Below are 56431 nucleotides of genomic sequence, written 5' to 3'. Positions count from 1 at the left end.
TGCGCGGGAGTTCTCACCAATGCCGCTGTCTGTCCGATAGACAACATCGTGCTCCATTGCGAGCGACACCCATCCGGTGCCATCACATTTTGTGCATCCACCTCTCACACCACCATCACCGCCGCAGCGAGGGCACAGGGATCCGAGAGCGGCTTTCGCTGGTGCAGGTGCAGGAGTTGATGAGACGGGGAGGACAGGCCTGGAAGGCTTCTTGATTCCAGCGAGTCGAGGTGCAAGCGGGTCGATCTTCGGCTCAGGCCGATCATACTCGGCAATGTGACGCTTCATAACGTGCTTTGCAATTTTGACATTGCAGACCGGACATGGAGCGACCTCAATCTTGTTGCGATAGGGCAGCGGGTTGGACGTTGTCTCAGAGTGGTCGGCCTTGTCTTTGGTGCTTTTACGAGCAGGTGCCTTCTCGCCAAAGACGCTGAGCTGCGCGGGTTTACCCCGCTATCACTGAGCTTGCCAAATTTTGTCATCGACAGTTCGTTACCTTGCTCTGCCGCTCGCTTAAACGGAACCGAGCAAAAGCTGCTACGTCACCAAGCACGATGTGGCCTTGCCGGGAGTGATGGCCAAGTGACATAGTGGCACGTGACACGACTTGCCCGCGAAAACGTTGACTAGGAAAAGGTTGATCCGTTACCGAAGCCAAGTATATCGCTCAGGGATGGAGTCAAAACCCAAAAGCAGATCACCAGGAGATTGGAGTGCAGTTCTATCACTTTGCTATTTTCAAGAAGGATGATGAATTCTTGGCTGTATTCGCTAACCAGAATACGGAATGGGAAAAGGGCCACTATCAAGAGCAAGGTTATATTTTTCTGATGTATGTATCTGCCTTCACTGCGAATGGGGCAGTAGAAGTAGCGAAGCAAAATACAAACTCGGAAATTGGCCGCTTACAAGCAGAGCTTGCGGCTTTGAGATTTGAACATCAGAAAGTATTGAATGAAAACAACAATCTAAAATTCAGCAGCCAATTCGGCAACTTCCCACAAGCCAGCCATTTTAATCCATTGGATGTATTAGGATTCAAGGAGATGCCTTCCAAGGAAGAACTCAAGAAAAAAGTTAAACTGCTTTCTCAGAGAATTCATCCTGACAAGGAAGGTAGCGGCTTCTTGATGACTTTGATCAATCAAGCAAATGATGCCTTGCTGCAACAGCTCAACAATAATTATTGATGACTATTACATGAACGGGTTTATCACCCGTTCATAACGCTCCCAGAGCAGATTCAGATTTGATCCTGAACAGGTCAGAACGAAATCAGAACGAAAAGAACCGCTTCATCAGGGCTGCTTTCAAGACCAGTCGGGTTCTCTCTGCTTGGGCTTGGCTTCCTCAGGCACAGGCCTAGAAGCGGTGCGACGAGGTGCAGGGTCATTGTCCCAGTTGCCAGAGCGCTACAGGTGCTGATAACAGGGCTAATGGTGCGGCCCAAACCAAGGCGTGCGCGGCAGATATTCAAGCGCATCACGAACGACACAAGCAGATACGTGAGCGGATGCAAGATTATGAACGCATACGTGAGAGGCACTTCGAAAGTGCTACATTACGCAACGTAATGAGCGCGAGCTTGACTGAGATCGAAGCGACCACCGCTTAGCGCTTGCTGCTCTACAGTGAAGTCGAAGAAGCCGAACCCAGTGCGCTCATGATGATGTAAGCACTCACCGCAATGTCCGCTTTTGGCCGTTCTCTGCCTGCTGCATAAGGCAGCTAGTCGGGTCGGAGGTATGGGGCGAATGGAGTCAAATGGTACATAAATGGTACGAGGTAAAAATGAATTAGCTGTAGGCCTTTGGTTTAAAGGCCCTTTGGTTCAGTAGTTCCAATCCAATGTGGGAGCGAGCAAGCCCGCTCGCCACAGAGGCCCCGTTTGCTGCGCGACAGCGCTACGCCGAAGAGGGAGTGGGGCCTCCCACATTCTTGGATCTCCACTCAGTCCAGAATCAGGATCAGCCTTCTTCAAGCCACAGGCGAATCGGTTTGCCTTCGGCCGGCCAGAAACGGGTCTGTTCGATCGGCGAGATGTCCCAGCGCTGTACGCCCTGCAAGGCCTGGAAGAAGCGGTGTTCCTGCTCCATCAGGGCTTCGCCGCAGAGCTTGCGGGTACTGCCGATCTTGCCAAAGCTGAGCTTGTCGCCGTCCACGGTGTACGGCGCAAACCAGTGGTTGCAACCGCCATTGCCATAGGCGCGACCATCGGCGCCGAGGGTAACGGTCAGGTGCGCGTAGTCCATCAGCGGGCGTTCACCAATCCATTCCACCACGTAGCTGTGATCCTGCTGAAGCTTGACGGGATCGCCGGCGCAACCGGCCAGGCCCGCACCCATGGCGGCGAGCAGCAGCAGGCCCTTCATTGCGCGGCCTTCTGGCATGTCGGGCAGCGGTGCTTGTCGCCTTCGCTGGCCCAGCCCAACTCGGCAATGCGCGCATTGGCGGCCGGTTGCAGCGGCTCTTTGGTCAGTTTGGTCTCTACGGCGAATTCAAACTCCAGCACGGCGTCGCAGCTGTCGCAATTGACCTTCCAGGTATGAATCTCCAGTTCGCCGAATTTCGGCCCCTGGGCCATGGCCACCCATTGGCCCGCCGGGCGGATGGAGTAGCGCGCATCACCTTCGACGGTCAGGCGCATCGACAGGGTTTTACTGCCGCGCAGGGTGACGATCAGGACATCGCCATGCTTGATCGAACCACCGTTGCCGGTGACCTGGTAACGGCCCGGCACCAGGGCGCGGCATTCGATCAGAGTGTGTTGCGGGCTCAGCAAGCTGAAGCGGAAATCGTGTTCGGCCATGGATCCTCCAAATAGGCGCGGCATCCTATCACGGGTGCCCGCTTATCATGAGCCTGCTATGTGACCGCTGATCATCCTTGTACCTGGTTTTGCGCACGGCCCTCTGCCCACGCGGCGATGTTGGCCAACGTGGTGCCGGCGATCGCCGCCAGGGCCTCGCGGGTGAGAAACGCCTGGTGCGCGGTGATGATCACGTTGGGGAAGGTCAGCAGGCGCGCGAGTACGTCATCCTGCAGGGGCAGGTCCGAGCGGTCCTCGAAAAACAGCTGGGCTTCTTCTTCGTACACGTCCAGCCCCAGGTAGCCGAGCTGGCCGTCCTTGAGGGCTTCGATAAGAGCCGGGGTGTCCACCAGGCCGCCGCGACCGGTATTGATCAACATTGCGCCGGGCTGCATCTGCGCCAGCGAGCGGGCGTTGATCAGGTGCTTGCTCTCGGCGGTCAGCGGGCAGTGCAGGCTGATGATACGGGCGTCGGCCAATAGCTCCGGCAGGCTCACATAACGCGCGCCGAGGGCCAGTACCTGTGGATTGGGGTGTGGATCGCAGGCGAGCAGCTTGCAGCCGAAGCCGCTCATGATTTTGGCGAACGTGGCGCCAATCTGCCCGGTGCCGACCACGCCGACGGTCTTGCCCACCAGGTCGAAGCCGGTCAGGCCGTGCAGGCTGAAGTCGCCATCGCGGGTGCGGTTGTAGGCGCGGTGCAAGCGGCGGTTGAGGGCGAGGATCAGCGCCACCGCGTGCTCGGCCACGGCGTGGGGCGAATAAGCGGGCACGCGCACGATGGTCAGCCCCAGACGCCTGGCGGCTGCAAGGTCGACATGGTTGTACCCGGCCGAACGCAGGGCGATCAGCCGGGTCCCGCCATTGGCCAGGTGTTCCAGCACCGGGGCGCTGAGGTCATCGTTGATAAAGGCGCAAACCACTTCGTGGTGTTCGGCCAGCGCCACGGTGTCGAGGTTCAGGCGGGCCGGTTGGAATTGCAGCACCAGCCCCGGCGGCAATGGCTCGCCGAGGAAACTGTCGCGGTCGTAGGCCTGGCTGCTGAAAAGAATCACGCGCATCAAAAAAGCTCCCTGCAATTATCAGGTGAAGGCCCCGGTGGCGCGGTTTTTTGTGGTGCCGGGCCTGCCTCATGCGAGGCTGGCTCGCCCACCACAAACGCCCGGTTTCTATAGGGTCAGGCGCTGACCCGCGCTTCACTGGCCAGCCGGGCAATGGCCATATCCAGTTCGTCGAGCGCGGCGATGGCCTTGGCGTCGTCCTGCTTGAGCAGGGTTTCGGTGCGCTGGCAGGCGGCGCGCAGTTGTGGCACGCCACAGTAGCGGGTAGCGCCGTGCAGGCGATGCACGCGTTCGATCAGGGCGAGGTTGTCTTTGGCGTCGCGGGCGACGTGAATGGCCTGGCGGTCGGCCTCCAGGGAGGCCAGCAGCATGGCGAGCATATCGGCGGCCAGGTCGGTCTTGCCGGCGGCCAGGCGCAGTCCTTCCTCGTGGTCCAGCACCGGCAATTGCACGCCGGGGCCGAGGCCTTCGGTGACGCGTTCCGGCGCCTGGTTGCGCAGGGCCAGTCCGGTCCACTTCAACACCACCTGGGCCAGTTGTCGTTCGCTGATGGGTTTGGTCAGGTAGTCGTCCATGCCGCTTTGCAGCAGGGCGCGTTTCTCGTTGGCCATGGCGTGGGCGGTGAGGGCGACCACCGGCAACGGCGTGCCGTGGCGTTCGCTTTCCCACTGGCGGATGGCCGCGGTGCTCTGGCGGCCGTCCATGCCGGGCATTTGCACATCCATCAGCACCAGGTCGAAGGTGTTCTGTTTCACCGCGTCGACCGCCGCGTAGCCGCTTTCCACGGCATGCACCCGTGCGCCCATGTCTTCCAGCAGGGTCTGCACCAGCAGCAGGTTCGCCGGGTTGTCATCCACACACAGCACGCGTGGCGCGCGGCTGCTCAGCGGCTCGCCGGGTTCGCTGCGCGAGGGGCGCGGGCTGATCAGGTCGGACAGGGCGCGACGCAGCTTGCGCGTGCAGGCGGGCTTGGCCTGCAGTTGGCTGTTGGGGTTGGGTACCGACTGGTTGAACAGCATCTGTTCGGTGGTGGGGCATAGCACCAGCACCTTGCAGCCCATGTGTTCGAGGTCCCACAGGTGTTGGTTGAGGCGTTCGGGCGGAATGTTGTTGGCCGTCACGCCGAGTACCGCCAGGTCGATGGCCTGCTCGGTCTGATGGGCGCTGGTAATGCCGTTGGTCAGGCTTTCGAGGGTGTTGAACGGCGTGACCTCCAGGCCGCAGTCTTCCAGTTGGTGCTGCAAAGCCTGGCGCGCCAGGTCGTGATTCTCCAGCACGGCCACGCGATGCCCCAGCAGCGGCGCGCAAGGCAGGTCTTCGACGTCGTCGCGGGTCTTGGGCAGGTTCAGGCTGATCCAGAATTCCGAGCCTTCGCCCGGCGTGCTGTCGACGCCGATCTCACCGCCCATCTGTTCGATCAGGCGCTTGGAGATCACCAGGCCCAAGCCGGTGCCGCCGGGCTGGCGCGACAGCGAGTTGTCTGCCTGGCTGAACGCCTGGAACAACGCGCGCACATCCTGGTTGGACAGGCCGATGCCGGTGTCCTGCACGCTGATGCGCAGTTGCACGCTGTCTTCCTGTTCGTCCTCGATCATCGCCCGCGCGACAATGGTCCCTTCGCGGGTGAATTTGATCGCATTGCTGATCAGGTTGGTGAGGATCTGCTTGAGCCGCAGCGGGTCGCCTACCAGTGCCAGCGGTGTATCGCGGTACACCAGGCTCACCAGTTCCAGCTGCTTGGCATGGGCAGCGGGGGCGAGGATGGTCAGGGTGTCCTGCAGCAAGTCCCGCAGGTTGAAGGGGATGCTGTCGAGCACCAGCTTGCCGGCCTCGATCTTCGAGAAGTCGAGGATCTCGTTGATGATGCCCAGCAGGTTGTCGGCGGATTTTTCGATGGTGCCCAGGTAATCGAGCTGGCGCGGCGTGAGTTCGCTTTTTTGCAGCAGGTGGGTAAAGCCGAGGATACCGTTGAGCGGCGTACGGATTTCATGGCTCATGTTGGCCAGGAACTCCGACTTGATACGGCTGGCTTCCAGTGCTTCCTTGCGCGCCAGGTCGAGCTCGATGTTCTGGATCTCGATGGTTTCCAGGTTCTGGCGTACGTCTTCGGTGGCCTGGTCGATGCTGTGCTGCAGTTCTTCCTGGGCGTTTTGCAGGGTTTCGGCCATGCGGTTGATGCCCGAGGCGAGCTGGTCCAGCTCCTGGCTGCCCAGCGGGGGCAGGCGGGTTTCGAGGTTGCCGTCCTTGAGTTGGGCCACGGCTTGCTTGATCTGGCCAAGTGGCGAGTTGATCGTGCGGCTGATGCGCAGCGCCAGGGCCGCGGTGGCGATCAGGCCGATGGCAATCAGCAGCAGGCTGGCGAACAGGCTGCGGTAACCGCGCAGCAACATGCCGTTGTGGGACAGTTCCACCTCGACCCAACCCAGCAGACGGTCTGCTTCGTCGGGGATCACGTCGCCCGCCAGGTTGCGATGGCGGCCAAACACCGGCAGCAGGTAGCGGGTGGCGTCGTTGCCGGTGCGTTTCAGCAGATGGGAACTGTTGCCGATCGGTGCCGGGTTGAGCATGGTCGGCCCGGCGTGGGCCAGGGGCGTGCGGTCTGGCGCGAGGAACGACACGGTGCGCACGTCCGTCTGCTCCAGCGATTGGGTGGCGATGCGTTCCAGCAGGTCGGTGTTTCTGCTGCCCAGGGCCGGGGCCACCAGGGGCGCCAATTGTTCAGCGATCATTTCGCCGCGTTGCAGCAATTGGGTCTGCAACTCGGAGAGCTGCATCCAGGTGAAGTAGCCCCCCAACAGCAGGGCCATCAGGCTGGTCGGTAATAAGGTCAGCAACAGTACGCGGCCTTTTATCCCCATTCTTCTAAGCACGCCATTCTCCTGCTACCACACTGATGTCAATCTTCCGCGCAGGCATCCGGCCCACGCCACCTGCGCAGTGTAGCCATTTGCGCGGCTTGGAATCTTGCAAATTAACGACAGAGGGCAAACTTGGCGCCAGGGGGGGCGCGAAGGCGATTAATGGCACCAGCGTTTGCTGGCCCGTCAGGTATCAACCGCGACGTTGCTTGCGTTTCTTCCACTGATGCGCGACCCACCAGCGCCAATAGCCCATGGTCAGGCAATAGGCCAGCGCGCCCAGCACCAGCCCCAGCACCACCGAGCCCAGCAGGAAGGGCTGCCACACTGTGCTCAGTTGGCCACTGATCCACTCCCAGGTCAGGTCGTCGGGCAGACTGCGTGGCGGCACATTCATCAGCCAGGCGCCGGTCATGTAGGTGCAGAAAAACACCACCGGCATGGTGATCGGGTTGGTCAGCCATACCAGGCTGACGGCGATGGGCATGTTGCCGCGCACGGCAATCGCCAACACCGCTGCCAATAGCATCTGTAATGGGATCGGGATGAACGCCGCGAATAAACCCACCGCCATGGCGCGTGCCACCGAGTGCCGGTTCAGGTGCCAGAGGTTCGGGTCATGCAGCAGCGTGCCAAGAAACTGTAATGACTTGTGTTCCCTGATACTGGTGGGGTCGGGCATGTACCGTTTGAATAAACGACGGGGCATAAGGGGTCCAGGTCAGTTCGAGGGGCAAGTATGCGCGTATTCTATAAACAGAAAATTCAGACTTTGTGACAAAACATCATAAGGCACCCCCGAGCATCCGGCTAAGACTGAATGGATCACTGCACAGGGATGATTCATGAAGAAAGGGATGTTCGCGCTCGCGCTGGGGCTGCTTGCCCTGCGTTTTTTGCCGGCACTGCCATCCATGGGTTGGCTGATAGCCATGCCGGTGCTGGCCTTGATGATGCTGCCATTTCGCACGTATCCGCTGGCATTCTTCCTGCTCGGGCTGAGCTGGGCGAGCATCAGCGCGCAGTGGGCGCTCGAGGATCGATTGCGGCCGACGCTGGATGGCCAGACCCGCTGGCTGGAGGGGCGGGTGGTTGGCTTGCCGCAACAGACGGCCACGGGCGTGCGGTTTGAACTGATCGACAGTCGCTCGCGCAACGCCCGCCTGCCCAAGCGCATCCGGGTCTCCTGGCACGGCGGGCCACCGGTACGCAGCGGCGAGCGCTGGCGCCTGGCCGTGACGCTCAAGCGGCCCGCCGGGTTGCTCAATTTTCATGGGTTTGATCATGAGGCCTGGCTGCTGGCCCAGCGTATCGGCGCCACTGGTTCGGTGAAGGATGGCGAACGCCTGGCGCCGGCCCGCAATGCCTGGCGCGACACGCTCCGCCAGCGCCTGATGGCCGTGGATGGCCAGGGCCGCGAGGCCGGGTTGGCGGCCCTGGTGCTGGGGGATGGCTCCGGGCTGGCGGCGCAGGATTGGCAAGTGCTGCAGGACACCGGCACCGTGCATCTGCTGGTGATTTCCGGCCAGCACATTGGCTTGCTGGCGGGGTTGATCTACGGCCTGGTCGCGCTGCTGGCCCGCTACGGCTGCTGGCCCGGCGCCTGGCCCTGGTTGCCTTGTGCCTGTGGCCTGGCGTTTGCCGCGGCGTTGGGCTACGGCCTGCTGGCAGGGTTCGGTGTGCCGGTGCAGCGGGCCTGCGTGATGGTGGGGCTGGTGCTGCTGTGGCGTGTGCGCTTTCGCCATCTGGGGCTCTGGTGGCCGTTGTTGCTGGCGCTCAATGGCGTGCTGGTGCTTGAGCCGTTGGCCAGCCTGCAGCCGGGGTTCTGGTTGTCGTTTGCGGCGGTCGCCGTGCTGGTCCTCGCGTTCGGTGGACGCCTGGGGCCTTGGAGTGTCTGGCACGCCTGGACCCGGCCCCAGTGGCTGATTGCCATTGGTCTGTTTCCGGTGCTGTTGATGCTGGGGTTGCCCATCAGCCTCAGCGCGCCGTTGGCCAACCTGGTGGCCGTGCCGTGGATCAGCCTGGTCGTGCTGCCGTTGGCATTGTCGGGTACGGCGTTGTTGCTGGTGCCACCCGTGGGCGAAGGGCTGCTGTGGTTGGCGGGCGGGGCGCTGGGCGGGTTGTTCAAGGGTTTGGCGCTGTTGGCTGGGCATTTGCCCGCATGGGTCCCGGCGCAGCTGCCCTTGGGTTATGGGTGGGTGAGCCTGGCGGGCGCGGTGTTATTGCTGCTGCCCAACGGCGTACCGTTGCGCTTGCTGGGTTGGCCGATGTTGCTGCTGGCGGTGTTTCCACCGCGCGATCCCGTGCTCCATGGGCGGGTGGAGGTGCTGCAACTGGATGTCGGGCAGGGGCAAGCGGTGATCCTGCGCACCCGCCAGCACGCCTTGCTCTACGATGCCGGGCCGCGCTCGGGGGCGACTGATCTCGGTGCGCGCGTGGTGCTGCCGGCGTTGAAAAAACTGGGCATCGGGGCATTGGACATGCTGCTGCTCAGCCACGCCGATGCCGATCATGCCGGTGGTGCGGCGGCGGTTGCCCGTGGAATGCCGATCAAGCGCGTGGTGGGTGGCGAAACCGAGGGGTTGCCTGCGTTTCTTGGCACCCAGCCCTGTATCAGCGGTGAGCGCTGGGCGTGGGACGGCGTGTCATTCGAACTATGGCAGTGGCCCGAAGCGGTTGATGGCAACCCTAAATCCTGTGTGTTGCAGGTCGAAGCCAATGGCGAGCGGCTGTTGCTCACCGGCGATATTGATCGCGCCGCGGAGCGTGCGTTTCTCGCCTCATCATTGGCGGTGCGCACCGATTGGCTGCAGGCGCCCCACCATGGCAGTCGCAGTTCGTCGTCGTGGCCTTTTCTACAACGGTTGGCGCCCACGTCGGTGCTGGTTTCCCGAGGGCGTGGCAACGCGTTTGGCCATCCTCACCCGCAGGTGATGGCGCGCTACCAGGCATTGGGCAGCCGGGTGTACGACAGCGCTGAACAGGGCGCGGTGCACCTGCAACTGGGCGCTTTCCAGCCACCAACCGTTGCGCGCGGTCAACGCCGTTTTTGGCGCGATGCGTTACCGTCATCCAGCGTCGCCAAAGCGCCGAGCCCGTGACAGACGGCTCGACGGCTGACGAACCCCGCTGCCGAACCTATATGGTAAAGTGGCGCACTTTTTCGAGGGGACATTCACTGTGTGGGAACTGGTCAAATCCGGCGGCTGGATGATGTTGCCGATCATCTTGAGCTCCATCGCCGCACTCGGCATCGTTGCCGAACGCCTGTGGACCCTGCGCGCCAGTCGCGTCACGCCCGAGCATCTGCTGGGCCAGGTCTGGGGCTGGATCAAGAACAAACAGCTGGACAAGGAAAAACTCAAGGCACTGCGCGCCGACTCACCGCTGGGTGAAATCCTCGCTGCGGGCCTGGCCAACTCCAAGCATGGTCGCGAGATCATGAAAGAGTGCATCGAAGAGGCCGCCGCTCGGGTTATCCATGAGCTGGAGCGCTATATCAACGCCCTCGGCACCATCGCCGCCATGGCGCCGCTGCTGGGGCTGCTGGGTACGGTGCTGGGCATGATCGATATTTTCAGTTCGTTCATGGGGGCGGGTATGAGTACCAACGCCGCCGTGCTGGCGGGGGGGATCTCCAAGGCCTTGATCACCACGGCGGCGGGCCTGATGGTCGGTATTCCTTCGGTATTCTTTCACCGTTTCCTGCAACGCCGTATCGACGAGCTGGTGGTCGGTATGGAACAGGAGGCTATCAAGCTGGTGGAAGTGGTGCAGGGCGACCGTGATGTAGACCTGGTTGGGGACAAAGCGTGAAATTTCGCCGCAAGCAACGGGAAAATGTCGATATCAACCTCGCGTCGCTGATCGACGTGGTGTTTATCCTGCTCCTGTTTTTTGTCGTCACCACCACGTTCACCCGGCAGACCGAACTGCGTGTCGACTTGCCTGAAGCGGTGAGCGGTTCCCCGGCCGAGGACCAGGAAGTCAAGCAACTGGACATCGCCATCAGCGCCGACGGGGTGTTTTCGGTGAATAACCAGTTACTGGAGAAAAACGATCTCGCTGGCTTGATGGCTGCCCTGGAGAAAGAGTCCGGCGGAGACACCAAAATGCCATTGTCCATCAGCGCCGATGGCAAGACCCAGCACCAGGCCGTGATCACCGCGATGGACGCCGCCGGCAAGCTGGGTTTCAGCCATCTGCGCATGAGCACGGTCGAGGCGGCGAGCCAACCCTGATGGCCATGTCCGATCGTTTGCTCAAGGCCTGGTATGAAGGCCATCCGGCGCTCGCGTTGCTGCGGCCGCTGGAGTCACTGTACCGCCGGGTGGTGCAGCGCAAGCGCGCGCGTTTCCTGGCGGGCGAGGGCGCGATTTACCGGGCGCCGGTGCCGGTGGTGGTGGTCGGTAATATCACCGTGGGAGGCACCGGCAAAACGCCGTTGATCCTGTGGTTGATCGACCACTGCCGGCGCAGCGGGTTGCGCGTCGGGGTGGTCAGCCGAGGCTATGGCGCCAAGCCGCCGCGACTGCCGTGGCGAGTCGAGGCCAGCCACAGCGCCGAGGTGGCGGGCGACGAACCGTTGCTGATCGTGCAGCGCTGCGGCGTTCCCCTGATGATCGATCCCGACCGTAGCCGCGCGGTCAAGGCACTGCTGGCCAGCGAACCCCTCGACCTGATTCTCTCCGACGACGGCCTGCAACACTACCGCCTGGCCCGCGACCTGGAATTGGTGTTAATCGACGCCGCCCGTGGCCTGGGCAACCGCCGCTGCCTGCCCGCCGGGCCGTTGCGCGAGCCGGTTGAGCGCCTGCAGAGTGTTGATGCGCTGCTCTACAACGGCGCCGGTTCGGATGGCGATGGTGGCTTTGCCTTCCGTTTGATGCCTGCCGCGCTGGTCAACCTGCACGACGACGAGCGCCAGTCGGTGGAGCACTTTCCTGAGGGCCAGCAGGTGCATGCAGTCGCCGGTATCGGCAACCCGCAACGTTTCTTCACGACCCTTGAAACGCTACACTGGCGGCCGATACCCCATGCTTTTGCCGACCACGCGCCCTATAGCGCCGAGGTTTTGAATTTTACGCCGTCATTGCCGCTGGTCATGACTGAGAAAGACGCGGTGAAGTGCCGCGCCTTTGCCCAGCCCGACTGGTGGTACCTTGCGGTGGATGCGGTGCCGTCGCCGGCGTTCGTCGCCTGGTTCGACACGCAGCTGATGCGCCTGTTGCCCGCCCGTCTCTCGCCTTAAAACGCCTCTTTCCAGGAAACACTCATGGACACCAAACTGCTCGACATCCTCGCTTGCCCGATCTGCAAAGGCCCGCTCAAGCTCAGCGCCGACAAAACCGAGCTGATCAGCAAGGGCGCCGGCCTGGCCTACCCGATCCGTGATGGCATCCCGGTGATGCTGGAAAGCGAAGCCCGGACCCTGACCACCGATGAGCGCCTGGATAAATGACCACAGCCTTTACCGTTGTCATTCCGTCGCGCTACGCCTCGACTCGCCTGCCGGGCAAGCCGCTGCAACTGATCGGCGACAAGCCGATGATCCAGCTGGTGTGGGAGCAGGCCTGCAAAAGCAGCGCCGAGCGGGTGGTCGTGGCGACCGACGACCCGCGCATCATCGACGCCTGCACAGCGTTCGGCGCCGAAGCAGTGCTGACGCGCGAAGACCACAATTCCGGCACCGACCGCCTGGCGGAAGTGGCCACGCAGCTTGGCCTGGCGGCCGACGCCATCGTGGTCAATGTGCAAGGTGACGAGCCGCTGATTCCGCCAAGCGTGATCGACCAGGTGGCCGCCAACCTGGCCGCCCATGCCGAAGCCCGTATGGCGACCCTGGCCGAGCCGATCGAAGATATCGCCACGCTGCTCAACCCGAACGTGGTCAAAGTGGTCAGTGATGTGAATGGCCTGGCGCTGACCTTCAGCCGTTCAACCCTGCCTTGGGCGCGTGACGCCTTTGCCAGGAGCCGCGATGTGCTGCCAGAAGGCGTGCCTTACCGCCGCCATATCGGCATCTACGCGTATCGCGCCGGCTTCCTGCATGACTTCGTCAGTTGGGGGCCGTGCTGGCTGGAAAACACCGAAGCCCTGGAGCAACTGCGGGCTCTTTGGCATGGCGTGCGTATCCACGTCGGCGATGCCCTCGAAGCGCCACCTGCCGGTGTCGATACTCAGGAAGACCTTGAGCGCGTCCGTCGCCTGCTGGGGGGCCTGATGGAGGTCCTGTTTGTCTGCCTGGGCAATATCTGCCGCTCGCCCACCGCTGAAGGTGTACTGCGCCATAAATTGCGTGAAGCGGGGCTGGCCGGCCAAGTCGAGGTGGCGTCCGCGGGCACTGGCGAATGGCATGTCGGCAACCCGCCGGACCCGCGCAGCCAACGGGCGGCGCAGGCGCGTGGCTACGACCTGTCATCCCAGCGCGCCCAGCAGGTCTCCCGTGCCGACTTTGCGCGCTATGACCTGATCCTGGCCATGGACAGCAGCAACCTGCGCAACCTCAAGGCGCTGCAAGCGGGGCAGGGCAAGGCTGAGCTGGACCTGTTCCTGCGCCGCTGCGGTTCTGAAGTGGACGACGTGCCAGACCCGTATCACGAAGGCGAGCAAGGCTTTGAACGGGTCCTGGACCTGATTGAACAGGCTTGTGATTTATTGGTGATCGAATTGAAGGGGCGGTTATGACCTTGCAGGTGCTTGCCCAGGTATCGCTCAAGCCGTTCAACAGCTTTGGCCTCGATGTGCGCGCCCAGCTGTTCGCCGAGGCCCGCAGCGACGCGGACGTGCGTGACGCTCTGGCTTATGCTTCGGCGCACGCGTTGCCGCTGCTGGTTATCGGTGGTGGCAGCAACCTGCTGTTGACCCGGGATATTCCTGCCTTGGTGTTACGCATGGCCACCCAGGGTATTCGCGTGCTGCAGGACGACGGCGTTCAGGTGGTGGTCGAAGCCGAAGCCGGTGAGGCCTGGCACCCCTTTGTGCTGTGGACCCTGGAGCAGGGGTTGTGTGGCCTGGAAAACCTCAGCCTTATTCCCGGCACCGTCGGTGCCGCCCCGATGCAGAACATCGGCGCCTACGGCGTGGAGATCAAGGACGTATTCGCTGGCCTCACCGCGCTGGATCGTCACACCGGCGAACTGCGGGACTTCAGTCTGCAAGAGTGCAACTTCGCCTACCGCGACAGCCTGTTCAAGCACGAAACCGGGCGCTGGCTGATCCTGCGGGTGCGCTTTGCCCTGAGTCGCGCCAGCCACCTCAAGCTCGATTACGGCCCGGTGCAGCAACGGCTGGCGGGGCAGGGGATCACCGAGGCGACGCCAAGCGATGTCAGCCGCGCGATCTGCAGCATCCGTCGGGAAAAACTGCCCGATCCGGCCGAGCTTGGCAATGCCGGCAGCTTCTTCAAGAACCCGCTGGTGTCCAAAGCGTTGGCTGACGAGTTGCAGGTGCTGTATCCAGACCTGGTGGCCTACCCCCAGGCCGACGGGCAAATGAAGCTCGCCGCCGGTTGGCTGATCGAGAAGGCTGGCTGGAAAGGCTTTCGTGATGGCGACGCGGGCGTGCACAAGCTGCAGGCGCTGGTGCTGGTCAATTATGGCGGCGCCACGGGGCACGATATTGCCAACCTGGCCCAGCGTATTCAAAGGGATGTCGCCGAGCGCTTCAAGGTCGAGCTGGAGATGGAGCCCAACCAGTACTGATGGCCTGAAAACAAAAATGCCCCGCATCTTTCGATACGGGGCATTTTTTATGTGGCTGACAATCAGTCGTCGCGGCTCATGATGCCGAAGATCTGCAACAGGCTGATAAACAGGTTGTAGATCGATACATACAGGCTGATGGTCGCCATGATGTAGTTGCGCTCGCCGCCATGGATGATGGCGCTGGTCTGGAACAGGATGCACACCGAGGAGAACAGCACAAACCCCGCACTGATCGCCAGTTGCAGGCCACTGATCTGGAAGAACATCCCCGCAACCACGGCCGCCAGCAACACGAAGAAACCTGCGGTGATGAAGCCACCCAGGAAGCTCATGTCCTTGCGGGTGATCAGCACGTAGGCCGACAGCCCCCCGAACACCAGGGCCGTCATGGCAAACGCCGAACTGACCACTTCCGCACCGCCGGCCATGCCGAGGTAACGGTTGAGGATCGGGCCGAGGATAAAGCCCATGAAACCGGTCAAGGCAAACGCCGACACCAGGCCCCAGGCTGAATCACGCAGCTTGTTGGTGAGGAAGAACAGGCCATAGAAACCAATCAGCACCACAAAGATATTCGGGTAGCCCACGCGCATCTGCTGCGCCATGAACGCCATCACGCCGCTGAATGCGAGGGTAAGGGCGAGCAAGCCATAGGTGTTGCGCAACACGCGGCTGACTTCAAGCTGCTCAGCCTGCGCGTTGCCATTCACTGCGTAATTCTGTTCGCGCATGGCGACACTCCTTCGGTTTTGAAACGTTCAGTCGCAAAGATCATAACAGACGCTCTGTAACAAGCTATGGCGAGAGTTTGACAGTGTGTTTCATTCGGGTATTATGGCGCCCGCTGAGACAGGATGGGCTGCTATAGTCCTGTGATGCACAAGGGAAATTGGCAGAGTGGTTGAATGCACCGGTCTTGAAAACCGGCGAACGTTAATAGCGTTCCCAGGGTTCGAATCCCTGGTTTCCCGCCAAGATTCAAACGAAAGCCCCGCGAAAGTGGGGCTTTTGTGTTTCTGGGGTTTGGGTTGAGCACGACGGTTTTAAATAGGCGTCCCGAAACTTTGCCTATTTGGAGGGTTTTGCGGTGGCGCCAAGCCGTCTGTAAACCCGCTTGGTGATCTCCTGTTTGCTATGTCCCAGCAGTAGGCTTGCGTCGCCAATATCGATGATTTCCGATGCGGCCTTGGGCTGGATGTCGCGAAACTGAAACCGTCCAATTTTTGCTGCAAGCATAGGGTCGCCCTGATCCATCGCTTCCTTGAGCTCCGGTCCTGCCGTCCCGTAAACAGCATCCCAAACTATTGCACTTCTATGATCCTGATAAATGACCTTGCCCTTAACGTGGGATTCAATTTATTAAGAGCGCGTTCGCCTACAGTCCCATCAGTTCATACGCGTGTCCTTTTTTGGTGTAACGTAACAACACATCTAGAAGAGGTTTCCAATGTCTAAACTCGCAGAATTCCGCCAGCTCGAAAAACACCTTGCTGAACAACTCCAAGCACTTGAAGCCCTAAAAGGCGATGCAGGCCTTAAAAAAGAAATTGAATTCGAAACGAAGCTTCGCGATTTGCTCGCAAAATACAGTTACAGCTTGAAAGACGTGATCAACCTGCTTGATCCGCAAGCCGGTCGACGCGCGCCGGTAGCCGCGCCTAAAGCGGGTACACGCAAAGCCCGCGAAGTGAAAGTCTATAAGAACCCGCACACTGGTGAGATCATTGAGACGAAGGGCGGCAATCACAAAGGTTTGAAAGAGTGGAAAGCTGAACACGGCGCTGACACCGTCGAGTCCTGGCTGAAAAAGTGATTCTATCTGTAAGCGAAGAGGGCCCTCCGGGGCTCTTTTTTTTGGTTAGGCCGCTGGCAGCACGCATCGAGAGTCTGTTCACCGAGAGCGTGGTGTGTTCAGTGCAACTGACCAGACCTCTTGGTTGCAGCGCGGGCAATCTATCCCTTGATTTTCCAAAATAGGCTGGGCAAATCCGCAGTTTACGCAGCAATACAGTGCAGAAGCAGGCGCTATCTTGAACTCCGCTCGATGCTCTTTGGGCAGAACGGATAACCCTGGGCGCAATTCTTTTTGGTCGTAAAAGTAGAGGCTGATGTCGCCGTCGGTCTCCATCAGCCCCAACCGCACTTGTCCCAAATGCTCAACGCCTCGTTGCCGCAATTCCATTAATAATTCGCTGGATGAGATGTTCAGCTTTTCCAGAGACTTGAGTTCATAAAGGCCGTTGCTGATCACGGTGACAGGCAGGCCATCAATCCAGGATTCGAACTTCTTGCTTTTGGTCATGGCCAGAACCGTGAGACGGTACAGCAGCAAAAGCGTTAGAAAAACGACGGCCACTGGCAAAAGCGGGACGTCGTGATAGAAAGAAACGTCTCCTGCAGCAGAACCCAGCGTCAGGATGACAACGAGCTCAAACAGCGAGAGTTGCCTGATTCCTCGTCGGCCACTTGATTTCAAAAAAAGAAAGACAGCAAGGAAAGCAAAAGTAGCTCGGAAACCCACCTCTAACAAAAACGACAGTGGAAACTCGTCTATCAACATCCGCTGTATATCGAACGGCGACATACTCACCCCTATAGTTTTTTTAGGGTAGTTATAGATCAGCCAAGCTTTTCCACACCAGTTATTTGTTCAACTATCTGAGCCCTCAGACAGTGTCATTGCAGATTGCGCCGGACATAGCGCTAAGCGGTCGGAGAGCGGATAGTCGCGGGCGCAAGAGCGGCAGATCGCCTGGTGACTGCATCACGAGGCGCCTGACCCCGGATACTTAAATCTTGAAGCGCGCAACCATGCTCTGCAAGTCACCGCCCAGGCGTGCCAGTTCAACAGTCGATGCGGCGCTCTGCTCTGTTGCGGATGCAGACTGCTCAGCAATGTCACGCACGCTGAGCACGCTGCGGTTGATTTCATCGGTCACTGCGCTTTGTTGCTCGGCAGCGGTGGAAATCTGCTGGCTCATCTGTTCAATCGTGGCAATGGACTGATTGATCTCAACCAACGCCTGTTCAGCTTGACGAGCCAGCACTACAGTGCCTTCGGTGCGTTGCAGACTGGCGTCCATCAGGCCTGACGCTGCGCCTGTGCCCTGTTGCAGGGCGTGGATCAGCACTTCGATTTCAGTTGTGGAGTTCTGGGTGCGCTGGGCCAGCGAGCGCACCTCGTCGGCCACTACGGCAAAACCACGACCTTTCTCACCGGCGCGTGCGGCCTCGATGGCGGCGTTGAGCGCGAGCAGGTTGGTCTGCTCGGCAACGGCCTTGATCACGTCAATCACGCTGCCGATCTTGCTGCTGTCTTCGGTCAGGCGCTGCATGGCTTCGCCCAACTGCTTCACTTCACCGGCCAACTGGCCAATTTCCCGCGTGGCGTGCTGCACCACACTGCTGCCATGTGCTGCACGTTCGCTGGCCTGTTTGGCAGACCGCGAAGCGTCTTCGGTGTTACGCGCTACTTCCTGTACGGTAGAGGCCATTTCGTTCATGGCGGTGGCGACCTGGTCGACTTCGTTTTTTTGCAGGGTGACGCCCGCACTGGTCTGCTCGCTGACAGCAGACAATTGCTCGGCCGCTGTAGCGATCTGTGTGACACCGTTGCCGATGCCGCCGATCAGGCCGCGCAGGGAAACGGTCATGTGCTGCATGGTGTTCTGTAACAGGCCCAGTTCGTCCTGACGAGGCGTGCTGGTGTCCTGGGTCAAGTCACCATCAGCAATCCGGCGCGCGGCAATGACCGTATCGTTCAACGGAAGGGTTATTTGGCGGGTGATCAGGAATGCAGCAAAGATACCAATCAGCAAGACCACCAGCGCGACACTCAACAACTGAACGACGGCGGTGTTCTTCTCTTTTTGGGCACTGACAATCTGCTGTGCCGCCAAATCATCGGCTACGACAGCTGTTGCGACGGATTGCTGTTGCAGGTTGCCGCGAACCTGATCGGCCTGCTGAAGCATCTCCGAGATCGACGACATCAGTACCTTGTACTGTTTAAGCGCATTCAGCGCGGTATCTACAGCGGCGTTCGCCTGGCTTGGCAATGCGCTGCGAGCAGCTGACACCTGAGCAATCAGTGCGTCGGCCGAATTGTAGGTCGCCTGACGGTTATCGGTAGAAGGCACGCTCACATAGCGGCGAAATACCAGCCGGAAGTTGGTCATGCCGTTACGCAAGTCGCCAGCGATCCTGACCTGTTTTATGCCGGCTTCATCCGGAGCACGCAATGTGTCGTCAATGGTCTTTTCCAGCAGGTTTTCGAACGTGGCACTGACCTCGTCCGAGACCTTGATCAAGGGTTTCAACGCATCATCGACTTTCTGATTGATGCTGACCAATTGATCAAACGTCTGCTTCAGGCCGCCAACCTGCTCCTTGATGTTACGCAGCTTAGCCAGATTACTCGGCGCGGCTAACATACCAATGCCGTCATCGACACTGTGGCTCAACGTATTCAGCGCACCGCTGTAGGCTTGCACGCCGGAAGCACTCGGCCCAGTGGCATAGGCTTGTGCGGCGATGCGGGCGTTCAGGACATCAGCCTTGATCTCGGAGACCTTGCCACTCTTGCCAAGGCGCTCGATCAGCAGGTTGGTGCTGGAGTAACCGATTGCGGTGACGGTCAGCACGCCCAGCAAAATGGCGGCGAAGCCCAGCCCGAGCTTCTTACTGACTTTCAAGTTATCCAACCACTGTGCGCTCATTACGTGTGTGCCTTTGATTTTTACGAGATGCCCGTGAGTCGGCGCTAAGCCAGGTAACTTGATAGTTTGTGTGACAAAAGTTGGCTCGCAAGTTAATGAGGAAAGCCACAACAACGCCGTTTTACGAGGCCTTCAGCCCTTCATTAATATTTATTTAGTTTTGGTTCGAGGCTCTTTTCCCGATGGCCGGCGCCCCGAGGAATAAAGGTATTTCGTATCAGAATGAATAGAAACAACTGTGAGGAGGGCGCAAGTGCTGGCTGCCCAGCCGCACCGATCGTCGGGACTGGTATTTTTCACAGGTTACGCTCTGGCGTGTCTGACCGACCCTGAAACTTCCTTCTATCAGAGGGGAGTTGCCCGATGAACCGCAATGCACAATTGTTCAAAAGGGTGGCGATGTTGATGACGTCGCTGATCATCGGGTTTGGGGCCGGGGCGGCGGTCTATGGCGAGGACCTTCAAGGCAACACGCCTCAAGGTGTTCGCTACGAGGGCGGGGATGAAATTTTGTTGCAGGGGTTTCACTGGAACTCCACCCGCCTGCCCACTGGCGATTGGTATGCGACGCTTTCGGCCCAGGCCGCACAGATCGGTAAAGACGGCTTCACGGGGATCTGGTTGCCGCCCCCCTGGCGCGATGTATCCAGGTGGTCTGATCCCGCTGCCAAAACCAGTGGTGGCGGGGAAGGGTATTACTGGAGCGATTTTGACAAAAATAGCGGATACGGCACTGAGCGCCAATTGAAGGGTGTGATCGCCGCGTTACAGGCGGCTCACGTCAAAGTGATTTTTGATGTGGTCCCCAATCATATGAATCGCAAGGATATAGGCCCGGCATTGCAAGGCGTACTCAGTGACGACACTGCGTGGCGTGAGGGTTGTGCGCAATGTGATACCGGCGAGCCCTTTTCTAAAGGCGATGCTGATCTGAATAGCGGTAACGCCAAGGTCTTCGCCCTGTTCAAAGACGAGTTTGCAAACCTGCGCGATAACTACGGTGCCGATGGGCTGCGTTTTGATTTTGTTAAAGGCTACGGGGCTGACGCTGTCAATGACTGGATGAGCAGTTTTGGCAATACCGGTTTCTGTGTCGGGGAGCTATGGAGAGCCCCCAACGAATACCCTGTCGATGACTGGCGCCGTACAGCCAGTTGGCAGGACGCTCTCAAGGACTGGTCCGATCACTCCCACTGCACCGTCTTTGATTTCGCGCTCAAAGAACGTATGCAGAATGGGGCACTTTCAGATTGGCGTAATGGCCTGAACGGTAATCCGGATCCTGCCTGGCGATCCATTGCCGTGACCTTTGTCGATAACCATGACACCGGTTACTCCCCAGGCCCGGGTGGTGGTCAGCATCATTGGTCGCTGCCGGAGCACCTGCGTGATAAGGCTTACGCCTACATCCTCAGCAGTCCGGGTACCCCGATGGTTTATTGGCCGGACATGTACGACTGGCCGCGGGGCGCCTTGATCCGAGAACTCATTGCGCTGCGCCGCGGTGCGGGAGTGCGGGCCGACTCTCCTATCGTGTTTTTGAATAACTATTCAGGCCTGGTGGCAAAGACCACGGGCGATAAGCAAACGTTGCTGGTTGCCCTTGCGTCAGATCTTGACGGGGCAAAGGTTCCGGCCGCCTTCACTCAAGTGCTGGACCGCAACAGTGGGGGCATCCGCATCTGGCGCGCTGTGCCGCAAGCCAAAAGCGTCAGTGTGCAGTTGAAGTGTGATCAAGGTAAAACCCAGCCCGGGCAAAGCGTTTATGCCGTTGGATCAAGCCTTGAACTGGGGGATTGGTCACCCGCTCGGGCCGTACGCTTGACGGATGTGAGTCAGTACCCTCTTTGGCAAGGCCGGATCGATTTGCCGCAGGGGCACTATGAATGGAAGTGCATTGTCCGAGGCGACCAGGACGCGACGGTGGTGCGCTGGCAGAACGGTGCCAATACAGCGTTCGAGGCTAAGCAGGGCGGCAGCAGTGCAGGCAGTTTCTAGCGAGGTGCCGCCGCCCGGATGTAGAGGTTTTTCGACGAGTGCCGCGCCTGGATCAAGGGTTCCATGGCTTTTTGGGTTGCCACCCGGTGGTTTGGCGACTACCCTGGAAATGTATGAATTATTACGAACAATTTCGGAAGCGCCCATATTTGAGGCGCGATACTTCAGGACGAGGAACGAAACATGTTTTCACACGAAGGTCCCGCAATAGAGCTGTTGCTGTTGGTTTTTTGTCTTACTGGCCTACTGCTGATTGTCTGGTTTGTTCATTACCAATACGAGCGAAAGATCGGTAAAGACGTTAAAAAACAACAAATCCAGAACGAGGGCCGCTCAACGTAAGGTTCCATATTACTCACGCAAAAGCCCTGCAATGACGGCAATGCCGTTCAGTTAAGCGAAAGTGATTCACTGTAGGAGCGAGGGGGACGCCTAGTTCTTGCTCGCGAAAAACGCCCAGGCAACGCGTTCATTCTCGATAAGCGCGGTGGCCCTGAGTTCTTCGCGAGCAAGCTCGCTCCTACAAGCATTGCTGCAATGACGGGGCTTTTGGTTGCTCAAGCTTGGCATTCAATCGAGCAATACCTCCCACTGCCGCATTCGCGGCTGAATTGCAAAGCCGTCACCCCGTGTTCAGCAAAAAAGCTGGGCCACCGAAAGCAGGCAAAGCACCTGAGCAAACAGTTGAGCCCGAATTGGATGTTTCATTGCTGTCACCCTCGTCTACAGCTGCTGGTGAGCGTCCGCCACGTCGATTTCGGAGCTTGGGCAAACTCCGCTTCGGTAGTAACGCACGCAACTGCTTGCGTGAGTATAGGTCGAGAAACGAATGTTCACGATTGAAGGGTTTCAACCCGCCCGGCTGGCGTTGGTTACAACTCTGCGACCACCCTTCATTGCACTTTTTTCATTTCTTCGCTCTATCCTTGTCCAAGCCCTGGCGATTCGCCGTGTGGGCAGCAGAACCAGATTGGGTGCCGATGGATCGCAGTGTTCCTTTTTTCAGAATTCAACCGTTGCGTCGGCCATTGTTGCTGGCGGCAGTTTTGATGCTGTGTACCTGCGGTTGCACCCAGCAACAGGGGCGGGACATTGCCAAGCAATTCAGTAATGGCAAGCCCGATGAGTTCTTTCAAACCAGTGTTGATCGCATGGCGACCCTGGGTATGCGCGACAACCTGCAAAGCCTGTATTTGCTGATGAACAAACTCTATCTGCGTAACCCCAGCCAGTGGCGTCAGTCGGGGTACCCGGATGCAGTGAGCGCTGCGCGGGAAATTCGCCAGGCCATTGAGCAGCGTCGGTCGCTGCCGGCGCTTGGGGAGCGTCGCGACCTGGCGGCCCTGAGTTATTCCTTGAGCCCGGAGTTCAAGGGCGACCGGGTCGGGGCCTTCATCTATGCGATCGGCAGCATGCTGGTGACCGCGCACGGTGGGCGCACCCAGTTCTACGTGACCGACTCGATCAACCCGCAGTTCGTCAGCAATGCCGCGCGCAATATCGAGAAAGCCACCTGGTTGCTCGGCCAGCGCCAGGATGCGAATGGCGTGTTGCTGCTGTTCTCTAACGAGATATCAGAGGAGGGCAGCAACCTGAGTTTTGCGGTTGAGTTCGGCAAGATTGTCGCGCGCCTCGACTTGCTGACGCAGATGCTCGATGAGCGCTACCGGCGGATCGGCCTCAACTATGCACAAAGTCTGCTGCTGATGAATTTCCTTCCGGTGCAGTGATTGTGGTTGGCATCACGCGCTCCTTGTGCACCAGTCCAGTTAAGCGGTGCGGTGTTTCCTTTTCCCTTGTAGGAAGCGGCCTATGTTGCATCCCGATGCTTGAATCGCCCAGGCGTCGGCAATAGCCTCGGACTTTTCCGAAAAAATGAGGCCCGACCTTGGGTAAGCGAAAAACGGTGTGGCCGACGGATCGAGAAATACGCCTGCGCTTTATCCTTCATGCGGTGATCGACGCCGCGACTGTCGAAGGCGTCAGTGCCGAGGTGTTGTTGCCGGCGCACAAGCTGCTGCGCGACTCACCGGCCGAGGCCCGGTTGATCAGTGCCCTGAGCGAAATACTGGCGACCGATGAGCTGTACGGTTTCAGGTTTCCAGCAGGCTCCGAGGCGGACGAACTGATGCGCACGCTGGAGCTGCCTGCTGGCTAGGCTTCTCGCCGCACCTGGCAACGACTGTGGGTGTTCAGTCATCCAGGCTGAACGTCAGCCAGTCGGCGCCTTCATTACGCTTGATCTCGACAATCAGCCCTTTGATTTCCTTGCCGTCCGGCAGCGTCACCGTCACGCGGGTAGCGTGGCCAGGCCATTGCAACGGCCCTTGGGCCTGGAGTTGCACGATGGTCGGCGTGCCGCTTTCCGTTAGACGAATCTTTACGTTCTCATTCAAGCATTCCTTGGACTCGGTACCCAGATGGTCCGAGGCCAGGAGTACGTGGGCACTACCTTCGTGTGTAAACGACATAGGGGTGGTTCCTTTCAGAGGCTAAGCGGCAGGTTGTGCAGTGGACCGCTGAAGCATCACGTAGGTTTCCTCGGTGTTTTTTAAGGGTATCGAGCGAGGACGTGTGCAAGTACTCGGCCGATATATCTGCCAGGGCGGCGGGGAAGGTCAGTCGTTCCCTTGGCGCAGTCGCTTGTACAGGGTATTGCGGCTTACCCCCAGCTCCCGCGCCAGGTGCGAGATATTGCCGCCCGCCGCCTTCAAGCGCTGTGTCAGGTCGCTACTGTCAGCCACCTCCTCGCTGGCCGGCTGCGGCGGCGTCACGTTCAAATCCACAAAAAAATCATCCGGCAGGTGTTCCGGGCGGATCGGCTGTTCCTCGGCCATCGCCAGGGCGACCTGTAACACGCTGCTCACTTGGCGCAGATTTCCCGGCCACGGGTGCTGCTCGAACAGCGCCAGCACCTCAGCACTTAACCCGGCCCATTGGGTGGGCTCGCGGTGTTGCTGCCACAGTTGCTGAAACAGCGCTCGCTTGTCGGTGCGCTCGCGCAACGGCGGCAATTCCAGGGTCAGGCCGCCGATACGATAGTACAAATCCTCACGAAAGCGCCCGGCCTGCACCTGCTCGCGCAGGGAGCGATTGGTCGCCGAGATGATGCGCAAATCCACCGGGAACAATTCGCTGCTGCCCACCGGTTGCACGCAGCGTTCCTGCAACACCCGTAGCAGGCGGGCCTGGGTCGGCAGCGGCATGTCGCCAATTTCATCAAGAAACAACGTGCCCTTGTCGGCCTTGCGGATCAAACCGATGCTGCCTTTCTGGTTGGCGCCGGTGAACGCGCCTTTTTCGTAGCCGAACAGTTCCGATTCCACCAGCTCGGCGGGAATCGCCGCACAGTTCACCGCGATAAACGCCTGCTGGCTACGGGAACTGGCCTGGTGCAGCGCTTTGACAAACACCTCTTTGCCCACGCCGGTTTCGCCGTGGATCAGCAGCGGGATGTCCTTTTCCAGCAGGCGCTCGGCCTGACGCACGGCCTTTTCCACGCGAGCATCGCCAAAGTGCAGGGTCTTGAGGCCCAGCGCCGTCGGCTCAGGGGGCACCGGCTCACTGAATACACGCGCCTGTACCGGCCTCTGTTTGGGGCGCTTCAATAAACACTGGAATCGGTTACGTCCTGCCGCCTGCAATGAAAACGGCAAGCCCTCCGGCTGGTTGAGCAATTCCAGCAGCGACACCTTGAACAAGCTGTCGATCATCACCCGCGACAAACTGATGCCCAGCAGGTTGTCGGCGCGACGGTTGGCCGACAGCACCTGGCCGCTCTCATCAAAGATCAGCAGGCCCGCCCACTGGCTGTCGAGGTTGCTCAGGCCGGTGTTGAAGGTCAGTTGGAAATGCTCGCCGCGAAACAGGTTGAGGATCAGCCGGTTTTCCACGGTCTGGCTCATCATCTTGACCATGCCCAAGGTGTGGGAGGGCGGCAGGTAGCTGTCGCTGGACACATCCAGCACGGCGATGATTTCGCGCTGGGCATCAAAGATCGGTGCCGCCGAGCCGGTCATGAAGCGGTTGGCCTTGAGGAAGTGTTCGTCGTGTTCGATATGCACGGCCTGGGCACAGGCCAGCGCGGTGCCGATGGCATTGGTGCCGCTGGAACGCTCCCTCCAGCTGGCCCCCGCGCTGAAACCCCGTGCCAGCTTGGGCTCGATAAAGCGTTGGGTGCCCCACGAGGTCAGCACCTGGCCCTGGTTGTCGGCCAGCATGATCAGGCAGTTGGAATTGCTGAGGATGTTCTCGTAGTAGGGCAGCACTTCCTGGTGGGTGGTCTGCACCAATGAGTGCTGGCTTTCCAGCAGTTGGCTGATGCCTTCGGCCGGCAGTTGGTCGAAGCTGGGCGTGCTCTGGTGGTCCAGGCCAAAGGCGCGGCAACGGCGCCAGGATTCCTGAATGATGGTGTCGTGAGCCAGGGGTTGGGCCATCGGGCGACCTTCTGTTTTTATTGTTTTTATGGGCCCCCGCCGGCGCGGAGGCCTACTTAGTGTTGTCCAGGACTGTTCATTGTCAACCCCCTGATTGTTCAGTTGTTCAGTCTGATCTGTTCATTTGTGTTCACTCTCGAACATGGCGCTCAAGCTATTTCCTTATAGATCAAGCATCTGCCGCTTTGGCACGAAAATCGCTCTGACGCCTGGCCAGATTCATTCCAATAATAAAAAGGTCGTGTCATGTCATTGACCCTGGAAAATGTCTCCCGCGTTGTCGAAGGTCAAACCTGGATCGACGACGCCACCCTGCGTTTCGAAGCCGGTTCCTTCAACGTCTTGCTGGGCCGCACCCTGTCCGGCAAGACCAGCCTGATGCGCCTGATGGCCGGGCTGGACAAGCCCGACAGCGGCCGTATCCTGATGAACGGCGTCGACATCACCCACAAGCCGGTACGCCTGCGCAACGTGTCGATGGTGTATCAGCAGTTCATCAACTACCCGACCATGACCGTGTTCGAAAACATCGCCTCGCCGTTGCGCCAGGCCGGTGTGTCCAACGAGCTGATCCAGAGCAAGGTGCTGGAAACCGCGAAGATGCTGCGCATCGAGAAGTTCCTCCAGCGCCACCCGCTGGAGCTGTCCGGTGGCCAGCAGCAACGCACGGCGATGGCTCGCGCCTTGGTGAAAGATGCCGAACTGATCCTGTTCGATGAGCCACTGGTGAACCTGGACTACAAACTGCGTGAAGAGCTGCGTCAGGAAATGCGCGAGCTGTTCCAGGCGCGCCATACCATTGCCATCTATGCCACCACCGAGCCCAACGAGGCCCTGGCGCTGGGCGGCACCACCACCATCCTGCACGAAGGCCGGGTGATCCAGAGCGGCAAGGCCGCCGAGGTTTACCACCAGCCGCAGACGGTGCTGGCGGCGGAGCTGTTTTCCGAACCGCCGATCAACCTGATGCCCGGACGCATCAGTGGCAACGAGGTGAGCTTCGCCAATTTTGTGCACTTCCCGTTGAACGTCGACCTGCGCCCCATCGGCGAAGGCGAGTTCCGCTTTGGCGTGCGCCCCAGCCATATCAGCCTGGTGCCGAGCAACGACGATGACCTGGAACTGGCGGTCACCGTGGAAGTCGCCGAGATCAGCGGCTCGGAAACCTTCCTGCATGTGCGCAGCGAACATTTCCTGCTGGTGCTGCACCTGCCGGGGGTGCATGAGTACGACGTCGACGCGCCGATCCGCGTGTACATCCCCACCCATAAACTGTTTGTGTTCGATGACCGGGGCCGTTTGGTCCAGGCCCCCGGACGCCGTGTCGCGAGGGTTGCCTGATGGCCGAGATCCATTTGCAGAACCTGGCGCACAGCTACAGTCCCACGCCAGCAGGGCCTGAAGACTACGCCATCCGGGCCATGAACCACGTGTGGGAGCAGGGCGGAGCCTACGCTTTGCTCGGCCCGTCGGGCTGCGGCAAGTCGACCCTGCTCAATATCATTTCCGGCCTGCTCAGCCCGTCCGAGGGCCAGGTGCTGTTTGACACGAAAGTGGTCAACGACCTCACCCCGGAGAAACGCAACATCGCCCAGGTGTTCCAGTTCCCGGTGGTGTACGACACCATGACCGTGTTCGACAACCTGGCCTTCCCCCTGCGCAACCAGGGCATGGCCGAGGCGAAAATTCACAGCAAGGTGCAGGAAATCGCCGAAGTCCTCGACCTGCAAAACCTGCTGAGCAAAAAAGCCCGCAACCTCACCGCCGATGAAAAGCAGAAAGTTTCCATGGGCCGTGGACTGGTGCGCGACGACGTGTCGGCGATCCTGTTTGACGAGCCGCTGACGGTGATCGACCCGCACCTCAAGTGGAAACTGCGGCGCAAGCTCAAGCAGATCCATGAGCAGTTCAATATCACCATGGTCTACGTCACCCACGACCAGTTGGAAGCCTCCACTTTCGCGGACAAGATCGCGGTGATGTACGGCGGGCAGATCGTGCAGTTCGGTACACCCAGGGAATTGTTCGAGCGCCCCAGCCACACGTTTGTCGGCTATTTCATTGGCAGCCCCGGGATGAATCTGATCGAGGTGCAGGCCGAGGCCGGTGGCGTGGGTTTTGCCGCGACCCATCTGCCGCTGTCCGAGGCATTGCAGCAGCGCATAGCCGGCACCGACTACAAGAAACTGCAGGTGGGTATCCGCCCGGAATTTATCCATGTGTGGGACGAGTACAACCCTGACGCCTTGCAAGCCGATGTCACACACCTTGAAGACCTCGGCACCTACAAGATCATGACCCTCAACCTCGACGGCGCCACCTTGAAGGTGCGTTTGGCCGAAGACAAACCGGTGCCCGAGGGCAAGGCTTCGATCAGCTTTCCCGCGCAATGGCTGATGCTCTACGCCGACGATTACCTGCTGGAGGTGCAGCGATGAATAAGGTGCAGAACAACAAGGCCTGGTGGCTGGTGTTGCCGGTATTCCTGCTGGTGGCGTTCAGCGCGGTGATCCCGATGATGACCGTGGTCAACTATTCGGTGCAGGACATCTTCGACCAATCCAGCCGCTACTTCGTCGGCACCGACTGGTACAGGCAGGTGCTGCTCGACCCGCGCCTGCACGATTCGCTGCTGCGCCAATTCATCTATTCGGCTTGCGTGCTGCTGATCGAAATCCCGCTGGGCATCGCCATCGCCCTGACCATGCCGACCAAGGGCCGCTGGTCGTCGCTGGTGCTGATCGTGCTGGCGATTCCGCTGCTGATCCCGTGGAACGTGGTGGGCACCATCTGGCAGATCTTCGGCCGCGCCGACATCGGTTTGCTGGGCTACAGCCTGAATGCCCTGGGTATCAGCTACAACTATGCGGCCAACACGGCGGATGCCTGGGTCACCGTGCTGGTGATGGACGTGTGGCACTGGACCTCACTGGTGGCGCTGCTCTGCTATTCGGGCCTGCGGGCGATTCCAGACGTGTACTACCAGGCCGCGCGGATTGATCGTGCGTCCGCCTGGGCGGTGTTCCGGCATATCCAGTTGCCCAAGATGAAGAGCGTGCTGTTGATCGCGGTGATGCTGCGCTTTATGGACAGCTTCATGATCTACACCGAGCCCTTCGTACTGACGGGCGGCGGGCCGGGTAACGCCACCACCTTCCTGAGTCAGACCCTGACCCAGATGGCCGTAGGCCAATTCGACCTGGGCCCGGCGGCGGCGTTTTCGCTGGTGTATTTCCTGATCATCCTGTTGGTGTCCTGGCTGTTCTACACCGCCATGACCCACTCCGACGCCAACCGCTGAGGCCGCCAACATGAGCAAGCGCAAGCTGATCCCGCTGCTGATCTACATTCTGTTCCTGCTGGTGCCGATCTACTGGCTGCTGAACATGTCCTTCAAGAGCAACACTGAAATCCTCGGTGGGCTGACGCTGTTTCCGCAGGATTTCACCCTGGCCAACTACAAGGTGATCTTTACCGACCCAAGCTGGTACACCGGCTACCTCAACTCGCTGTACTACGTGAGCCTGAACACGGTGATCTCCCTCAGCGTGGCGCTGCCGGCGGCCTATGCGTTTTCGCGCTACCGCTTCCTCGGTGACAAGCACCTGTTCTTCTGGCTGCTGACCAACCGCATGGCGCCCCCGGCAGTGTTTTTACTGCCGTTCTTCCAGTTGTATTCGTCCATCGGCCTGTTTGATACCCACATCGCCGTGGCCTTGGCCCATTGCCTGTTCAACGTGCCGTTGGCGGTGTGGATCCTGGAGGGCTTCATGTCTGGCGTGCCCAAGGAAATCGACGAAACCGCCTACATCGACGGCTACTCGTTTCCCAAGTTTTTCGTGAAGATTTTTATCCCGCTGATTGGTTCCGGCATCGGTGTCACCGCGTTTTTCTGCTTCATGTTTTCCTGGGTTGAACTGTTGCTGGCGCGCACCCTGACCTCGGTCAATGCCAAGCCGATCGCGGCGGTGATGACCCGCACGGTGTCGGCGTCGGGGATCGATTGGGGCGTGCTGGCGGCGGCGGGGGTGTTGACCATCCTGCCGGGCATGCTGGTGATCTGGTTTGTTCGCAACCACGTGGCCAAGGGCTTTGCCCTGGGCCGGGTCTAGAGGAATCGATGATGGAATGGATGGCCTGGACCACCCCCACCGCGCTGTTCTTTGGCGGCATTGCCCTGATTCTGGCGGGCATGACCACTTGGGAACTGCGTTCGCCGAGCATCCCCCGGCGGGGTGTTTTGCCGATCAGCACTACCCGTGGTGATCGTTTGTTTATCGGTCTTCTCGGCAGCGCCTACCTGCATTTGCTGGTCATCGGCGTTACCGACTGGAGCATCTGGGTGGCGTCCGCGCTCTCCCTGGTATGGCTGTTGAGTGTGATGCGTTGGGGCTAGCGCCCCGACACCTCGTAGGAGCGAGGGGGACGCCTAGTTCTTGCTCGCGAAAATCGCCAACGATAACGCGGGCATTCTGGATGTACGCGGTGTCCTCGGGTTTTTCGCGAGCAAGCTCGCTCCTGCAGGGGACTGTGGCGTTTGTAGTCCTTTTTGAAATTAACCAGGAGGTCTCTATGTTGAATAACAACAATAAGCTGCGACATAGCATTTCATTGGCCGCCGTACTGGCCCTCAGCGGTTTGAGCGCTTCGGCCTGGGCTGATGCGTATGAAGATGCCGCGAAAAAATGGATCGGCAGCGAGTTCAAACCGTCCACCCTCACCGAAGCCCAGCAGCTCGAGGAGTTGAAGTGGTTTATCAAGGCGGCGGAACCGTTCCGTGGGATGAAGATCAACGTGGTGTCGGAAACCCTCACCACCCACGAGTACGAATCTAAGGTATTGGCCAAGGCCTTCAGTGAAATCACCGGGATCAAGCTCACCCACGACCTGCTGCAGGAAGGCGACGTGGTGGAGAAGCTGCAAACCCAGATGCAGTCCGACAAGAATATCTATGACGGCTGGGTCAACGACTCGGACCTGATCGGTACGCACTTTCGCTACGGCAAGACCGAATCCATCACCGACCTGATGGCCAACGAAGGCAAGGCCTTCACCTCGCCGACCCTGGACCTCAAGGACTTTATCGGCCTGTCGTTCACCACCGCCCCGGACGGCAAGATCTACCAGCTGCCCGACCAGCAATTCGCCAACCTCTACTGGTTCCGCGCCGACTGGTTCGAGCGCCCGGAGCTCAAAGCCAAGTTCAAGGAAAAGTACGGTTACGACCTCGGCGTGCCGGTGAACTGGTCGGCTTATGAAGACATCGCCAAGTTCTTCAGCGAAGACGTCAAGGAGATCGATGGCAAGCGCGTTTATGGGCACATGGACTACGGCAAGAAAGACCCGTCCCTGGGCTGGCGTTTCACCGACGCCTGGTTCTCCATGGCCGGCGGCGGCGACAAAGGCCTGCCCAACGGCTTGCCGGTGGACGAGTGGGGCATTCGCGTGGAGGACTGCCACCCGGTGGGCTCCAGCGTCACCCGTGGCGGCGACACCAACGGCCCGGCCGCGGTGTTCGCCACGCAGAAATACGTGGACTGGATGAAGGCCTACGCGCCACCGGAAGCGGCAGGCATGACCTTCTCCGAATCCGGCCCGGTGCCGTCCCAGGGCAACATCGCCCAACAGATCTTCTGGTACACCGCCTTTACCGCCGACATGACCAAGCCGGGCCTGCCGGTGGTCAACGCCGACGGCACGCCGAAGTGGCGCATGGCGCCATCGCCCGTAGGGCCGTATTGGGAAAAGGGCATGAAGAAGGGCTATCAGGACGTGGGTTCCTGGACCTTCCTCAAGTCGACGCCGGAGAAACAGAAACTCGCGGCCTGGCTCTACGCGCAGTTCGTAACCTCGAAAACCGTGTCGCTGAAGAAAACCATCGTCGGCCTGACGCCGATTCGTGAGTCCGACATCAACTCCCAGGCCATGACCGACCTGGCGCCAAAACTCGGCGGCCTGGTGGAGTTCTACCGCAGCCCGGCCCGCGTGGAATGGACCCCGACCGGCACCAACGTGCCGGACTACCCACGCCTGGCGCAACTGTGGTGGAGCAACATTGCCTCGGCTGCCAGTGGCGAGAAAACCCCGCAGCAGGCGCTGGATAACCTGGCCAAGGAACAGGACGCGATCATGACGCGTCTGGAACGCTCCAAGGTGCAGCCGGTGTGCGGTCCGAAAATGAACCCCGAGCGCGACGCGCAATACTGGTTCGACCAGCCTGGTGCACCTAAGCCGAAACTGGCGAACGAGAAGCCCAAAGGCGAAACCGTGGGCTACAACGACTTGCTCAAGCAGTGGGAGGCTGCGCGTAAGTAAGCGCTGAGCAGGTAAGGGCAAAACGGCACGCCAGCGTGCCGTTCTGTTTTTTGCACCGTTCGCTATACCGCATCACCTTCGAGCCCCATGACCATCCATCCCCCTCTTCACAACCCCAATTGAATTTTCCCCACCCCCCCATGTTCTTCCCTATAGAAGCGCCGCACAGCGAGCGCTCTTACGGGGCCTTCATCCAAGGAGGCCAGGTTGTATAGGACATTGCGGGAACTGCCATTATGACGCTACTGACGGCGCTGTCGGGCCAGCCGGCCTCTGTGCATCACTCGGGCTGCGGTGAGTATCAGCGGGTCTATCAACAGCTGTACGGCGAAGCGCCAGACGCGGCAATGCTTGCGCGCGAGTTCCTGCAGGCGCGGTTGGCGCAGGTCCGAGACGCCGCCAGCGAACTGCCCGACGAGCCAGAGCATTTGTATGCCTGGGTCGAACAGCGTTGCGCCGGCGTAGCCCAGGCTTACGCCGAGTACCTTGAGCAACGCCGGCAAGGCCGGCCACGCCGCTACTTCCAGAACAAGGCCCATGCGTTGTACTTTCTGCAGCGTGTGGCGCCGACCAAACAGGTTGACGGCGCCTGGCTCAACGGTCTGCTGCAGGGCTGGCGGGACCCGCGATTCGACGGCCTGCTCACCACCTACCTCGAAGAGCTGGGCGACGGTGAAGCCGCGCAGAATCATGTGGTGATCTACCGCAAGCTGCTCAGTGAGCACGACGCCGACAGTGATGCCGGCCTTGCCGATGAACACTACCTGCAAGGTGCGCTGCAACTGGCCCTGGGCTTGTGCGGCGAGGCGTTTGTGCCGGAAGTCATCGGCTTCAACCTCGGTTACGAGCAGTTGCCATTGCACCTGTTGATCAGCGCTTATGAGCTCAGCGAGCTGGGCATCGACCCCTATTACTTCACCTTGCACGTGACCATCGACAACGCCAGCACCGGCCACGCCTGCAAAGCGGCGCAGGCGGTGTTGAACCTGCTGCCGCTGGGCGAGGGCAGGGTGGACTTCTACCGACGCGTGGCCGAAGGCTATCGGCTCAACGATCTCGGCCCGGGCACCACGGCCGTGATCGACAGCTTCAACCTGCAGGACGAAGTGGTGGCGATGCTTGAACGCAAGCGTACCTTCGGCCAGCACATGCATTCGGACTATTGCCGTTTCGAGGGCAAGACTGTCAACCAGTGGCTGGCCAGGCCGGGGCAGATCGCCGACTTCCTCCAGGCCTTGCAGGACAAGGGCTGGATCAAGCGCCACCAGGACCCGGCCGACAGCCGCTTCTGGCAATTGATCGAGGGGGCTGGCGCGGCGATGTTTGGCGTGTTCAGCGGCTATGAAAAACAACTGCTGCACGACTGGATTGCCGGTGACTGGGTCAGCGAGCAGCGTGTGCCGCCCGCCAGGCCTGGGCGCGGCAGCCCGATTTCCCCCTCGCCGCAGCCCCCGGTGGACCCGGACACCCAGGCGCTGGTCGAGTCGCTGTGCAACCTGCCCGACGAGCAACAGCTCAACGCGCTGATCCCCTGGCTGTCAGCGCGACGCCATTGCACCCCCGCCGGGCTGTATGCCACCCGCCGTTTTATCCAACTGCGCGCGCGTCTGCGCTAAGGAATTCGCCCATGTCTGCACAACAACTCGCCGACCGCGCCTTGCTGAACCTGGGCCGAGGGTTGAAAGAGAGCGGCTACCGCTTTATCACGCCCACGCCCTTGACCCACGAACGTGTCTACCGGCGCCTGGCGACGCCGCTGGCGATGAACATGCGTGATGTATTCGGTTGGTCGATGCCGTTTGACGGCGACCTGATTCCCGCTGCGCTGCGCGAGGAGTTGCAGCAAGCGGATGTGATCGAAAAACATGATGCGCTGTGGCGCAGTACGGTGCGTTGGTCGAGCCTGGGGGAGATGCTGTTTGCCCATTCACCGTATCCCACCACCCAGGCGGACGCGGTATTTTTCGGGCCTGACAGTTACCGTTTCGCCCAGGTGATCGAAGCCCACCTGCAACAGCGTTTCGAACCGCTCAAACGCGCCGTGGACATCGGCTGCGGCGCGGGTGTGGGCGCGCTGGTCATCGCTCGGGCGCGGCATGATGCCCAGGTGCTGGCGGTGGACATCAACCCGCGCGCGCTGCGCATGACCGCGGTGAACGCCGAGCTGGCCGGGTTGGGTAACGTCAGTGTGTACCAGAGCGACCTGCTGGCGAGCCTCGATGGGGCGTTCGACTTGATCGTCGCCAACCCGCCCTACATGAACGATGACCGTCAACGCGCCTACCGCCATGGCGGCGGTGCGCTGGGTGAGCAACTGTCAGTGCGTATCGTCAGCGATGCCCGCGGGCGCCTGGCCCTCGGCGGCAGTCTGGTGCTCTATACCGGTGTGGCGATGGTTGCAGGCAGCGATCCTTTCCTGGAGGCGGTCAAGCCTTTGCTGGAGAACGATGCCTTCGGCTGGACCTACCGTGAACTGGACCCCGACGTCTTCGGCGAAGAACTCGATAAGCCGGGTTATGAAGGCGTAGAGCGGATCGCCGTGGTCGCGCTCACCGTGACCCGTTTGCGCTGACTGGCGAGGCACACGTTCGGCATTCCGGTTTGCGCTCCGAACACCTGTCCAGCTGTGGCTTGGTGGATTGGGTCAGGCCGTGGCCTGCGGTTGGATGCGCAATTGCCCTTCCACGTCCTTGGCCAGCCCGCTGGCCAGAAACAGCGGCACCAACCGTTTATGAAGTGGCGGTTCGACAAATTCTTTCACCGTATCCAGCGCCAGCACGCCACTTTGCGGCAACTCGGCCTTGGTGTACGCCAGCCACGCCTTCTTCAACACCATCAGCACATCACTGCCCGCCGTGGTGGCGAAGCGGCGATGGGTGGGTTTGCCGTCGAAGTTGAACGTGTGCTGGAACGCATAACCGCTTTCATCAGCCCCGCTGGCCGTGCAGCGGATGCAGGTGCAAGGGCCGTCGCCAAAGGCACTGCGCAGGTAGGCGTTGAAGTCCACCACGGGCTTGAGTGACAGGCGCTTATCCACCTCGAACAGGTCCCCAGTCATTTTTTCGTCAGTGTTCAACGTCCATTTCCTCGCAGGTTTACGGCAGTTTTTCAAAGCGCGGCACAATAGCAGCCACGTGCTGTTTTGGGGCGATTTGCAGCACAAAAGCCCTGATATTCTTTGGCGGCCTTAAAAACCGCCGCAGTGCACCTGGTCTAAGCTCAGAAGTTGCAGGAGGACGTGGCCTAATGCCAGTCAGCTAAGAGACAGAACGAGCAAACAGTAACCTGTGGCGAGCGGGCTCGCCACAGGGGGCCCGTTTGCCGCGCGATAGCGCTACGTTTAAAGGGCTGAAATTTCACGCTGAAGTCTTGAATCTTGCATGGCCATTTCAATCGAGCGCCTTTTTGTGGCGAGCGGGCTCGTCGAATCGTCGCACCGCCCGCGTTGGGCTGCGCAGCAGCCCCAGAACCAAGCGCAGAGGAGTGCCAGATGTACCGCATTCGTCTTCATCAGGGGGCGCTTCGCACCCCAACGCGGGGCGAGCCCGCTCGCCACAGGGGCCCGTTTTGTCGCGCGATAGCGCTACGTTTAAAGGGCTGAAATTTCACGCTGAAGTCTTGAGTCTTGCATGGCCATTTCAGTCGAGCGCCTTTTTGTGGCGAGCGGGCTCGTCGAATCGTCGCACCGCCCGCGTTGGGCTGCGCAGCAGCCCCAGAACCAAGCGCAGAGGAGTGCCAGATGTACCGCATTCGTCTTCATCAGGGGCGCTTCGCACCCCAACGCGGGGCGAGCCCGCTCGCCACACAAGCCCGCTCGCCACAGTTACAGTGTTCCTCCTTACTGACTGGTATCAGCGGAAGAACTCCCCCGGCGTTGCAGCAAACTGCTGGCGAAACGCATTGATAAACGCCGACGTCGATTCATAGCCACACCCCAGCGCCACATCTGTGACCCGCTCGCCTTGCTCCAGGGCGGGCAGGGCGCTCAGCAGGCGCAAGCGCTGGCGCCAGGCGCGGAAGGTCAGGCCGGTGTCTTTCAAAAACAGGCGGCTGAGGGTTTTTTCGCTGGCCCCCAGTTTTTCGCTCCATTGCCCCAATGTGGTCGGCTGCTCCGGGTGCTGGCTCAGGCTGCGGTAGATCTGCCGCAAGCGTGCGTCATGCGGCAAGGGCAGCATCAAGTCCACCTGGGGCGCGGCGGCCAGTTGATCGAGTATCACCTGGGCCAGGCGACCGTCCGGGCCGTCCTCGGCGTATTCCGCCGGCAGTTGGCTGAAGCTGCGGATCAGTTCGCGCAACAGACTGCTCACCTCCAACACGTGACAGTGCCCGGCGGCCCAGGCGGTGACGCTGCAATCAAGGTACAGGCTGCGCATCTCGGTATGCGGCGCGCTGTACACGCGGTGCGGCATGCCCGCCGGGATCCACACCGCCCGTTGCGGCGGCGCGACAAAACGCCCTGCGCTGGTCTGGATCTCCAGTACTCCGGAAATCGCGTAGGACAATTGCACCCACGGATGACTGTGCCGGCGGGTCAACGCGCGATTGGGCAGCGATTCGGTACGCCCATACACCGGCCGCGGCAGGCTGGACAGCCCGGGGATGCTGCGGCGCACGGTGTTGTTGTGTCCTTTAGGCGGCATTTACTGGCTCATTGGCGTTAGTCGGTAATAAGGCGTTACGTTAGAGTCGCAACGACGTTCTTGGCAACCCCCGGAAGATGCGCCCATGACTCGCCCTCGTTTCCTGCCCGACAACTTCACTCTGAGCCTGATCGCCACGGTGATTCTCGCTTCGCTGTTGCCCGCCAGCGGCCAGACCGCCGTAGCCTTCGGCTGGGTCACTAACCTGGCCATCGCGCTGCTGTTTTTCCTGCACGGCGCCAAGTTGTCACGCCAAGCCATCGTCGCCGGTGCCGGCCACTGGCGCCTGCACCTGTTGGTGTTCAGCCTGACCTTCGTGCTGTTCCCATTGCTGGGCCTGGCGCTCAAACCGGTGCTGTCGCCGCTGATCGGCAAAGACCTGTACATGGGCATGCTCTACCTCTGTGCGCTGCCGGCCACGGTGCAATCGGCGATCGCTTTTACGTCGCTGGCGCGTGGCAATGTCCCGGCGGCCATCTGCAGCGCGGCGGCGTCGAGCCTGTTCGGGATTTTCCTCACGCCGTTGCTGGTGACCTTGCTGCTCAATGTGCATGGGGAAGGCAGTTCCACCGTCGACGCCATCGTTAAAATCAGTGTGCAGCTGCTGCTGCCGTTTATCGCCGGGCAGATCGCCCGGCGCTGGATTGGCGAGTGGGTAGGGCGCAATAAAGCCTGGCTGAAATTCGTCGACCAGGGCTCGATCCTGCTGGTGGTCTACGGCGCCTTCAGCGAAGCGGTCAACGAAGGCATCTGGCACCAGATCCCGCTGTGGGAACTGGGCGGTCTGGTCGTGGCCTGCTGCGTGTTGCTGGCTCTGGCGCTGGTGGCGTCCACCTTGCTGGGCAAGGCTTTCGGCTTCAGCCAGGAAGACCGCCTCACCATCCTGTTCTGCGGCTCGAAGAAAAGCCTGGCCACTGGCGTGCCGATGGCCCAGGTACTGTTTGCCGGGGCGAGCATGGGCGTGCTGATCCTGCCGTTGATGCTGTTTCACCAGATTCAGTTGATGGTATGCGCGGTGCTGGCGCAGCGCTATGCCAAGCGGCCGGAGAGCATTCCGGCGTTGATGGCGCAGGTGGATCCGTGATGACCGCCAGGCTGGCCTGACAGCGTGAGTGAGATCAGCGCTAACAGACGGCCGAGAAACCTATAGAATGCCAAGCGGCGGCGCTTGTCCTGGGCGGCCGCTTGATCTTCGCTAGAGTACCCCGCCCGTCAATGAGCCTTTCAGACGTAACCCCGCAAGCCAACTGGCAACCGGTCATCGCCCTCGCGCTGGCCGCGTTTGTGTTCAATACCACCGAATTTGTGCCCGTCGGGCTGCTCAGCGCCATTGGCGCCAGCTTCGACATGCCGGTGTCCAGCGTTGGCCTGATGCTCACCCTTTATGCCTGGATTGTCTCCCTGACCTCGCTGCCGGTGATGCTGCTGACGCGCAACGTCGAGCGTCGCAGGTTGCTGATCGTGCTGTTCTGCATGTTTATTGCCAGCCATGTCCTCTCCAGCATTGCCACCAGTTTCGGTCTGTTGATGGTCAGTCGCATCGGCATTGCCTTGTCCCATGCGTTGTTCTGGTCGATCACCGCATCCCTGGCGGTGCGCCTGGCGCCGGCCGGCAAGCAGGTGCAAGCCCTCGGCCTGCTCGCCACCGGCACGTCCCTGGCGATGGTCCTGGGCATTCCCCTCGGTCGTCTGCTGGGCGAAGCCATGGGCTGGCGCACCACCTTTCTGGTGATCGGCGCCTTTGCCGCCGGGCTGGTGTTCTGGCTGGCGCGCAGCCTGCCGCTGCTGCCGAGCCAGAACTCCGGTTCCCTGCGCAGCCTGCCGCTGCTGTTCAAGCGCCCGGCGCTGGTGGCGCTTTATGTGCTGACGGCGATGACCGTGACCGCGCAATTCACCGCCTACAGTTACATCGAGCCTTTCATTGAAGGCGTGGCCGGCCTGAGCGGCAGCGCGGTCACCCTGATCCTGCTGGTGTTCGGCGGTGCCGGCATCATCGGCTCATTGCTGTTCAGCCTGGTGCACCGCTTCAATCCCCACCTGTTCGTGGTGGGCGCGGTGTTTATCCTGGCGGCGTGCCTGGCGCTGTTGCTGCCGTTGAGCGGCGCCGAGGCTTACCTGGTGGTGCTGAGTATTTTCTGGGGCATGGCGATTATGGGCTTTGGCCTGGCGATGCAGTCCAAGGTGCTGGTACTGGCCCCGGACGCCACCGACGTGGCCATGGCGATGTTCTCCGGCATCTACAACATCGGCATCGGCGGCGGTGCCCTGGTGGGCAGTTGGGTCGGCAGCCAGTTCGGCTTCGCCTGGATCGGCGCGGCGGGTGGGTTGCTGGCGGCGCTGGCGTTGGGGGTGTACTGCCTGGCGATCAGGCGGTTTGGGACGGGGGTGACCGCAGCCTGATACGGCTTCGGCGCCTCGTTCCGCTCATGGTTATGTTCGTAAAGCGCAAAACGCTGTCGCCGAATAAGGCTACCGCTGTGCGTAACTGAAACCAGACAAGTCTTATAGGTCGCTTCGATGCCCATTGCTACCGTCTTCCAGGACCGCCCACCGCCTGTGGTGACGGCATGAACAGCAATGGAGTCGATTGTGCAAAAGCGTTTGACCGCAGAATTTCTAGGTACGTTCTGGCTGACCTTCGGCGGGTGTGGCAGCGCCATCCTCGCGGCGGCTTTTCCGGAGCTGGGCATTGGTTTTTTGGGGGTATCCCTGGCGTTCGGCCTGAGCGTCCTGACCATGGCCTACGCGGTGGGCGGTATCTCCGGGGGGCACTTCAACCCGGCGGTGACCATCGGCTTATGGGCCGGGCGCCGAGTGCCTGCTGCTGATGTGCTGCCTTATGTGGCGGCGCAGGTGGTGGGTGCGATTGTCGCTGCTGCAGCCTTGTATCTGATCGCCAACGGCCAGGCCGGCTTCGAAATGGGTGGTTTTGCCGCCAACGGCTATGGCCCGCTGAGCCCAGGCCAGTTCGACATGAAAGCCGCATTGTTGGCCGAATTGATCGCCACGTTCTTTTTCGTGCTGATCATCATGCGGGTGACGGCACCGGGCGCGGTCGCCGGGTGTGCACCGATTGCCATCGGCCTGGCGCTGACGTTGATTCACCTGATCCTGATCCCCGTGACCAACACCTCGGTCAACCCCGCGCGCAGCACCGGGCCAGCGTTGTTCGCCGGGTGGGAGTATCTGTCGCAACTCTGGCTGTTCTGGCTGGCGCCGATTGTCGGCGCAGTGCTGGGCGCATTCGCCGCGCGCGGGCTGTGTGTAAGCCAACAAGAAGGCTGAGGCGCTCGCTGACCTCACCGACTGAATGCGATCAATGTGGGTGCTGGCAAACCAGTCCCCACCGATGCACGGCGGTGAGGCCTAGTCCACGCAGATCGCACGCCCCAACTGGCCTTTTTCCACCGTCGCCGAGCAGCCGAAGTGGCTGTTATCCACTTGGCACGTGCCACTGATCGGGGCGGTGCCGGTGTGGGTCGTCACGCTGGTCTGGCACTCACCCTCGCACTGGCTCGAATCGGTACATGCCTTGCCGGCGTCCTTGTAGGGCGTGACGCACTTCCAGCTCTGCAGCTTGCCCACCTGCTTCATGGTGCCGCCACCTGCCAGGCATGTGGACGCCGCTGAGTCCTGGGCGGGCGGGTGGGTGGAGCATGCCGATACCCACAATAACGCGGCCAGGCCAATCATCAATTTCATGCGTAGAGTCCTCGGTGGAATAAGCGTTGCGGTGCAGTGTACGGGCATATCGACTACTTTGATTGACGAGCGATCCCTACCCGGTACTGATCCATGCGCACGTTTTGGAAACGATATGTGGCCCTGTTGGACAACGATCTGAGCACGCAGATTTTCGACAACGTGAAAAACCTGCTGGTGTGCGCATTGCTGTTCGCAGCCGGCACCGATGCGCTGTTGGGCGAGCAGGATCTGTTCATCGGCGTGTTTGCGTCCAGTGTGGCGGGAGGGGGGCTGATTGTCCTGTCGGCGCTGTTGCTGGTGTTGAACGTCAGCGATGGCATTCGCCGGCTCGCCAAGCTGCGCCATCACCTGGCGCTACAACTGTTGCTGATCCTGGTGTACCTGGTGGTGGCCGAGCGGATGGTGGAGATTGTGTGGGGCTTTCGCGCCCATTGAATCGCAGTGGGCGTGATAAGCGCCCAACGTTTGAGGTATCCTCCGCGCCCCGCCATGACTGATTCAAACCACGATGACCGGACAAGACATGCAGGCGCTGTTGGAGTCGATCCTCGACGAAGTGCGCCCACTGATCGGCCTCGGCAAAGTCGCCGACTACATCCCCGCCCTCGCCGATGTACCGGCCAACCAACTCGGTATCGCGGTGTACGGCAACGACGGTTCGGCCTACCGCGCCGGCGATGCCGATACGCTGTTCTCGGTGCAAAGCATCTCCAAGGTGTTCAGCCTGGTGCAGGCCATCGACCACGGCGGTGAAACCATCTGGGAACGCCTGGGCCACGAGCCGTCGGGGCAGCCGTTCAACTCCCTGGTGCAACTGGAGTTCGAACGCGGCCGCCCGCGTAACCCGTTCATCAATGCCGGCGCGCTGGTGATCTGCGACATCAACCAATCGCGCTTCGCCGTGCCCATCCTGTCGATGCGCGACTTCGTGCGGCGTCTGTCTGGCAACCCGCAGATCCTGGTCAACAGCGTCGTCGCCGACTCCGAAGCCCAACACGGCGCGCGCAATGCGGCCATGGCTTACCTGATGAAATCCTTCGGCAACTTCCACAACGATGTGGACGCGGTGCTGCACAGCTACTTCAACTACTGCGCCCTGCAGATGAGCTGCCTGGACCTGGCCAAGGCATTCAGCTTCCTGGCCAACGAGGGCACGAGCGCCCACAGCGGCGAGCAGATCCTTACCGCGCGCCAGACCAAACAGGTCAACTCGATCATGGCCACCAGCGGGTTGTATGACGAGGCGGGCAACTTTGCCTATCGCGTGGGCTTGCCGGGCAAGAGCGGGGTAGGGGGTGGGATTGTCGCGGTGGTGCCGGGGCAGTTCACGGTATGCGTGTGGTCGCCGGAGTTGAACGCGGCGGGGAACTCGCTGGCGGGGATCAAGGCGTTGGAATTGTTGAGTGAGCGGATTGGGTGGTCGGTGTTTTGAGATCGTTCCCGTGGGTGGGGAACGATCTCCAGAGGCTTCAGGCGGCTGGATGCGCTTCGTCCAAGGCCTTGTCCACCAGCAGTTGCACGCCTTCGAGCATGCGGCATATGCCCAGTGCCACATTGCGTTGGGTACTGTCGATTTCAAAGGCGAGGTGGGTGGCAATGTCGGTGATGGAGGACAGATCCTGGGACGCGTTGATCAGCAGGGTTTCGGTGCCCAGGCCGGGGCGCACGGTAAAGAGTTTTTCTGAGGGGTTAGGGCTGTCTTTAATCATGGTGAAACTCCAAGGGAAATGGAGCTGCCACGGTTCGCGGTCAAACGAGTTAGGGTGGCAGCTATACGCGGGTTGACCGACCGGTCCCAAGGAGCCCGGCATACCCGAAGGTATCCCGCGTACAGCTGCCGCGACACGATACAGCAGACGTAAAGAAAACGCCTGATTCGATGTGGCACAGATGCAGTTGGGAGTCGGACGGTCAAATCCGGTCGCTGAATTGGCAGCGACGGACGAGAGCTTAGTCAGCGAAGTTCCGAGCGACAACCTGAAACAGTCGTGGGAAATCTCTGATCAGGCACGCTACAACCCCCCCCCCTGTAGGAGCGAGCTTGCTCGCGAAAACCCGGAGCGCGCCACGATAAACCTGACGCACCGCCTCATCGTTGACGATCTTCGCGAGCAAGCTCGCTCCTACAGACGGATTTGTCGCCAACAAAAATGCGCCCCTTGGGGCGCATTCTTTTGTTCGGTCAACAATCACCCTCAGGCCTTCGCATCCCAGGCCCGATCACCGTGCTCGTCCTTGATGCGAGTCGGCAAGCCCATCACGTCCAGCGCTTTGAGGAACGGTTCAGCCGGCAGTTCCTCGACGTTGGCCATGTGTTTCACATCCCACTCGCCACGGGCTACCAGCAGCGCGGCGGCTACCGGTGGAACGCCTGCGGTGTAGGAGATGCCCTGGCTGTCGGTTTCGGCAAAGGCGTCTTCGTGGTCGGCCACGTTGTAGATGAACAGCTCGCGCGGCTGGCCGTCCTTGGTGCCTTTGACGAGGTCACCGATGCAGGTCTTGCCGCTGTAGCCAGGGGCGAGCGAAGACGGGTCGGGCAGTACGGCCTTGACCACTTTCAACGGCACCACTTCCAGGCCTTCGGCGGTGGTGACCGGTTTTTCGGAGAGCAGGCCGAGGTTGTTCAGCACGGTGAACACGTTGATGTAGTGCTCGCCGAAGCTCATCCAGAAACGCACGTTGGGCACGTCGAGGTTTTTCGACAGCGAGTGCACTTCATCGTGGCCGGTGAGGTAGAGGTTCTGCGAACCGACCACCGGCAGGTCGTCGGTACGTTTGACTTCGAACATGGTGTTGCTGGTCCACTGGCTGTTCTGCCAGCTCCACACCTGCCCGGTGAATTCGCGGAAGTTGATTTCCGGGTCGAAATTGGTGGCGAAGTATTTGCCATGGGAGCCGGCATTGACGTCGAGAATGTCGATCGAATCAATGCGGTCGAAATGCTGTTGCTGCGCCAGCGCGGCATACGCGTTGACGACACCCGGGTCGAAGCCCACGCCAAGGATGGCGGTGATGTTCTTCTCTTTGCACTCTTGCAGGTGGTTCCATTCGTAGTTGCCGTACCACGGCGGGGTCTCGCAGACCTTGCCCGGCTCTTCGTGGATGGCGGTGTCGAGGTACGCAACGCCCGTGTCGATGCAGGCGCGCAGTACCGACATGTTGAGGAACGCGGAACCGACGTTGATGACGATCTGCGATTCGGTCTCGCGGATCAGGGCCTTGGTCGCTTCCACGTCCAGGGCGTTCAGCGCGAAGGCCTGGATGTCGGCGGGAACCTTGAGGCTACCCTTGGCCTTGACGCTGTCGATGATGGCCTGGCATTTGGAGATGTTGCGCGACGCGATAGCAATACGACCGAGTTCGTCGTTGTGCTGCGCGCACTTGTGGGCCACCACCTTGGCGACACCTCCTGCACCAATGATAAGAACGTTCTTTTTCAATTGCTTTATCTCTCCTTTATCCGCCAGCTTACGAAAGGCTGGACAGGTAGTCGTCGTAACCAAATTCACGAACCACCTCGACGGTACCGTCGAGTTGTTTCACTACGATGGACGGCATTTTCAGGCCGTTGAACCAGTTTTTCTTGACCATGGTGTAGCCTGCGGTGTCGATGAACGACAGCCGATCGCCGATGGCCAGCGGACGATCAAATTGATACTCGCCGAAGATATCCCCGGCCAGGCAGGATTTGCCGCACACCATGATGGTGTGTTCACCCTCGCTCGGCGCCAGCTTGGCGTTGAGGCGGTAGATGAGCAGGTCCAGCAGGTGGGCTTCGATGGAGCTGTCGACCACGGCGAGGTGTTTGCCGTTGTAGAGGGTGTCGAGCACGGTCACTTCCAGAGAGGCGCTGTTGGTGATCGCCGCTTCGCCGGGTTCCAGGTACACCTGCACGCCGTACTTCTCGGAGAACGCTTTCAGCCGCGCGCAGAACGCGTCCAGCGCATAGCCTTCGCCGGTAAAGTGGATGCCGCCGCCGAGGCTGACCCACTTGACCTTGTGCAGCAGCGCGCCGAAGCGTTCTTCGATGGTGCCCAGCATCTTGTCGAACAGGTTGAAGTCGCCGTTCTCGCAGTTGTTGTGGAACATGAAGCCGGAGATCTGCTCGATCACGCCTTCGATCTTCACCGGGTCCCATTCGCCCAGGCGGCTGAACGGGCGCGCCGGATCGGCCAGCAGGTAGTCGGAGCTGCTCACCTGCGGGTTCACGCGCAGGCCACGGGTCTTGCCTTCGCTGCGTGCGGCAAAACGCTGCAGCTGGCTGATGGAGTTGAAGATGATCTTGTCGCAGTTCTCCAGCATCTCTTCGATTTCATCGTCGGCCCAGGCCACGCTGTAGGCGTGCGCCTCGCCTTCGAACTTCTGGCGGCCGAGCTTCAACTCATACAGCGACGACGAGGTGGTGCCGTCCATGTATTGCTGCATCAGGTCGAACACCGACCAGGTGGCAAAGCACTTGAGCGCCAGCAGGGCCTTGGCGCCGGACTGCTCGCGCACGTAGGCAATCTTCTGCATGTTGACCAGCAGTTTCTGTTTATCGATGAGGTAATACGGCGTTTTGATCATTTTTGAGAGCCTGCGGCGGTGCCTGCCAAAAAAGGACACGCATTGTGCCCGCACTTGGTCAGGATCGAAAGGTTAGTGAGCGGATTTGCTGAACCCTACGTCCCGATAAAGACAATCGTGTGAACCCTGCGTGCCATAAAAACGTCATCTCTTCACCACCGGCCTGCCACATTCCACCGTTACTGTCCTCGCCAATGAGATCGATCTCAAGCGAGTGACAATGACTGACCTGAAAGACGTTGCGCGCCTGGCCGGGGTATCCCGCGCCACTGCAGCCCGCACCTTTGCCTCCCCCGACCAGGTGCGCCCGACCACCCGTGAGCAGGTGTTCGCCGCGGCCCGCGAATTAGGGTTTCGCCCGAATCTGTTGGGCCGCCAACTGCGCCTGCAAACCACCCAACTGATCGGCGTGGTGGTGCCCAACCTGCTCAACCCGGTGTTCGCCGAACAGTTCCAGGCGATGGAGCGCGCGGCGCGCTTGCGCGGCTACAGCCTGGTGCTGGCGACCACCGACTACAGCGCCGAGCGCGAATGCCAGGTGGTGGAAGAACTGCTGCGCCAGCGCGTGGATGGCTTGGTGCTGACCGTCACCGATGCCGAAAGCAACAGCGTGCTCAATAGCCTGAACACTGAAAAAACCCCGTTCGTGCTGGCCTATCACCAACCCAGCAACCCCAATTACAGCGCCGTGTCGGTGGACAACCGCGCGGGCATGGCCCAGGCCACCCGTTATCTGCTGGAAGCGGGGCACCGGCGCATCAGCATGGTTGCCGGCCCCGCGTTGCAGTCCGATCGCGCCCGTCTGCGTTACGCCGGTTATTGTGATGGCATGAGGGCGCATGGCCTCAAAGCGCGCCCGGTGATCGAAATGCCGGCCCACACCCAGGCTGAGTTCGCCGCGATCGCGCCTTATCTGGAAGGCCCTGACGCGCCCACCGCGCTGGTGTGTTCCAACGACTTCCTGGCCATCAGCCTGATCGCCGAATTGCGCCGCAACGCCTGGAACGTGCCCGAACAACTCTCGGTGATGGGCTTTGACGGCATTGCCCTCGGCACCCAGATGCACCCAACGCTGTGCAGCGTGGTGCAGCCCATCGCACTGCTGGCCAGCACCGTGATTGACCAACTGCTGGCGCAGATCGCCGGCAACCCTCCGATTTCCCATTGCCTGCCTTGCCATATCCGGCCGGGCGAAAGCACCCAACCCCATGAGGAGTCCCTTGATGCGCGCATTCAGTAAAACCCTGGCAGCTGTGCTGCTGTGCAGCGTGGCCAGCCTGGCCCAGGCCGCCGACACCGCGATTTGCTACAACTGCCCGCCGGACTGGGCCGACTGGGGCACCCAGCTCAAGGCCATCGCCACCAGCACCGGTGTGCAGGTACCGCTGGACAACAAGAACTCCGGCCAGTCCCTGGCACAACTGGTGGCCGAAAAGGCCGCACCGGTCGCGGACGTGGTGTATTACGGCGTGACCTTCGGCCTGCAGGCGCAAAAGGCCGGCGTGGTCGAAGGCTACAAGCCCAAGGGCTGGGAACAGATCCCCGCGGGCCTGAAAGACCCGGCCGGCCAGTGGTTCGCGATCCATTCCGGCACCTTGGGCATCATGGTCAACGTCGATGCCCTGGGCGGCCTGCCAGTACCGCAAAGCTGGGCCGACCTGCTCAAGCCAGAATACAAAGGCATGGTCGGTTACCTGGACCCATCCAGTGCGTTCGTCGGCTACGTGTCGGCGGTGGCGATCAACCGTGCCATGGGCGGCGACCTGGACAACTTCGCCCCAGCCATCGACTACTTCCAGAAACTGGCGAAGAACGCCCCCATCGTGCCCAAGCAAACCGCCTATGCACGGGTGTTGTCCGGTGAGTTGCCGATCCTGGTGGACTACGACTTCAACGCCTACCGCGCGCGTTACAAAGACAACGCCAACGTCGCCTTCGTGATTCCCAAAGAAGGCAGCATCAGCGTGCCCTACGTGATGAGCCTGGTGGCCAACGCGCCGCATCGCGCCAATGGCGAGAAGGTCCTGGATTATGTGCTGTCCGACGCCGGCCAGGCGCTGTGGGCCAAGGCTTACCTGCGCCCGGTGCGCCCGGTGCAGATGCCGGCCGAGGTCGCCGCGCAGTTCCTGCCCGACAGCGATTACGCCCGCGCCGGTGTGGTGGACTACCAGAAAATGGCCGCCGTGCAGGAAGCCTTCGCTGCCCGTTACCTGAACGAGGTCAAGTAAGTGGCAACATCGGCAAGACATGCCGCCTGGGCCCTGGCCCCGGCGTTTGCGGTGCTGCTGGCGTTCTGGCTGTTGCCGCTGGCGCACCTGATGCTGCTCGGTGCCCAGAGCCGTGACAGCAACGGCAGCGGTTACTGGCAGGTCCTGAGCAGCGCGCAATATCTGGGCAGCCTTGGGCAAACCCTGGTGCTCGCGGCGGTCGTGACCTTGGCCGCGTTGGTGGTCGGTGGTATCAGCGGCGTGTTCCTCGCCCGCCAGCGGTTTTTCGGGCGCTCGGCGCTGGTCGCGCTGCTCACGTTTCCGTTGGCGTTTCCGGGGGTGGTGGTGGGGTTTCTGGTGATTCTGTTGGCGGGGCGCCAAGGTCTATTTGCGGCACTGGGCATGCAACTGGCCGGTGAGCGCTGGATCTTTGCCTATTCATTGGCGGGGCTGTTCGTGGGCTACCTGTATTTCTCGATCCCGCGGGTGATCCTCACGGTGATGGCGGCCTGCGAAAGCCTCGACCGCAGCCTGGAAGAAGCCGCGCACTCGTTGGGTGCCGGGCATTGGCGCGTGGTGTGCGACGTGATTGTGCCGGGCCTGGCGCCGGCATTGGCGTCGTGCGGCGCGATCTGCTTCGCCACCTCCATGGGCGCCTTTGGTACCGCCTTTACCCTGGGCACACGGCTGAACGTGACCCCGGTGGCGATCTACAACGTGTTTACCAATTACGCCAACTTCGCCGTCGCCGCTGCATTGTCCGTGGTGCTGGGCGCGGTGACCTGGGCCGTGTTGCTGCTCACGCGGCGCCTGGTGAAAAACGCGGGGACCGTCCTGTGAAGCGCTCGTCACTGTTCGTGGTGCAACTGCTGTTTACCCTGCTGGTGTGCGCCTTCATGTTGGTGCCGGTGCTGATGTCGTTGCTGGCCGGGCTGACGCGCAATTTCTTCGTGGGCCTGTCCAGCGGCCTGACCTTCGACTGGTTGATCCAGGTGTGGCAGGCCTATTCGTCGACCGTGTGGTTGTCGTTGCAACTGGCCCTGGCCTGTGCGGTATGCGTGTGTGTGATCGGCGTGCCGGCGGCCTACGCACTGGTGCGCATGAACAACCGCTTCAGCCGCGCCTTCGAAGAGCTGATGGTACTGCCGGTGGCGATGCCCGGCTTGGCCAGTGCGCTGGCATTGCTGCTCACTTATGGCCAGTTCGGCAGCTTTCGCAGCAGCTGGTTGTTCATCCTGGTCGGCCATGTGCTGTTCACCTTGCCATTCCTGGTGCGCCCGGTGATGGCGGTGATGCAGCGTCAACAATTGCCGGTACTGGAGGAGGCGGCGGCCAGCCTGGGAGCGGGGCCGATCAAACGCTTTTTCAGCGTGGTGGTGCCCAACTGCCGGGCGGGGATTCTCGCTGGTGTGCTGATGGTGGTCACCTTGTCGTTGGGTGAATTCAACCTGACCTGGATGCTGCATACGCCCATGACCAAGACCCTGCCGGTGGGCTTGGCCGACAGCTATGCCTCGGCGCGCCTGGAAATCGCCAGCGCCTACACCCTTATCTTTTTGCTGATGATCGTGCCGCTGCTGATTGCGTTGCAGGCCATCAGCGCTCGTTTGTCCCGTGGAGAGCGTCGATGACCGCTATCACTATTCGCCTGCAAGGTTGCCGCAAGGCGTTCGCCGACGGCACCGTGGCCGTGCATGACTTGGACCTGACCGTCGAAGGCGGCGAAACCCTGGCGATTCTCGGCCCGTCGGGCTGTGGCAAAACCACCACCCTGCGCCTGATTGCCGGCCTGGAACGCCCGGATGTGGGCCAGGTTTTTTTCGGCGATCAGGACGTCACGCGGCTGCCCATCGAGCGCCGCGATGTGGGCATGGTGTTCCAGAACTACGCGCTGTTTCCCAACCTGGATGTAGCGGGAAATATCGTCTACGGCTTGAAGATTCGCGGCATGTCGCCGCTGGAGCGCAACAAGCGCTGTGAGGAATTGCTGGAACTGGTGGGCTTGCAAAACCATGGCAAGCGCAGCATTCACGAACTCTCCGGTGGTCAGCGCCAACGTGTGGCACTCGCTCGCGCCTTGGCGCCGCGTCCCAAGGTGCTGTTGCTCGATGAGCCCTTGGCCGCCCTCGATGCGCAATTGCGTGAGCGCTTGCGCAGTGAGCTGAATGAGCTGCTGCGTGGCCTGGGCATCACCTCGGTGTTCGTCACCCACGACCAGGGCGAAGCCATGGCCCTGGGGGATCGCATCCTGGTGATGGAGCACGGCCGCGTCGCGCAACTGGCCAGCCCGCGGGAGATCTACCAGAAACCCGCAAACGCCTTTGTCGCCGGTTTTGTCGGCAACCTCAATGCCTTCCAGGTCATCGAACCATCGCCCCATGGCTTGAAAGTCTGCGGCGGCGAGCTGCCGTGGCACGCGGCGCAGTTGCCCAACACCGTGTATTGCCGCCCCGAGCATCTGCGGGTGATGGAGCGTGAAGGGCACTTGCACGGCCATCTGCTGGCGCAGTTTTTCCAGGGCGCGCAAAGCCGTTTGCTGGTGGATGTAGGCGGCCCGCAACCGCTGCTGGTGGACAGCAGCGATAACCACCTGTACGCCGTCGGCGCACCGATTGCCCTGGCAATCACGCCGCACATGTTGTTCACCCTGAATGCGTGAGAGTTTGCTTGTGAATCGTCCGTTTCTCGTCGCTCAGATCAGCGACCTGCACCTCAAAGCCGGCCAGCGCCTCACGTACGGGGTGGTGGATACCTTGGCCGCGCTGCGCCATGCCGTCGACCATTTGAACGCCAGCCATCCACGGCCCGATATCGTGGTGGTCAGCGGCGACCTGGTGGACTTCGGCCGCGCCGATGAATACGCCGTGCTACGCCCTGAACTGGCGCGCCTGCACATGCCGTGCTACCTGGTGCCGGGTAACCATGACACGCGTGGGCCGTTGCTGGAGGCGTTCGGCGACCATGCCTACTTGCCGCGTTCGGCAGAGGGGCCGTTGGACTGGGTCGTCGACGAACACCCGCTGCGCCTGATCGGCCTGGATTCCACCATTCCCGGCGGTCACGGCGGCCAGTTGCTGGACAGCCAGTTGCAGTGGCTCGACGACCAGTTGGCGTTGCGCCCGCAGGCGCCGACCCTGTTGATCCTGCACCACCCGCCCTTTATCAGCGGCATCGGCCATATGGACCGCGAACCCTTTATCAATGCCGCCGCGCTGGAAGCCGTCGTGGCGCGCCACCCGCAGGTGGAGCGCCTGTTGTGCGGGCACCTGCACCGCCCGATGCAGCGGCGTTTCGGCGGCAGCCTCAGTTGTGTATGTCCCGGCACGTCCCATCAGATCGTGCTGGATTTGCAAGACGCCGCGCCCGCGCATTTCAACCTGGAACCGGCGGGTTATCTGTTGCATCGCTGGGAGGCGCAACAGGGCTTGGTCAGCCACAACGGCGTGTTTGGGGATTACCCCGGGCCGTATCCGTTCTATGACGCTCATGGATTGATTGACTGAAGTTTCACGGAGGTCAACTAAGTACGTAAACGTTAGTTAACGCCGCGGCCAACTTTAGTGGGGTCGCGTGCATCCCGCTGTCCATTTTTAGCGCCCGGAACTTGGATTCCGCGCCGGAGTTTGTCCTGATGAAAGCCACTTTGAGTGTACTGAGCGTATTGACCGGCGGCCTGGGCATTGCCCTGAGCCCCTTGGCGTCTGCGGATTTCCTGAGCGACAGCAAAGCCAACCTGAGCATGCGCAACTTCTACTTCAACAACGATAACCGCGACGGCGCTGCCGCACCGTCGAAGACCGAAGAGTGGGGCCAGGCGTTTATCCTCAACTACCAATCGGGCTTTACCGACGGCACCGTCGGCTTTGGCCTGGACGCCATCGGCATGCTCGGCATGACCCTCGACAGCGGCGCCGGGCGTCACGTCGGCAGCTCGATGATCCCCACCGACGACGGTAAGGCGGCGGACAATTGGTCCCGTGGCGGCGCAACCGCCAAGGCGCGGTTTGCCAAGACCGAAGCGCGCTACGGTTACCTGCGCCCGAACCTGCCGATTCTGGTGAGCAACGACGGCCGCCTGTTGCCGCAATCGTTCGAAGGTGGGCAAGTCACCAGCAAGGACATCGACAACCTGACCCTCACCGGCGGCCAGCTCCAGCATGCCACCGGGCGCGGTTCCAGTGATCGCAGCGGCCTCGCAGTGGCCGGTGCGACCCAGGAGAGCAATAAATTCACCTTCGCCGGTGCGGACTACCAACTGACCAAGGACCTGATGGTCCAGTACTACTATGCCAACCTCGAAGACTACTACCAGCAACACTTTGCCGGCCTGATTCATGTCTTGCCGCTGGGCGAGTACGGTTCCCTGAAAACCGACCTGCGCTACTTCAAGACCACCTCCGACGGTAAAAACAGCAGCGCCGCCGGCCGTGCCGATGGCTACAAGCTCGGCGGTTTTACCAAGAACGGCAGCGGTGAAATCGACAACAACACCTGGAGCGCGGCGTTCATCTACTCCCTTGGCCCGCATGCGATTACTGCCGGCTACCAGCAGGTCTCGGACGACAGCAACTTCGCCCAACTCAACCAGGGCGGCCTGGTGGGCAAAAGCGAGGGCGGTGCCAGCCTGTACCTCTACACCGACCGCACCGTGCAGACGTTCATCCAGGCCGGCGAACGCACCGCCTTTGCGCAATACGCCTACGACTTCGCTTCGCTGGGCGTGCCAGGCCTCAAGGCATCACTGATGTACCTCAAGGGCGACCATATCCTCACCGCCAGCGGCAACGACGCCAGCGAGTGGGAACGGGATATTTCCTTGGATTACGTGGTGCAGAGTGGCACGTTCAAGAACGTCGGCTTTGGCTGGCGCAACGGCGTGTCGCGCAGTGAAGTGGCGCGTGACCAGGACCAGAATCGCCTGTTTGTGAGCTATTCGATCCCATTGATGTAACAAGCCCCCTGTAGGAGCGAGCTTGCTCGCGAAAAACTCGAGAACGCCGCGTTCCCTCAGACGGCCCGCGTCATCGTTGGCGTTCTTCGCGAGCAAGCTCGCTCCTGCAAGGGGCGGGTGTTCAGGGTGTGAGGGTTTTAACATGAGTGGATCTTGTGATCATCTCAAATAAAATGAGTTTGTCTCATTATCGTCCGCTGTCGACAATGGCTGCCATCGAATATCGACATTGGAGTTGTAAGTCATGGCAGTCGCTCATTCCCTTGGATTTCCGCGCATTGGACGCGACCGTGAACTGAAAAAAGCGCAGGAAGCGTTCTGGAAGGGCGAACTCGACGAAGCCGGGTTGCGCGCCGTGGGCCGTGACTTGCGCAAGGCGCACTGGGCCCTGCAAAAACAGGCCGGTATTGAGTTGCTGCCCGCCGGTGACTTCGCCTGGTACGACCAGGTGCTGACCCACTCGCTGATGTTCGGTGTGATCCCCGAGCGTTTCCGCCCGGCCGATGGCCACGCCACATTGCACACCTTGTTCGATATGGCCCGTGGTGTCAGCGACAGTTGCTGCGGCGGTGCCCACGCCCAGGAAATGACCAAATGGTTCGACACCAACTACCACTATCTGGTGCCTGAATTCAGCGCTGACCAGCAGTTCCACCTGGGCTGGGACCAGCTGTTCGAAGAGGTGCAGCAAGCGCATGAGCTGGGCCACACCGTCAAGCCGGTGGTGATCGGTCCGTTGACGTATCTGTGGCTGGGCAAGGTCAAGGGCGGTGACTTCGACAAGCTCGACCTGCTTGACCGCCTGCTGCCGCTGTATGGCCAGATCTTCCAGCGCCTGGCGGACCTGGGCGTGGAGTGGGTGCAGATCGACGAGCCGATCCTGGTGCTCGATTTGCCGCAAGCCTGGAAAAACGCCTTCGAGCGTGCCTACAACCTGATCCAGCGCGACCCGCTGAAAAAGCTGGTCGCCACCTACTTCGGCGGCCTGGAAGAGAACCTCGGCCTGGCCGCCAACCTGCCGGTCGACGGCTTGCACATCGACCTGGTGCGCGCACCGGAGCAGTACCCAACCATCCTCGACCGCCTGCCGGCTTATAAGGTGCTGTCCCTGGGCGTGGTCAACGGGCGTAACGTGTGGCGCTGCGACCTGGAAAAGGCCCTGGCCACCTTGCGGCACGCTCATGAAAGACTCGGCGACCGCCTGTGGGTGGCGCCGTCCTGCTCGCTGCTGCACAGCCCGGTGGACCTGGGCCGTGAAGATCAACTGGATGCCGAGCTGAAAAGCTGGCTGGCGTTTGCGGTGCAGAAGTGTGCGGAAGTGGCGGTGCTGGCCCAGGCTGTCGATCAGCCCGAAGCCCCCGAAGTGCTCACCGCACTGGCTGAAAGCCGCGCCGTGCAGGCAGCCCGTGCCGCATCACCGCGCATTCATAAACCGGCGGTGCAAACCCGTGTCGCGGCAATCACTGCCCAGGACAGCCAGCGCCAATCGCCGTTTGCCCAGCGCATCGAGCGCCAGCGCGACGGCCTCAACCTCCCGCTGTTCCCGACCACCACCATTGGCTCGTTTCCACAAACCGCCTCGATCCGCCTGGCGCGCCAGTCGTACAAGGCCGGTAAGTTGAGCGAAGCCGAATACGTCGAGGCCATGCACAGCGAGATCAAGCATGCCGTCGAGGTCCAGGAAAACCTCGGTCTGGACGTGCTGGTACACGGTGAAGCCGAGCGCAATGACATGGTCGAGTACTTCGCCGAGCAACTGGACGGCTACGTGTTCACCCGCTTCGGCTGGGTGCAAAGCTACGGTTCGCGCTGTGTGAAACCGGCGGTGATCGTCGGCGACCTGAACCGCCCGAAGGCCATGACCGTGGAGTGGATCCGCTACGCCCAGGGCCTGACCCGCAAGGTGATGAAGGGCATGCTGACCGGCCCGGTGACCATGCTGATGTGGTCGTTCCCGCGCGAGGATGTGAGCCGCGAAGCGCAGGCCCGCCAGTTGGCCTTGGCGATTCGTGACGAAGTGCTGGACCTGGAGGCCGCCGGCATCAAGATCGTGCAGATCGACGAAGCCGCATTCCGCGAGGGCCTGCCGCTGCGCCAGGCACAGTGGCAGCACTACCTGGACTGGGCCACCGAAGTGTTCCGCCTGTGCGCCAGCGGCGTGCGCGACGACACGCAGATCCATACGCACATGTGCTACAGCGAGTTCAACGATGTGATCGAATCCATCGCGGCGATGGATGCCGACGTGATCACCATCGAAACCTCACGCTCGGACATGGAGCTGCTGGACGCGTTCGAAGCCTTCGCTTACCCGAACGACATCGGCCCGGGTGTGTATGACATCCACTCGCCACGGGTGCCGGAAGCCTCGGAAATGGCCAACTTGCTGCGCAAGGCAGCCAGGCGGATTCCGGCAGAACGGCTGTGGGTGAACCCCGATTGCGGGTTGAAGACCCGGGGCTGGCCAGAAACGGAGGCGGCACTGATTCATATGGTGACGGCTGCGCGGCAACTGCGGGCTGAACTGGCGTAATGCGGGTTTGAGTGTAGGAGGCCCCACTGCCTCTTCGACGTAGCGCTGTCGCGCAGCAAACGGGAATCTCTGTAGGCGCTGGCAAGCCCTAACGCCAGTCAGTTAAGAGAAAGAACGAGCAAACCTTAACCTGTGGCGAGCGGGCTTGCCCCGCGTTGGGCTGCGCAGCAGCCCCAGAACCAGGCGCAGAGAAGTGCCTGATACAGCGCATTCGTCTTCATCAGGGGCGCTTCGCACCCCAACGCGGGCGGTGCGACGATTCGACAAGCCCGCTCGCCACAGAGAGAAGTGGCAATCCTCAAGAGACCCATGGCAAGCCAGCCCACAGGAAAGCGCCCGAGTCTCTACAGGTATTTGAGCCAGCCCAGGTCCCGACGTCGCGCCTTGAACCCGGCAAACCAACGCACGGGCGGGTACAGCGCCAGTGGCAACAGCAGCGCCACCAGCCACACGGCACCGATGCTGTCGAAACCGAAGTAGCTGCCCTGGTTAAGCCCGAACAGCGCCACACCCGCCACATACAGCACTTTCAGCACATACAGGTGCAACAGATAAAAGAACATCGGCACCGCGCCAAACACCGCCAGCACACCGATCCAGCGCTTGTGCCCGGCGCGTTCCAACGCCAACAGCAGCAACAGGCCAATCCCGAGGGTCAACGCCAGGAACAGCAGCGAAGGCGGGTATTTGGTGACATTGAAAAGGCTCATCAGCGTCTGCACGCCGCTGTCATACACCTGCCACGGTTTCTCGCCATAGCCGTTGACGGCCCGCAACACCACGAAACCCACCAACGACGCGACGCCTGCCAGCAATAGATAACGCTGGCGCGCGGCCGGCGCGGTTGCCGGGGCAAACCAGGGGCCGAGGCCGTAACCCAGGCCGATCACGCCGATCCATGGCAGCACCGGGTAGGTGACGCGCAGGCGCAAGGTCTCGGACACTTCAATCCAGCTGCGCACATGCACTATTGCCCAGGGCGTCTGCAGGGCCGACTCGGCGGCGACGTGCACGCCATCGAGCAGGTTGTGCGCGCCGATGATCACCAGCGCCAGCACGATCAGCAGCGGGCGTGGCAACCACACCATTGCGCTGAGGGCGAGCATGCTCACGCCAATTGCCCAGATCACTTGCAGGTAGATCACGCTGGGCGGCAACTGGAAGGTCCAGGCGAAGTTGACCAGGGTGAATTCCAGCACCACCAGGAACAGCCCGCGCTTGAACAGGAACGCCGATACATCGCGGTGGCCCTGGTATTTCTGGCCGTACAACCACGCCGACAGGCCGGTCAGCAGCACAAAAACCGGTGCACACAGGTGGGCGAGGGTGCGGCTGATAAACAGCGCGGGCTCGGTGCTGTCGATACTCATCGGGTCGCTGACCTGGCGGTGCATCAGGAAGGTCTCGCGCACGTGGTCGAGCAGCATGAACAGGATCACCAGGCCGCGCAGGGCATCGATGGAGAGCAGGCGTTGGCGCAGGGGAGCAGCGTCGGTCATGGGCTGGGGTCGCAGGGCAGGGTGGGAATGGAGTGTTATCCTATAACATTATGCAGTGCCTTACCTTCAGTTGATCGTCTCCCGCGCATAGGTTCTGATACCGTCAGTGCAATCGCTTTTCGGAGGACTTCAGCATGAGCACCCCCCAATCCGTCGTCGACTTCTGGCGGCAAGCCGGCCCCAAGCGCTGGTTCGCCAAGGACGACGCCTTTGATGCAACCCTGCGCGACACCTTCCACGCCGCCCACCTGCAAGCTGCCCGGCGTGAACTGGAAAGCTGGCTGGATTCAGCGGACGGCGCCCTGGCGTTGCTGATCCTGCTCGACCAATACCCCCGCAACGCCTTTCGCGGCACGGCGCACATGTTCGCCACCGATCCGCTGGCGCGCCTTTACGCCCGGCGCATGCTGGAGGCGGGGCTCGACC

General features: G+C 61.0%; 51 protein-coding genes, 1 tRNA gene and 3 pseudogenes (1 of these 55 only partly in view). 36 read left to right on the top strand and 19 right to left on the bottom strand.

The window, feature by feature from the left end:
• The first annotated feature begins 716 nt into the window (after nucleotides 1–716).
• Nucleotides 717–1193 carry a hypothetical protein gene (locus tag AB4O05_RS21015; RefSeq protein ID WP_128192259.1) on the top strand — a complete coding sequence of 159 codons (477 nt, stop codon included), beginning with the start codon at nucleotides 717–719 and terminating at the stop codon, nucleotides 1191–1193.
• A 777-nt stretch (nucleotides 1194–1970) separates the two neighbouring features.
• Here AB4O05_RS21015 and AB4O05_RS21010 read toward each other — a convergent pair.
• The 5 genes from AB4O05_RS21010 to AB4O05_RS20990 form a co-directional block, all read right to left on the bottom strand.
• Complete coding sequence (locus tag AB4O05_RS21010; RefSeq protein WP_460135543.1) at nucleotides 1971–2375, bottom strand: META domain-containing protein; 405 nt, start codon at nucleotides 2373–2375, stop codon at nucleotides 1971–1973.
• A complete protein-coding gene (locus AB4O05_RS21005) occupies nucleotides 2372–2812 on the bottom strand; it encodes a hypothetical protein (RefSeq protein WP_460135544.1) in 441 nt (146 codons plus the stop codon). Before AB4O05_RS21005 ends, AB4O05_RS21010 begins: the two co-directional genes overlap by 4 nt.
• A gap of 71 nt (nucleotides 2813–2883) precedes the next feature.
• Nucleotides 2884–3873, bottom strand: a complete 990-nt coding sequence (locus AB4O05_RS21000; RefSeq protein WP_460135545.1) for a 2-hydroxyacid dehydrogenase — start codon at nucleotides 3871–3873, stop codon at nucleotides 2884–2886.
• A gap of 116 nt (nucleotides 3874–3989) precedes the next feature.
• A complete protein-coding gene (locus AB4O05_RS20995) occupies nucleotides 3990–6743 on the bottom strand; it encodes a response regulator (protein ID WP_460135546.1) in 2754 nt (917 codons plus the stop codon).
• Nucleotides 6744–6924: 181 nt separating this feature from the next.
• Nucleotides 6925–7440 (bottom strand): DUF2062 domain-containing protein, encoded by a 516-nt coding sequence (locus AB4O05_RS20990; RefSeq protein ID WP_460135548.1) that lies wholly within the window; start codon nucleotides 7438–7440, stop codon nucleotides 6925–6927.
• 136 nt (nucleotides 7441–7576) lie between these two features.
• Between AB4O05_RS20990 and AB4O05_RS20985 the strand changes: the two genes are divergently transcribed.
• The 8 genes and pseudogenes from AB4O05_RS20985 to murB all read left to right on the top strand — a co-directional run bounded on the left by AB4O05_RS20985 (nucleotide 7577) and on the right by murB (nucleotide 14434).
• Nucleotides 7577–9832 (top strand): ComEC/Rec2 family competence protein, encoded by a 2256-nt coding sequence (locus AB4O05_RS20985; protein ID WP_460135550.1) that lies wholly within the window; start codon nucleotides 7577–7579, stop codon nucleotides 9830–9832.
• Nucleotides 9833–9911: 79 nt separating this feature from the next.
• Nucleotides 9912–10547, top strand: coding sequence for a MotA/TolQ/ExbB proton channel family protein (locus AB4O05_RS20980; protein ID WP_248079429.1), 636 nt, complete (start codon nucleotides 9912–9914; stop codon nucleotides 10545–10547).
• On the top strand, nucleotides 10544–10972 hold the full coding sequence (locus AB4O05_RS20975) for an ExbD/TolR family protein (protein WP_460135551.1): 429 nt from the start codon (nucleotides 10544–10546) through the stop codon (nucleotides 10970–10972). The genes AB4O05_RS20980 and AB4O05_RS20975 overlap by 4 nt, the downstream gene beginning before the upstream one ends.
• A complete protein-coding gene (lpxK, locus tag AB4O05_RS20970) occupies nucleotides 10972–11982 on the top strand; it encodes a tetraacyldisaccharide 4'-kinase (RefSeq protein ID WP_460135552.1) in 1011 nt (336 codons plus the stop codon). Before AB4O05_RS20975 ends, lpxK begins: the two co-directional genes overlap by 1 nt.
• Nucleotides 11983–12006: 24 nt before the next feature.
• Nucleotides 12007–12192 (top strand): Trm112 family protein, encoded by a 186-nt coding sequence (locus tag AB4O05_RS20965; protein ID WP_003174668.1) that lies wholly within the window; start codon nucleotides 12007–12009, stop codon nucleotides 12190–12192.
• A pseudogene (gene kdsB / locus AB4O05_RS20960) lies at nucleotides 12189–12950 on the top strand (3-deoxy-manno-octulosonate cytidylyltransferase); the annotation flags it as partial. The gene AB4O05_RS20965 and the pseudogene kdsB, both read left to right, overlap by 4 nt.
• A gap of 3 nt (nucleotides 12951–12953) precedes the next feature.
• Nucleotides 12954–13418 carry a low molecular weight protein-tyrosine-phosphatase gene (locus AB4O05_RS20955; RefSeq protein WP_460135554.1) on the top strand — a complete coding sequence of 155 codons (465 nt, stop codon included), beginning with the start codon at nucleotides 12954–12956 and terminating at the stop codon, nucleotides 13416–13418.
• Nucleotides 13415–14434: a UDP-N-acetylmuramate dehydrogenase gene (gene murB, locus AB4O05_RS20950; protein WP_460135555.1), complete on the top strand. Its 1020-nt coding sequence runs from the start codon at nucleotides 13415–13417 to the stop codon at nucleotides 14432–14434. Before AB4O05_RS20955 ends, murB begins: the two co-directional genes overlap by 4 nt.
• A gap of 62 nt (nucleotides 14435–14496) precedes the next feature.
• On the opposite strand, the gene AB4O05_RS20945 is transcribed toward murB, so the two are convergent.
• A complete protein-coding gene (locus tag AB4O05_RS20945) occupies nucleotides 14497–15168 on the bottom strand; it encodes a Bax inhibitor-1/YccA family protein (RefSeq protein WP_460135556.1) in 672 nt (223 codons plus the stop codon).
• 152 nt (nucleotides 15169–15320) lie between these two features.
• Between AB4O05_RS20945 and AB4O05_RS20940 the strand changes: the two genes are divergently transcribed.
• Nucleotides 15321–15411, top strand: a tRNA-Ser gene (locus AB4O05_RS20940).
• Between the two features lie 94 nt (nucleotides 15412–15505).
• On the opposite strand, the pseudogene AB4O05_RS20935 reads toward AB4O05_RS20940, so the two are convergent.
• Nucleotides 15506–15697 (bottom strand): annotated as a pseudogene (locus AB4O05_RS20935) (integrase); the annotation flags it as partial.
• A gap of 187 nt (nucleotides 15698–15884) precedes the next feature.
• Here AB4O05_RS20935 and AB4O05_RS20930 point away from each other — a divergent pair.
• Nucleotides 15885–16250 (top strand): histone-like nucleoid-structuring protein, MvaT/MvaU family, encoded by a 366-nt coding sequence (locus AB4O05_RS20930; protein WP_460135557.1) that lies wholly within the window; start codon nucleotides 15885–15887, stop codon nucleotides 16248–16250.
• A 78-nt stretch (nucleotides 16251–16328) separates the two neighbouring features.
• Here the strand turns inward: AB4O05_RS20930 and AB4O05_RS20925 are convergent, their stop codons facing one another.
• From AB4O05_RS20925 to AB4O05_RS20915, 3 genes and pseudogenes are all read right to left on the bottom strand, one after another.
• Nucleotides 16329–17021, bottom strand: a complete 693-nt coding sequence (locus tag AB4O05_RS20925) for a DUF421 domain-containing protein (RefSeq protein ID WP_460164795.1) — start codon at nucleotides 17019–17021, stop codon at nucleotides 16329–16331.
• Between the two features lie 205 nt (nucleotides 17022–17226).
• Nucleotides 17227–17931, bottom strand: a complete 705-nt coding sequence (locus AB4O05_RS20920) for a methyl-accepting chemotaxis protein (protein WP_460164923.1) — start codon at nucleotides 17929–17931, stop codon at nucleotides 17227–17229.
• A gap of 201 nt (nucleotides 17932–18132) precedes the next feature.
• Nucleotides 18133–19155 (bottom strand): annotated as a pseudogene (locus tag AB4O05_RS20915) (methyl-accepting chemotaxis protein); the annotation flags it as partial.
• Nucleotides 19156–19518: 363 nt separating this feature from the next.
• Between AB4O05_RS20915 and AB4O05_RS20910 the strand changes: the two are divergent.
• From AB4O05_RS20910 to AB4O05_RS20900, 3 genes are all read left to right on the top strand, one after another.
• Entirely contained in the window at nucleotides 19519–21153 is a 1635-nt protein-coding gene (locus AB4O05_RS20910) for a glucan 1,4-alpha-maltotetraohydrolase domain-containing protein (protein ID WP_460135558.1), read from the top strand.
• A 980-nt stretch (nucleotides 21154–22133) separates the two neighbouring features.
• Nucleotides 22134–22883, top strand: coding sequence for a hypothetical protein (locus AB4O05_RS20905; RefSeq protein ID WP_460164794.1), 750 nt, complete (start codon nucleotides 22134–22136; stop codon nucleotides 22881–22883).
• Between the two features lie 158 nt (nucleotides 22884–23041).
• Nucleotides 23042–23311, top strand: a complete 270-nt coding sequence (locus AB4O05_RS20900) for a hypothetical protein (protein WP_460135559.1) — start codon at nucleotides 23042–23044, stop codon at nucleotides 23309–23311.
• 34 nt (nucleotides 23312–23345) lie between these two features.
• Here the strand turns inward: AB4O05_RS20900 and AB4O05_RS20895 are convergent, their stop codons facing one another.
• Together AB4O05_RS20895 and AB4O05_RS20890 are read right to left on the bottom strand one after the other, a co-directional pair.
• Nucleotides 23346–23624: a hypothetical protein gene (locus AB4O05_RS20895; protein ID WP_460135560.1), complete on the bottom strand. Its 279-nt coding sequence runs from the start codon at nucleotides 23622–23624 to the stop codon at nucleotides 23346–23348.
• A gap of 147 nt (nucleotides 23625–23771) precedes the next feature.
• Nucleotides 23772–25589 (bottom strand): sigma-54-dependent Fis family transcriptional regulator, encoded by a 1818-nt coding sequence (locus AB4O05_RS20890; RefSeq protein WP_460135561.1) that lies wholly within the window; start codon nucleotides 25587–25589, stop codon nucleotides 23772–23774.
• A 246-nt stretch (nucleotides 25590–25835) separates the two neighbouring features.
• Between AB4O05_RS20890 and AB4O05_RS20885 the strand changes: the two genes are divergently transcribed.
• The 8 genes from AB4O05_RS20885 (at nucleotide 25836) to AB4O05_RS20850 (ending at nucleotide 34476) form a co-directional block, all read left to right on the top strand.
• Complete coding sequence (locus AB4O05_RS20885; protein ID WP_460135563.1) at nucleotides 25836–26930, top strand: ABC transporter ATP-binding protein; 1095 nt, start codon at nucleotides 25836–25838, stop codon at nucleotides 26928–26930.
• On the top strand, nucleotides 26930–28027 hold the full coding sequence (locus AB4O05_RS20880; RefSeq protein ID WP_460135564.1) for an ABC transporter ATP-binding protein: 1098 nt from the start codon (nucleotides 26930–26932) through the stop codon (nucleotides 28025–28027). The genes AB4O05_RS20885 and AB4O05_RS20880 overlap by 1 nt, the downstream gene beginning before the upstream one ends.
• Nucleotides 28024–28890: a carbohydrate ABC transporter permease gene (locus tag AB4O05_RS20875; RefSeq protein ID WP_460135566.1), complete on the top strand. Its 867-nt coding sequence runs from the start codon at nucleotides 28024–28026 to the stop codon at nucleotides 28888–28890. Before AB4O05_RS20880 ends, AB4O05_RS20875 begins: the two co-directional genes overlap by 4 nt.
• A gap of 10 nt (nucleotides 28891–28900) precedes the next feature.
• Nucleotides 28901–29701 carry a carbohydrate ABC transporter permease gene (locus tag AB4O05_RS20870; protein WP_003232361.1) on the top strand — a complete coding sequence of 267 codons (801 nt, stop codon included), beginning with the start codon at nucleotides 28901–28903 and terminating at the stop codon, nucleotides 29699–29701.
• A gap of 11 nt (nucleotides 29702–29712) precedes the next feature.
• On the top strand, nucleotides 29713–29985 hold the full coding sequence (locus tag AB4O05_RS20865) for a DUF2160 domain-containing protein (protein WP_027607297.1): 273 nt from the start codon (nucleotides 29713–29715) through the stop codon (nucleotides 29983–29985).
• Between the two features lie 176 nt (nucleotides 29986–30161).
• Nucleotides 30162–31904: an ABC transporter substrate-binding protein gene (locus tag AB4O05_RS20860; RefSeq protein ID WP_460135568.1), complete on the top strand. Its 1743-nt coding sequence runs from the start codon at nucleotides 30162–30164 to the stop codon at nucleotides 31902–31904.
• A gap of 236 nt (nucleotides 31905–32140) precedes the next feature.
• Nucleotides 32141–33520 carry an iron-containing redox enzyme family protein gene (locus AB4O05_RS20855; protein WP_460135569.1) on the top strand — a complete coding sequence of 460 codons (1380 nt, stop codon included), beginning with the start codon at nucleotides 32141–32143 and terminating at the stop codon, nucleotides 33518–33520.
• A gap of 11 nt (nucleotides 33521–33531) precedes the next feature.
• On the top strand, nucleotides 33532–34476 hold the full coding sequence (locus AB4O05_RS20850; RefSeq protein ID WP_460135571.1) for a methyltransferase: 945 nt from the start codon (nucleotides 33532–33534) through the stop codon (nucleotides 34474–34476).
• 72 nt (nucleotides 34477–34548) lie between these two features.
• Here AB4O05_RS20850 and AB4O05_RS20845 read toward each other — a convergent pair whose 3' ends face one another.
• On the bottom strand, nucleotides 34549–34980 hold the full coding sequence (locus AB4O05_RS20845; RefSeq protein ID WP_460135573.1) for a hypothetical protein: 432 nt from the start codon (nucleotides 34978–34980) through the stop codon (nucleotides 34549–34551).
• A gap of 775 nt (nucleotides 34981–35755) precedes the next feature.
• Nucleotides 35756–36544, bottom strand: a complete 789-nt coding sequence (locus AB4O05_RS20840; RefSeq protein WP_460135574.1) for an AraC family transcriptional regulator — start codon at nucleotides 36542–36544, stop codon at nucleotides 35756–35758.
• Between the two features lie 85 nt (nucleotides 36545–36629).
• On the opposite strand from AB4O05_RS20840, the gene AB4O05_RS20835 reads away from it, so the two are divergent.
• The 3 genes from AB4O05_RS20835 (at nucleotide 36630) to aqpZ (ending at nucleotide 39829) form a co-directional block, all read left to right on the top strand.
• Nucleotides 36630–37628, top strand: coding sequence for a bile acid:sodium symporter family protein (locus AB4O05_RS20835; RefSeq protein WP_460135575.1), 999 nt, complete (start codon nucleotides 36630–36632; stop codon nucleotides 37626–37628).
• A gap of 131 nt (nucleotides 37629–37759) precedes the next feature.
• Nucleotides 37760–38944 (top strand): sugar transporter, encoded by a 1185-nt coding sequence (locus tag AB4O05_RS20830; RefSeq protein ID WP_460135577.1) that lies wholly within the window; start codon nucleotides 37760–37762, stop codon nucleotides 38942–38944.
• 177 nt (nucleotides 38945–39121) lie between these two features.
• Nucleotides 39122–39829 carry an aquaporin Z gene (gene aqpZ / locus AB4O05_RS20825; RefSeq protein WP_460135578.1) on the top strand — a complete coding sequence of 236 codons (708 nt, stop codon included), beginning with the start codon at nucleotides 39122–39124 and terminating at the stop codon, nucleotides 39827–39829.
• Nucleotides 39830–39910: 81 nt separating this feature from the next.
• Here aqpZ and AB4O05_RS20820 read toward each other — a convergent pair whose 3' ends face one another.
• Nucleotides 39911–40246 carry a hypothetical protein gene (locus AB4O05_RS20820; protein ID WP_460135579.1) on the bottom strand — a complete coding sequence of 112 codons (336 nt, stop codon included), beginning with the start codon at nucleotides 40244–40246 and terminating at the stop codon, nucleotides 39911–39913.
• A gap of 93 nt (nucleotides 40247–40339) precedes the next feature.
• Between AB4O05_RS20820 and AB4O05_RS20815 the strand changes: the two genes are divergently transcribed.
• Both AB4O05_RS20815 and glsB read left to right on the top strand, forming a co-directional pair.
• On the top strand, nucleotides 40340–40684 hold the full coding sequence (locus tag AB4O05_RS20815; protein WP_460135580.1) for a hypothetical protein: 345 nt from the start codon (nucleotides 40340–40342) through the stop codon (nucleotides 40682–40684).
• Nucleotides 40685–40772: 88 nt separating this feature from the next.
• Nucleotides 40773–41681: a glutaminase B gene (gene glsB / locus AB4O05_RS20810; RefSeq protein WP_027607252.1), complete on the top strand. Its 909-nt coding sequence runs from the start codon at nucleotides 40773–40775 to the stop codon at nucleotides 41679–41681.
• A gap of 37 nt (nucleotides 41682–41718) precedes the next feature.
• On the opposite strand, the gene AB4O05_RS20805 is transcribed toward glsB, so the two are convergent.
• From AB4O05_RS20805 to AB4O05_RS20795, 3 genes are all read right to left on the bottom strand, one after another.
• Entirely contained in the window at nucleotides 41719–41958 is a 240-nt protein-coding gene (locus AB4O05_RS20805; RefSeq protein WP_460135581.1) for a DUF6124 family protein, read from the bottom strand.
• A 486-nt stretch (nucleotides 41959–42444) separates the two neighbouring features.
• Nucleotides 42445–43689: a saccharopine dehydrogenase family protein gene (locus AB4O05_RS20800; protein ID WP_460135582.1), complete on the bottom strand. Its 1245-nt coding sequence runs from the start codon at nucleotides 43687–43689 to the stop codon at nucleotides 42445–42447.
• A gap of 28 nt (nucleotides 43690–43717) precedes the next feature.
• Nucleotides 43718–44815, bottom strand: a complete 1098-nt coding sequence (locus tag AB4O05_RS20795; RefSeq protein ID WP_460135584.1) for a carboxynorspermidine decarboxylase — start codon at nucleotides 44813–44815, stop codon at nucleotides 43718–43720.
• A gap of 220 nt (nucleotides 44816–45035) precedes the next feature.
• Between AB4O05_RS20795 and AB4O05_RS20790 the strand changes: the two genes are divergently transcribed.
• From AB4O05_RS20790 to metE, 8 genes are all read left to right on the top strand, one after another.
• The gene (locus AB4O05_RS20790; protein ID WP_460135586.1) at nucleotides 45036–46055 is read left to right on the top strand and encodes a LacI family DNA-binding transcriptional regulator; all 1020 of its coding nucleotides are present in this window, start codon (nucleotides 45036–45038) and stop codon (nucleotides 46053–46055) included.
• Nucleotides 46039–47043 (top strand): ABC transporter substrate-binding protein, encoded by a 1005-nt coding sequence (locus tag AB4O05_RS20785; RefSeq protein WP_460135587.1) that lies wholly within the window; start codon nucleotides 46039–46041, stop codon nucleotides 47041–47043. The genes AB4O05_RS20790 and AB4O05_RS20785 overlap by 17 nt, the downstream gene beginning before the upstream one ends.
• The gene (locus tag AB4O05_RS20780; protein ID WP_460135589.1) at nucleotides 47044–47862 is read left to right on the top strand and encodes an ABC transporter permease; all 819 of its coding nucleotides are present in this window, start codon (nucleotides 47044–47046) and stop codon (nucleotides 47860–47862) included.
• Complete coding sequence (locus AB4O05_RS20775; protein WP_460135590.1) at nucleotides 47859–48653, top strand: ABC transporter permease; 795 nt, start codon at nucleotides 47859–47861, stop codon at nucleotides 48651–48653. The genes AB4O05_RS20780 and AB4O05_RS20775 overlap by 4 nt, the downstream gene beginning before the upstream one ends.
• Nucleotides 48650–49681, top strand: coding sequence for an ABC transporter ATP-binding protein (locus tag AB4O05_RS20770; RefSeq protein WP_460135592.1), 1032 nt, complete (start codon nucleotides 48650–48652; stop codon nucleotides 49679–49681). Before AB4O05_RS20775 ends, AB4O05_RS20770 begins: the two co-directional genes overlap by 4 nt.
• A 10-nt stretch (nucleotides 49682–49691) precedes the next feature.
• Nucleotides 49692–50525: a phosphodiesterase gene (locus AB4O05_RS20765; RefSeq protein ID WP_460135594.1), complete on the top strand. Its 834-nt coding sequence runs from the start codon at nucleotides 49692–49694 to the stop codon at nucleotides 50523–50525.
• A gap of 128 nt (nucleotides 50526–50653) precedes the next feature.
• The gene (locus tag AB4O05_RS20760; RefSeq protein WP_460135595.1) at nucleotides 50654–51973 is read left to right on the top strand and encodes an OprD family porin; all 1320 of its coding nucleotides are present in this window, start codon (nucleotides 50654–50656) and stop codon (nucleotides 51971–51973) included.
• Between the two features lie 244 nt (nucleotides 51974–52217).
• Entirely contained in the window at nucleotides 52218–54506 is a 2289-nt protein-coding gene (gene metE, locus AB4O05_RS20755; RefSeq protein WP_460135596.1) for a 5-methyltetrahydropteroyltriglutamate--homocysteine S-methyltransferase, read from the top strand.
• A 344-nt stretch (nucleotides 54507–54850) separates the two neighbouring features.
• Here the strand turns inward: metE and AB4O05_RS20750 are convergent, their stop codons facing one another.
• Entirely contained in the window at nucleotides 54851–56005 is a 1155-nt protein-coding gene (locus AB4O05_RS20750; RefSeq protein ID WP_460135597.1) for a DUF1624 domain-containing protein, read from the bottom strand.
• A 134-nt stretch (nucleotides 56006–56139) separates the two neighbouring features.
• Here AB4O05_RS20750 and AB4O05_RS20745 point away from each other — a divergent pair, with 134 nt between their 5' ends.
• On the top strand, nucleotides 56140–56431 hold the 5' portion of the coding sequence (locus tag AB4O05_RS20745; protein ID WP_460135599.1) for a DUF924 family protein. It continues 245 nt past the right edge of the window; 292 of the gene's 537 nt are visible here — the first part of the coding sequence; its start codon is at nucleotides 56140–56142; its stop codon lies beyond the right edge, outside the window.

The sequence above is a fragment of the Pseudomonas sp. S1_G07 genome (assembly GCF_054668565.1).
Note: the sequence above shows the minus strand (reverse complement) of the source record. Positions and strands in the feature narration are given on the sequence as shown.

Excerpts from the sequence above, each read along its gene's own strand:
- AB4O05_RS21010 (WP_460135543.1), bottom strand. The coding sequence starts at position 2,375 with ATGAAGGGCCTGCTGCTGCTCGCCGCCATGGGTGCGGGCCTGGCCGGT.
- AB4O05_RS21005 (WP_460135544.1), bottom strand. The coding sequence starts at position 2,812 with ATGGCCGAACACGATTTCCGCTTCAGCTTGCTGAGCCCGCAACACACT.
- AB4O05_RS21000 (WP_460135545.1), bottom strand. The coding sequence starts at position 3,873 with ATGCGCGTGATTCTTTTCAGCAGCCAGGCCTACGACCGCGACAGTTTC.
- AB4O05_RS20990 (WP_460135548.1), bottom strand. The coding sequence starts at position 7,440 with ATGCCCCGTCGTTTATTCAAACGGTACATGCCCGACCCCACCAGTATC.
- AB4O05_RS20985 (WP_460135550.1), top strand. The coding sequence starts at position 7,577 with ATGAAGAAAGGGATGTTCGCGCTCGCGCTGGGGCTGCTTGCCCTGCGT.
- lpxK (WP_460135552.1), top strand. The coding sequence starts at position 10,972 with ATGGCCATGTCCGATCGTTTGCTCAAGGCCTGGTATGAAGGCCATCCG.
- AB4O05_RS20965 (WP_003174668.1), top strand. The coding sequence starts at position 12,007 with ATGGACACCAAACTGCTCGACATCCTCGCTTGCCCGATCTGCAAAGGC.
- AB4O05_RS20955 (WP_460135554.1), top strand. The coding sequence starts at position 12,954 with ATGGAGGTCCTGTTTGTCTGCCTGGGCAATATCTGCCGCTCGCCCACC.
- murB (WP_460135555.1), top strand. The coding sequence starts at position 13,415 with ATGACCTTGCAGGTGCTTGCCCAGGTATCGCTCAAGCCGTTCAACAGC.
- AB4O05_RS20945 (WP_460135556.1), bottom strand. The coding sequence starts at position 15,168 with ATGCGCGAACAGAATTACGCAGTGAATGGCAACGCGCAGGCTGAGCAG.
- AB4O05_RS20930 (WP_460135557.1), top strand. The coding sequence starts at position 15,885 with ATGTCTAAACTCGCAGAATTCCGCCAGCTCGAAAAACACCTTGCTGAA.
- AB4O05_RS20925 (WP_460164795.1), bottom strand. The coding sequence starts at position 17,021 with ATGTCGCCGTTCGATATACAGCGGATGTTGATAGACGAGTTTCCACTG.
- AB4O05_RS20920 (WP_460164923.1), bottom strand. The coding sequence starts at position 17,931 with ATGGCCTCTACCGTACAGGAAGTAGCGCGTAACACCGAAGACGCTTCG.
- AB4O05_RS20910 (WP_460135558.1), top strand. The coding sequence starts at position 19,519 with ATGAACCGCAATGCACAATTGTTCAAAAGGGTGGCGATGTTGATGACG.
- AB4O05_RS20905 (WP_460164794.1), top strand. The coding sequence starts at position 22,134 with ATGGATCGCAGTGTTCCTTTTTTCAGAATTCAACCGTTGCGTCGGCCA.
- AB4O05_RS20895 (WP_460135560.1), bottom strand. The coding sequence starts at position 23,624 with ATGTCGTTTACACACGAAGGTAGTGCCCACGTACTCCTGGCCTCGGAC.
- AB4O05_RS20890 (WP_460135561.1), bottom strand. The coding sequence starts at position 25,589 with ATGGCCCAACCCCTGGCTCACGACACCATCATTCAGGAATCCTGGCGC.
- AB4O05_RS20885 (WP_460135563.1), top strand. The coding sequence starts at position 25,836 with ATGTCATTGACCCTGGAAAATGTCTCCCGCGTTGTCGAAGGTCAAACC.
- AB4O05_RS20880 (WP_460135564.1), top strand. The coding sequence starts at position 26,930 with ATGGCCGAGATCCATTTGCAGAACCTGGCGCACAGCTACAGTCCCACG.
- AB4O05_RS20875 (WP_460135566.1), top strand. The coding sequence starts at position 28,024 with ATGAATAAGGTGCAGAACAACAAGGCCTGGTGGCTGGTGTTGCCGGTA.
- AB4O05_RS20870 (WP_003232361.1), top strand. The coding sequence starts at position 28,901 with ATGAGCAAGCGCAAGCTGATCCCGCTGCTGATCTACATTCTGTTCCTG.
- AB4O05_RS20865 (WP_027607297.1), top strand. The coding sequence starts at position 29,713 with ATGGAATGGATGGCCTGGACCACCCCCACCGCGCTGTTCTTTGGCGGC.
- AB4O05_RS20860 (WP_460135568.1), top strand. The coding sequence starts at position 30,162 with ATGTTGAATAACAACAATAAGCTGCGACATAGCATTTCATTGGCCGCC.
- AB4O05_RS20855 (WP_460135569.1), top strand. The coding sequence starts at position 32,141 with ATGACGCTACTGACGGCGCTGTCGGGCCAGCCGGCCTCTGTGCATCAC.
- AB4O05_RS20850 (WP_460135571.1), top strand. The coding sequence starts at position 33,532 with ATGTCTGCACAACAACTCGCCGACCGCGCCTTGCTGAACCTGGGCCGA.
- AB4O05_RS20840 (WP_460135574.1), bottom strand. The coding sequence starts at position 36,544 with ATGCCGCCTAAAGGACACAACAACACCGTGCGCCGCAGCATCCCCGGG.
- AB4O05_RS20835 (WP_460135575.1), top strand. The coding sequence starts at position 36,630 with ATGACTCGCCCTCGTTTCCTGCCCGACAACTTCACTCTGAGCCTGATC.
- AB4O05_RS20830 (WP_460135577.1), top strand. The coding sequence starts at position 37,760 with ATGAGCCTTTCAGACGTAACCCCGCAAGCCAACTGGCAACCGGTCATC.
- aqpZ (WP_460135578.1), top strand. The coding sequence starts at position 39,122 with ATGGAGTCGATTGTGCAAAAGCGTTTGACCGCAGAATTTCTAGGTACG.
- AB4O05_RS20820 (WP_460135579.1), bottom strand. The coding sequence starts at position 40,246 with ATGAAATTGATGATTGGCCTGGCCGCGTTATTGTGGGTATCGGCATGC.
- AB4O05_RS20815 (WP_460135580.1), top strand. The coding sequence starts at position 40,340 with ATGCGCACGTTTTGGAAACGATATGTGGCCCTGTTGGACAACGATCTG.
- glsB (WP_027607252.1), top strand. The coding sequence starts at position 40,773 with ATGCAGGCGCTGTTGGAGTCGATCCTCGACGAAGTGCGCCCACTGATC.
- AB4O05_RS20805 (WP_460135581.1), bottom strand. The coding sequence starts at position 41,958 with ATGATTAAAGACAGCCCTAACCCCTCAGAAAAACTCTTTACCGTGCGC.
- AB4O05_RS20795 (WP_460135584.1), bottom strand. The coding sequence starts at position 44,815 with ATGATCAAAACGCCGTATTACCTCATCGATAAACAGAAACTGCTGGTC.
- AB4O05_RS20790 (WP_460135586.1), top strand. The coding sequence starts at position 45,036 with ATGACTGACCTGAAAGACGTTGCGCGCCTGGCCGGGGTATCCCGCGCC.
- AB4O05_RS20785 (WP_460135587.1), top strand. The coding sequence starts at position 46,039 with ATGCGCGCATTCAGTAAAACCCTGGCAGCTGTGCTGCTGTGCAGCGTG.
- AB4O05_RS20770 (WP_460135592.1), top strand. The coding sequence starts at position 48,650 with ATGACCGCTATCACTATTCGCCTGCAAGGTTGCCGCAAGGCGTTCGCC.
- AB4O05_RS20760 (WP_460135595.1), top strand. The coding sequence starts at position 50,654 with ATGAAAGCCACTTTGAGTGTACTGAGCGTATTGACCGGCGGCCTGGGC.
- metE (WP_460135596.1), top strand. The coding sequence starts at position 52,218 with ATGGCAGTCGCTCATTCCCTTGGATTTCCGCGCATTGGACGCGACCGT.
- AB4O05_RS20750 (WP_460135597.1), bottom strand. The coding sequence starts at position 56,005 with ATGACCGACGCTGCTCCCCTGCGCCAACGCCTGCTCTCCATCGATGCC.